Origin of the sequence: Anaerovirgula multivorans, assembly GCF_900188145.1 — a bacterium.
GTDB classification, from domain to species: domain Bacteria; phylum Bacillota; class Clostridia; order Peptostreptococcales; family Natronincolaceae; genus Anaerovirgula; species Anaerovirgula multivorans.
On the sequence record NZ_FZOJ01000016.1, the window covers coordinates 1 to 57,671 of the forward strand.

At 35.6% G+C, this 57,671-nt stretch carries 48 protein-coding genes and 1 other annotated feature (1 of these 49 running past the window's edge); of the genes, 9 read left to right on the plus strand and 39 right to left on the minus strand.

Annotation, left to right across the window (positions count from 1 at the left end):
• Nucleotides 1–332: 332 nt before the first annotated feature.
• From thiS to CHB72_RS15295, 9 genes are all read right to left on the minus strand, one after another.
• Nucleotides 333–530 carry a sulfur carrier protein ThiS gene (gene thiS, locus CHB72_RS15255; RefSeq protein ID WP_089283755.1) on the minus strand — a complete coding sequence of 66 codons (198 nt, stop codon included), beginning with the start codon at nucleotides 528–530 and terminating at the stop codon, nucleotides 333–335.
• A gap of 101 nt (nucleotides 531–631) precedes the next feature.
• Nucleotides 632–2,791 carry an aldehyde ferredoxin oxidoreductase family protein gene (locus CHB72_RS15260; protein WP_207652579.1) on the minus strand — a complete coding sequence of 720 codons (2,160 nt, stop codon included), beginning with the start codon at nucleotides 2,789–2,791 and terminating at the stop codon, nucleotides 632–634.
• Nucleotides 2,792–2,817: 26 nt separating this feature from the next.
• The gene (locus CHB72_RS15265) at nucleotides 2,818–3,228 is read right to left on the minus strand and encodes a 4Fe-4S binding protein (RefSeq protein ID WP_089283756.1); all 411 of its coding nucleotides are present in this window, start codon (nucleotides 3,226–3,228) and stop codon (nucleotides 2,818–2,820) included.
• A gap of 547 nt (nucleotides 3,229–3,775) precedes the next feature.
• Entirely contained in the window at nucleotides 3,776–5,227 is a 1,452-nt protein-coding gene (locus CHB72_RS15270; RefSeq protein ID WP_089283757.1) for a sigma-54 interaction domain-containing protein, read from the minus strand.
• Between the two features lie 304 nt (nucleotides 5,228–5,531).
• Nucleotides 5,532–6,680 carry an NAD(P)/FAD-dependent oxidoreductase gene (locus tag CHB72_RS15275; RefSeq protein ID WP_089283758.1) on the minus strand — a complete coding sequence of 383 codons (1,149 nt, stop codon included), beginning with the start codon at nucleotides 6,678–6,680 and terminating at the stop codon, nucleotides 5,532–5,534.
• Entirely contained in the window at nucleotides 6,673–7,506 is an 834-nt protein-coding gene (locus tag CHB72_RS27980) for a (2Fe-2S)-binding protein (protein WP_089283759.1), read from the minus strand. Before CHB72_RS27980 ends, CHB72_RS15275 begins: the two co-directional genes overlap by 8 nt.
• Before the next feature lie 10 nt (nucleotides 7,507–7,516).
• On the minus strand, nucleotides 7,517–8,626 hold the full coding sequence (locus CHB72_RS15285) for an NAD(P)/FAD-dependent oxidoreductase (RefSeq protein WP_089283760.1): 1,110 nt from the start codon (nucleotides 8,624–8,626) through the stop codon (nucleotides 7,517–7,519).
• Entirely contained in the window at nucleotides 8,623–8,928 is a 306-nt protein-coding gene (locus CHB72_RS15290; RefSeq protein WP_089283761.1) for a (2Fe-2S)-binding protein, read from the minus strand. The genes CHB72_RS15285 and CHB72_RS15290 overlap by 4 nt, the downstream gene beginning before the upstream one ends.
• A 187-nt stretch (nucleotides 8,929–9,115) precedes the next feature.
• The gene (locus CHB72_RS15295; protein ID WP_089283762.1) at nucleotides 9,116–10,609 is read right to left on the minus strand and encodes a sodium-dependent transporter; all 1,494 of its coding nucleotides are present in this window, start codon (nucleotides 10,607–10,609) and stop codon (nucleotides 9,116–9,118) included.
• A gap of 629 nt (nucleotides 10,610–11,238) precedes the next feature.
• Between CHB72_RS15295 and CHB72_RS15300 the strand changes: the two genes are divergently transcribed.
• Complete coding sequence (locus tag CHB72_RS15300) at nucleotides 11,239–13,008, plus strand: sigma-54-dependent Fis family transcriptional regulator (RefSeq protein WP_089283763.1); 1,770 nt, start codon at nucleotides 11,239–11,241, stop codon at nucleotides 13,006–13,008.
• A gap of 44 nt (nucleotides 13,009–13,052) precedes the next feature.
• Here the strand turns inward: CHB72_RS15300 and proC are convergent, their stop codons facing one another.
• The 13 genes from proC to prdR form a co-directional block, all read right to left on the minus strand.
• Nucleotides 13,053–13,868 (minus strand): pyrroline-5-carboxylate reductase, encoded by an 816-nt coding sequence (gene proC / locus CHB72_RS15305; RefSeq protein ID WP_334293330.1) that lies wholly within the window; start codon nucleotides 13,866–13,868, stop codon nucleotides 13,053–13,055.
• A gap of 4 nt (nucleotides 13,869–13,872) precedes the next feature.
• A complete protein-coding gene (proB, locus tag CHB72_RS15310) occupies nucleotides 13,873–14,670 on the minus strand; it encodes a glutamate 5-kinase (RefSeq protein WP_089283764.1) in 798 nt (265 codons plus the stop codon).
• 8 nt (nucleotides 14,671–14,678) lie between these two features.
• Nucleotides 14,679–15,920: a glutamate-5-semialdehyde dehydrogenase gene (locus tag CHB72_RS15315; protein WP_089283765.1), complete on the minus strand. Its 1,242-nt coding sequence runs from the start codon at nucleotides 15,918–15,920 to the stop codon at nucleotides 14,679–14,681.
• Between the two features lie 50 nt (nucleotides 15,921–15,970).
• Nucleotides 15,971–16,294 (minus strand) — a binding site (T-box leader).
• A gap of 68 nt (nucleotides 16,295–16,362) precedes the next feature.
• Nucleotides 16,363–18,384, minus strand: a complete 2,022-nt coding sequence (locus tag CHB72_RS15320) for a methyl-accepting chemotaxis protein (RefSeq protein ID WP_089283766.1) — start codon at nucleotides 18,382–18,384, stop codon at nucleotides 16,363–16,365.
• A gap of 196 nt (nucleotides 18,385–18,580) precedes the next feature.
• Entirely contained in the window at nucleotides 18,581–19,456 is an 876-nt protein-coding gene (locus CHB72_RS15325) for a sulfite exporter TauE/SafE family protein (protein WP_089283767.1), read from the minus strand.
• A gap of 166 nt (nucleotides 19,457–19,622) precedes the next feature.
• Nucleotides 19,623–20,627 carry a proline racemase gene (locus CHB72_RS15330; protein WP_089283768.1) on the minus strand — a complete coding sequence of 335 codons (1,005 nt, stop codon included), beginning with the start codon at nucleotides 20,625–20,627 and terminating at the stop codon, nucleotides 19,623–19,625.
• Nucleotides 20,628–21,095 (minus strand): glycine/sarcosine/betaine reductase component B subunit, encoded by a 468-nt coding sequence (locus CHB72_RS27795; RefSeq protein ID WP_089283769.1) that lies wholly within the window; start codon nucleotides 21,093–21,095, stop codon nucleotides 20,628–20,630.
• 13 nt (nucleotides 21,096–21,108) lie between these two features.
• The gene (gene prdD, locus CHB72_RS27800) at nucleotides 21,109–21,873 is read right to left on the minus strand and encodes a proline reductase cluster protein PrdD (protein ID WP_089283770.1); all 765 of its coding nucleotides are present in this window, start codon (nucleotides 21,871–21,873) and stop codon (nucleotides 21,109–21,111) included.
• 72 nt (nucleotides 21,874–21,945) lie between these two features.
• Nucleotides 21,946–22,674 (minus strand): D-proline reductase (dithiol) protein PrdB, encoded by a 729-nt coding sequence (gene prdB / locus CHB72_RS15345; protein WP_089283771.1) that lies wholly within the window; start codon nucleotides 22,672–22,674, stop codon nucleotides 21,946–21,948.
• The gene (locus CHB72_RS15350; protein WP_089283772.1) at nucleotides 22,674–22,931 is read right to left on the minus strand and encodes a CBO2463/CBO2479 domain-containing protein; all 258 of its coding nucleotides are present in this window, start codon (nucleotides 22,929–22,931) and stop codon (nucleotides 22,674–22,676) included. Before CHB72_RS15350 ends, prdB begins: the two co-directional genes overlap by 1 nt.
• 47 nt (nucleotides 22,932–22,978) lie before the next feature.
• Complete coding sequence (gene prdA, locus CHB72_RS15355) at nucleotides 22,979–24,856, minus strand: D-proline reductase (dithiol) proprotein PrdA (protein WP_089283773.1); 1,878 nt, start codon at nucleotides 24,854–24,856, stop codon at nucleotides 22,979–22,981.
• 49 nt (nucleotides 24,857–24,905) lie between these two features.
• Nucleotides 24,906–26,192 (minus strand): proline reductase-associated electron transfer protein PrdC, encoded by a 1,287-nt coding sequence (gene prdC, locus CHB72_RS15360; protein ID WP_176431404.1) that lies wholly within the window; start codon nucleotides 26,190–26,192, stop codon nucleotides 24,906–24,908.
• A gap of 536 nt (nucleotides 26,193–26,728) precedes the next feature.
• On the minus strand, nucleotides 26,729–28,495 hold the full coding sequence (prdR, locus tag CHB72_RS27805; protein ID WP_089283775.1) for a sigma-54 dependent transcriptional regulator PrdR: 1,767 nt from the start codon (nucleotides 28,493–28,495) through the stop codon (nucleotides 26,729–26,731).
• Between the two features lie 180 nt (nucleotides 28,496–28,675).
• Between prdR and rd (CHB72_RS15370) the strand changes: the two genes are divergently transcribed.
• On the plus strand, nucleotides 28,676–28,837 hold the full coding sequence (gene rd, locus CHB72_RS15370) for a rubredoxin (protein WP_089283776.1): 162 nt from the start codon (nucleotides 28,676–28,678) through the stop codon (nucleotides 28,835–28,837).
• Nucleotides 28,838–29,323: 486 nt separating this feature from the next.
• Here the strand turns inward: rd (CHB72_RS15370) and CHB72_RS15375 are convergent, their stop codons facing one another.
• From CHB72_RS15375 to CHB72_RS15400, 6 genes are all read right to left on the minus strand, one after another.
• The gene (locus CHB72_RS15375) at nucleotides 29,324–31,192 is read right to left on the minus strand and encodes a sensor histidine kinase (protein ID WP_089283777.1); all 1,869 of its coding nucleotides are present in this window, start codon (nucleotides 31,190–31,192) and stop codon (nucleotides 29,324–29,326) included.
• Between the two features lie 7 nt (nucleotides 31,193–31,199).
• The gene (locus CHB72_RS15380) at nucleotides 31,200–31,961 is read right to left on the minus strand and encodes a response regulator transcription factor (RefSeq protein ID WP_089283778.1); all 762 of its coding nucleotides are present in this window, start codon (nucleotides 31,959–31,961) and stop codon (nucleotides 31,200–31,202) included.
• 30 nt (nucleotides 31,962–31,991) lie between these two features.
• Nucleotides 31,992–33,218 (minus strand): sugar ABC transporter substrate-binding protein, encoded by a 1,227-nt coding sequence (locus CHB72_RS15385; protein WP_089283779.1) that lies wholly within the window; start codon nucleotides 33,216–33,218, stop codon nucleotides 31,992–31,994.
• A 274-nt stretch (nucleotides 33,219–33,492) separates the two neighbouring features.
• Nucleotides 33,493–34,425 (minus strand): alpha/beta hydrolase, encoded by a 933-nt coding sequence (locus CHB72_RS15390; RefSeq protein WP_089283780.1) that lies wholly within the window; start codon nucleotides 34,423–34,425, stop codon nucleotides 33,493–33,495.
• A gap of 248 nt (nucleotides 34,426–34,673) precedes the next feature.
• Nucleotides 34,674–36,476, minus strand: coding sequence for a flavocytochrome c (locus CHB72_RS15395; protein ID WP_089283781.1), 1,803 nt, complete (start codon nucleotides 36,474–36,476; stop codon nucleotides 34,674–34,676).
• Between the two features lie 450 nt (nucleotides 36,477–36,926).
• On the minus strand, nucleotides 36,927–38,762 hold the full coding sequence (locus CHB72_RS15400) for an alpha/beta hydrolase family esterase (RefSeq protein ID WP_089283782.1): 1,836 nt from the start codon (nucleotides 38,760–38,762) through the stop codon (nucleotides 36,927–36,929).
• A 446-nt stretch (nucleotides 38,763–39,208) separates the two neighbouring features.
• Between CHB72_RS15400 and rd (CHB72_RS15405) the strand changes: the two genes are divergently transcribed.
• Together rd (CHB72_RS15405) and CHB72_RS15410 are read left to right on the plus strand one after the other, a co-directional pair.
• Nucleotides 39,209–39,367, plus strand: coding sequence for a rubredoxin (gene rd / locus CHB72_RS15405; RefSeq protein WP_089283783.1), 159 nt, complete (start codon nucleotides 39,209–39,211; stop codon nucleotides 39,365–39,367).
• Between the two features lie 412 nt (nucleotides 39,368–39,779).
• Nucleotides 39,780–40,667 carry a DMT family transporter gene (locus tag CHB72_RS15410; protein ID WP_089283784.1) on the plus strand — a complete coding sequence of 296 codons (888 nt, stop codon included), beginning with the start codon at nucleotides 39,780–39,782 and terminating at the stop codon, nucleotides 40,665–40,667.
• Here CHB72_RS15410 and yihA read toward each other — a convergent pair whose 3' ends face one another.
• The 3 genes from yihA to lonB all read right to left on the minus strand — a co-directional run bounded on the left by yihA (nucleotide 40,668) and on the right by lonB (nucleotide 45,444).
• The gene (yihA, locus tag CHB72_RS15415; protein ID WP_089283785.1) at nucleotides 40,668–41,291 is read right to left on the minus strand and encodes a ribosome biogenesis GTP-binding protein YihA/YsxC; all 624 of its coding nucleotides are present in this window, start codon (nucleotides 41,289–41,291) and stop codon (nucleotides 40,668–40,670) included.
• Nucleotides 41,281–43,632 (minus strand): endopeptidase La, encoded by a 2,352-nt coding sequence (lon, locus tag CHB72_RS15420; RefSeq protein ID WP_089283786.1) that lies wholly within the window; start codon nucleotides 43,630–43,632, stop codon nucleotides 41,281–41,283. Before lon ends, yihA begins: the two co-directional genes overlap by 11 nt.
• Nucleotides 43,633–43,758: 126 nt before the next feature.
• Nucleotides 43,759–45,444, minus strand: a complete 1,686-nt coding sequence (gene lonB / locus CHB72_RS15425; RefSeq protein WP_242975153.1) for an ATP-dependent protease LonB — start codon at nucleotides 45,442–45,444, stop codon at nucleotides 43,759–43,761.
• A gap of 223 nt (nucleotides 45,445–45,667) precedes the next feature.
• Here lonB and CHB72_RS15430 point away from each other — a divergent pair, with 223 nt between their 5' ends.
• Nucleotides 45,668–46,216: a chromate transporter gene (locus CHB72_RS15430; protein ID WP_089283788.1), complete on the plus strand. Its 549-nt coding sequence runs from the start codon at nucleotides 45,668–45,670 to the stop codon at nucleotides 46,214–46,216.
• Entirely contained in the window at nucleotides 46,203–46,727 is a 525-nt protein-coding gene (locus tag CHB72_RS15435) for a chromate transporter (RefSeq protein WP_089283789.1), read from the plus strand. The genes CHB72_RS15430 and CHB72_RS15435 overlap by 14 nt, the downstream gene beginning before the upstream one ends.
• Nucleotides 46,728–47,038: 311 nt before the next feature.
• Here CHB72_RS15435 and CHB72_RS15440 read toward each other — a convergent pair whose 3' ends face one another.
• From CHB72_RS15440 to tig, 4 genes are all read right to left on the minus strand, one after another.
• Entirely contained in the window at nucleotides 47,039–47,830 is a 792-nt protein-coding gene (locus CHB72_RS15440) for a putative hydro-lyase (protein ID WP_089283790.1), read from the minus strand.
• A gap of 249 nt (nucleotides 47,831–48,079) precedes the next feature.
• Nucleotides 48,080–49,354, minus strand: coding sequence for an ATP-dependent Clp protease ATP-binding subunit ClpX (gene clpX / locus CHB72_RS15445; protein WP_089283791.1), 1,275 nt, complete (start codon nucleotides 49,352–49,354; stop codon nucleotides 48,080–48,082).
• A 24-nt stretch (nucleotides 49,355–49,378) separates the two neighbouring features.
• Nucleotides 49,379–49,963 carry an ATP-dependent Clp endopeptidase proteolytic subunit ClpP gene (gene clpP / locus CHB72_RS15450; protein ID WP_089283792.1) on the minus strand — a complete coding sequence of 195 codons (585 nt, stop codon included), beginning with the start codon at nucleotides 49,961–49,963 and terminating at the stop codon, nucleotides 49,379–49,381.
• A gap of 26 nt (nucleotides 49,964–49,989) precedes the next feature.
• A complete protein-coding gene (tig, locus tag CHB72_RS15455; protein WP_089283793.1) occupies nucleotides 49,990–51,279 on the minus strand; it encodes a trigger factor in 1,290 nt (429 codons plus the stop codon).
• A gap of 447 nt (nucleotides 51,280–51,726) precedes the next feature.
• Between tig and CHB72_RS15460 the strand changes: the two genes are divergently transcribed.
• The 3 genes from CHB72_RS15460 to CHB72_RS15470 all read left to right on the plus strand — a co-directional run bounded on the left by CHB72_RS15460 (nucleotide 51,727) and on the right by CHB72_RS15470 (nucleotide 54,586).
• A complete protein-coding gene (locus tag CHB72_RS15460; protein WP_089283794.1) occupies nucleotides 51,727–52,881 on the plus strand; it encodes a betaine/proline/choline family ABC transporter ATP-binding protein in 1,155 nt (384 codons plus the stop codon).
• The gene (locus tag CHB72_RS15465; RefSeq protein WP_089283795.1) at nucleotides 52,881–53,525 is read left to right on the plus strand and encodes an ABC transporter permease; all 645 of its coding nucleotides are present in this window, start codon (nucleotides 52,881–52,883) and stop codon (nucleotides 53,523–53,525) included. Before CHB72_RS15460 ends, CHB72_RS15465 begins: the two co-directional genes overlap by 1 nt.
• 110 nt (nucleotides 53,526–53,635) lie before the next feature.
• Nucleotides 53,636–54,586: an ABC transporter substrate-binding protein gene (locus CHB72_RS15470; protein WP_176431405.1), complete on the plus strand. Its 951-nt coding sequence runs from the start codon at nucleotides 53,636–53,638 to the stop codon at nucleotides 54,584–54,586.
• Nucleotides 54,587–54,665: 79 nt separating this feature from the next.
• On the opposite strand, the gene CHB72_RS15475 is transcribed toward CHB72_RS15470, so the two are convergent.
• From CHB72_RS15475 to CHB72_RS15485, 4 genes are all read right to left on the minus strand, one after another.
• Entirely contained in the window at nucleotides 54,666–55,667 is a 1,002-nt protein-coding gene (locus tag CHB72_RS15475) for a LacI family DNA-binding transcriptional regulator (RefSeq protein WP_278277851.1), read from the minus strand.
• A gap of 152 nt (nucleotides 55,668–55,819) precedes the next feature.
• Nucleotides 55,820–55,987, minus strand: a complete 168-nt coding sequence (locus CHB72_RS26655) for a hypothetical protein (RefSeq protein WP_176431406.1) — start codon at nucleotides 55,985–55,987, stop codon at nucleotides 55,820–55,822.
• A 99-nt stretch (nucleotides 55,988–56,086) separates the two neighbouring features.
• Nucleotides 56,087–57,343, minus strand: coding sequence for a sensor histidine kinase (locus CHB72_RS15480; protein ID WP_089283798.1), 1,257 nt, complete (start codon nucleotides 57,341–57,343; stop codon nucleotides 56,087–56,089).
• A gap of 246 nt (nucleotides 57,344–57,589) precedes the next feature.
• A protein-coding gene (locus CHB72_RS15485; protein ID WP_089283799.1) for an amidohydrolase family protein crosses the window boundary here: on the minus strand, nucleotides 57,590–57,671 show its 3' end. Its footprint extends 788 nt past the window's final position; the window shows 82 of its 870 coding nt (coding positions 789–870); its start codon lies beyond the right edge, outside the window; the stop codon is at nucleotides 57,590–57,592.

Genomic DNA, 57,671 nt, shown 5'->3' on the forward strand with positions numbered 1-57,671 from the left:
GAAACAAGCCAAGCAGAAGTATTTACCACTTTATTCTCATCTAGTTTGAATGATATACTTTTCATAGGTGAGATACCGCCTTTCGTAGGATTTTTGGGGGATAAAAAATACTTCTATGGGCGGGCTATTCTCACCTTTAGTTGTTTTTTGGTAATGCTACCATGGTAACTATTGGAAAGTGCTATGGTCTTGTTTGTACAAAATCTAGGTAATTAGCCTTGGAAACTCGTCAAAAAGATTTTATCTAAAAATGATGATTCATTCAAATATGTTTAGTTTAGAAAATAGCAGGGAATCTCCCTGCTATTTAAATTTATTTATAATTTAGCAAATTATCCTCCTGCCATAAGATGGATTACTTTGATATCATCTTCATCCATAATAATTCTTATAGCATATTCATGTTGGGGAACCAGCTCATCATTAATTTTTACATAAATTTTTGGGAAAGTATATTTATTTTTTTCTAGTAGCTTCTCAACAGTTAAATCTTCTTCCCATTCAGCATCCCTTCCATTTACCTTTATCATCCCTAGCCCTCCAATCTATAGAAGTAGATTATTACAACTATGCTTCCTATTAATATCCATGAAGAATTTTTGCCCCCCCATGATTCAAAGGCTTAGAGCTTTTATAAATACTGCTTCACTACTTCTATAACCTCAGGTAAATCCATACCAATTTTTTTAAGATGCTCTATTGTTGGTACCCCCTCCTTCGTCCATCCCCTTCTATCATATACTGCATCGGTTAATTTTCCAAACTGATTTTCACGATATCTTCTTAATAGTGCTATTTTTTCCTGTGTCAACTTTTCTGCTGGATTATACCCTGCCAATTCTTCTAGTTGATTGTCATATCTTTCTTGTCTTGATTCATACTCTTCTACTGTTACAGGCCCCATGGATCGATAAGGGGTTTTATCGTGTATTCTTAATCCTTTACCCATTCTAATATTAAATACTCTCTGAAAATTATATACTCTTTCAGATTCTCTAATCAATTCATGTTTATCTATGTTTTTTCCAGTAACACCATTGCATATATCCACATAGTTTTGAACATGCTCAGGTATTTTTGCAGGTTCATCAGTTAAAGCATTGTCTTCAGGAGCAATGTCATTCCAAGGGAGCTTGCATAGGCCATAGAGTCCAAACCAAGTTCTAAACATTGGGAAATAATGTAAAGCTTCTGCCTTATCTTCAAAGGTTGGGATTTGATTATTCACCATATCCATGAAAATCAACCATGCTTCATCATGCTGAGGACCCTTGTTTGTAAGTCCATATCCCCCTTGCTGTGCTAAAGATTCTTTAGATAGATATTCAGAGTATTCCAATCCTTTTTGCTCCATACCAATATCAAACAGGAAGTCTGGATCAGCACCATATTCCTCTGCAAATATTTTCTTCATTCTATGAACACCTTGACCTGCTATTTTGCCAAATCCTTCTCCTCGTGACATCTGGTGCAGAAGCTCTAGAGCCGCCTCAGCATTTCCAAAATTAAGTTCTAAACCATCTGTAATTTTTTTATTTATAATACCATTTTCATAGCATTCCATTACAAAAGCAGTCAGTGTACCAAAGGATATGGTATCTACTGCATAGGTATCACAGTAAAAGTTTAACTCTAATATAGCTTCAGGATCGAATATACCACAGTTTGACCCTAATCCTGCTGCATTTTCGTATTCTGGGCCGTCAACCGTAACCAAATGCCCTCTATAAGGCCCTGTTTTTAATTGAAATCTATCTGCAGCCTTTGCACAGGCCATGGAACAGCCATACCAGCAACCATCTGCCATGCCTTGGGTAATATACTTCTCTATAAATACGGTCGATGCAATTTTATAAGCATCAGGGTGGCTGCCATATTTGAAGTTGTGGGTAGGAAGCAAATCATATTGATTCATTACTTCTATGATATTGGCCGTACCTATCTTTCTCATATTGTTTTGCTTTTCATCTAGCTTACATATCTCCTTATGAAGCTTTATTCCGGTCTTATTAATCATCGGTTGATCTACTGGGTTATTAAGATCTCCTTTTACTCCTTTATATTTTACCACCAAAGCCTTTATTTTCTTATCTCTAAATACAGTACCTATTCCGCCTCTTCCCGCTTGTTTTAATCGAGCTACCTTTCTTCTGACATCATAGAATGTAAAGTTTAGCAGACCAATAAGGGTGTTTTCTGCTGCTGTTCCCGCCGTCACAACAGCAACATTCCTCTTGTCCTCCTCTGAATCTGCATACATTTCTGTTAATTGTTCCCCTAACACATGCCCATCAATAGCTTCTAAAGGAGCTTCTTCTATTTTTACAGTCCCTTTATTTCCATCAATGTAGATAATTACATCCTTCTCTGCTTTGCCTTGAAGCTCTAAAGCATCCCATCCAGAAAATTTTAATAGAGGTCCAAAATATCCTCCTACATTGCTATCTATTGGTATTCCTGTAAGAGGAGATATTGTACATATTAATGATTTACCAGCTCCTGGATATTGAGTAATACCACATATAGGTCCTCCAGCAATAACGATTTGATTTTCTAAATCATTCCATTTGGTTTTAGGTGTTACTGCATTCCATAGATACCATAAGCCAAATCCCTTACCTCCAATAAACTTATCTTTCATCATTTGTGTAACTGATTTAGCTTGAATTTTATTTTCTGATAGATTAATATACAATGTCCTATTTGTATAGCCTTTATCAACTTTACCTAATTCATAGGAATATTCCGTTAACAGCTTGTGTTTTTCTTTTAAATCCTTGACATTCATCATCTTTTTTGCCCTCCTTTCGCCTTTTATTAATCACTTATTGCAGCTACCTGCTCTTTAGCTTTTTCTTCTATATAAATTGCTTCTGTAGGGCATTGCTTTGCACAAAGTCCACAGGCTATGCATTTAAACGGCTCTATATAATCGTCATGCTGCCTCATAGCTGCTTCTGGGCAAAAACCTACACACATAAAACATCCTACACACTCTTTTTTATTAATTCTTACTATTCCTTTACTATCTCTAGTAATAGCTTTTACTGGACAAATATCAATACATATACCACATTGATTGCATGCTACAATTACCTTATCAATCTCTTCAGTAATACGAATACAGGATTTCTCTACGTTATCTGTTTTAAAAAATGCTTTACTACAGATTTCTTCGCATTGATGACACTTAATACATAGACTATCCTTCCTGGCTAAATACTTCATGTCGCTCCCCCTCTTTATCAAAATTGGTAAAGGAACTATTTATTTTTAAGTAAACAGTAGTTCCTTCCTATTACTTTGTTCTCCTCCTTTTTTATTATTATATAGGCTTACCTTCTGTTAGTATGCAATAACTGTTCCAAATTTTCCGTAAGCCTCTATACAACTATACGAAATATGATTTTCAAGGAAGAAAATCTCGAAAGTTTAAAAATATCCATCTGTATCCTCTAAACATAATATTTTCAAGCCTATAATTACCCAACATTTTACCCATTTTTTTGATAGTTTTTCAGTAGCTTCTATAGCTTAAATAGATTTTTTTGATATTTTCCCTAAAGCTCTAGTTTCTTTGATTGTTTTTATTCGTTTAATAATGAATATCGTTGAGAGGTCTATAGCATAGGCTCTAAATAGACTCTTAGCAAGTAAAATCCAATTTTCTGCTTTAATAAAACCATCTATTTCCTAGTAATATTTTTACACAAAAAATGCTTTGAAGATTGTACCACCCTCAAAGCACTCCATATATCAAACTAATCTTTCTTTGCTACTCCTGAGTATACCGCATATTATCTATGAAAAGACGGAGATTATATTTGTCAATTTTATTATTTAAGGTTTGTTGAGGGATATCTAAATCTCTAGCCGCTTTAGAGATATTACCTCCAGTTTGTTTTAATGCTTCTTTTATAATATCTGTTTCTAAATCTTTAACAGCCTCTTTTAACCGTATTCTCCCCTCCTTCTTTATGGGAGAAGAATACCTATCCTTTTGCTTGATTACTAAGCAGGGAGAAAATTGCCCTTCATCAAATCTAATAACTTTTCCATTGGTCATATTCATAAAGCGTTCCACAATATTTTTCAACTCACGAATATTGCCTGGCCAGTCATAATCCATAAAAGATTCTATTGTTTTTTCATCAACACCAATTACTTTTTTATTTAATTTTTTGTTGTATTCTTCTATAAAAATCTGGACCAAATAGGGAATATCCTCTTTCCTATCCCTTAAGGGTGGGATTTCAATATAAAGAACATTAAGCCTATAGTATAAATCTTTTCGTATCTCACCTGTTTGCAGAAGTATCTCGGGTTTCACATTAGTGGAGGAAATTAGTTTAAAATTTACTGGAATTTCTTTTTCTCCCCCAACACGTCTAACTTCTCCCTCCTGAATGACTCTAAGAATTTTTGCCTGAAGATTTTTGGGCATTGAATTGATTTCATCTAAGAATAGTACGCCTCCATTGGCAAGTTCAAATAAGCCTGGTCGATTTTCGGCCCCTGTAAAGCTACCCTTCACAGTTCCAAATAAGATGCTTTCTAACAAAGATTCTGGTATAGCTGCACAGTTTTGAGCAATAAAAGGAGCTTTTTTAGAGTTTTTGCTAAAAGAATAAATAGATTGTGCCACCAGTTCTTTTCCTGTACCAGTCTCTCCATAGATTAGAACGTTCGATTGACTATTGGCCATAATTAAGATTTTTTCCTTTAATTTTTTAATTTCCGAGCTTTCTCCGATAATACTGTCAATGTCATAAAATTTATTGATTTTGGGTTTAGCACAGCTATAAATATCCCCACTCTTCTGCCCCATTTGATTTGAAAGCAAATCTTCTGATAACTTGTTAATTCCTGAGATATCCTCTCCAATTTCATAAGCACCAATAATCTCTCTCTTTTCTTTTATTGGGTAGGTTGAAGTTAGTGAGATTTTTCGTTCTCCTCTATTGGTAATATAGGTGCAAACACTTCCTATTACAGGCTCACCAGTAGCAAAAACCTTTACAAATGAACTGTTTTCTTTATTTAGATGAGGAAAAACTTTAAAAATAGATTGACCAAGCACATTTTCCTGATTGAATCCATTTTCTTGTGCTGCTTTATTGGCATAAATAATTTCCATATCTTTATTGACAACATATACTTGTTCATTAATAGTCGATAAAATTTTATAAATATACTTTTTTTCTTGAAAAAAAGAATTGATGTCCATCGTTCCTCCACCCTTAATGGCATAATATTTCTAATATTATAATTTGACATCTTAAATATTTACGTTATAATTTCCTAAATATAATTTTCATTTCAACCCTTTAGTTACTTCTAGTATAGCAGTTTTTTCCTTCTCTATCAATTTTTACTTAAAGTAAATCTAAAGCTGCTATTGTAGATAATGATATTATAATAACAGCTATCCCCGTCTTGAAAAGTCCAAAGCCTATTATTGAAAATCAACAACCCTCCCTGGTTTTATTGGGAGGGCCACATTCTTTGAATATATTAATTTTAGGTACCCATTAAACAACTGATGGCTCAAAAATTAATTCACCTTTTCTAAAACGATTTAGATGGAGCATATCAATTGGAATAGTACATTCTTCCTGTAGAATGATTTCTGCCATTAACAGCCCGGTGGCAGGTCCAAACATCAATCCATGTCCACTATAACCTACCGCTAGATAAAACCCTTCTATTTCATCTACTGCACCATAAATTGGCTGACGATCTGGAGTCATGTTATAGAGCCCTCCCCATTGCCTCAATAGCCTTGCATTTTTAAGAGGTGGCAGCAGCTTTGTCACTGTTGTTGTCATCTCATCTAAAAACTGCCAGCTAGAGGTAATACGAAAATCTCTAGGTTCATTTTCGTCTCCTCTGCCCATAATGACCCCCCCATGTGGAACCTGTTGACAGTACATATTTAAAGAAAAGGACATTACCATTGGCTTCAAAATAGTTTCCATAGGCTCAGTTACTAAAATCTGATGCCTTTCCGAATAAAGAGGCAAATCCAATTTTACCATTTTCCCTATTAGTTGGGCATAACCTCCAGCTGCATTCACAACAATGTTGGTAGCAATGTTTCCTTTTGTAGTTTTAACTCCCCTTATCTTTCCTTGTTCTATCAGGATGCCTGTCACTTCTGTAAATTTATATATCTTAACACCTAATCTTTCTGCAGCATTAGCATAGGCTTGAGTTGCGTGGAAGGGGTTTAAGTGACCATCCTTTTCACAATAGGTTGCACTCACTAAACCTTCCGTGTTAAGGAACGGGACAATTTCCTTTGCTTCCTCTAATGTTAACAGCTTGGAGGGTATCCCTAAGCTATTTTGTAGTTCAACGTTTTTAATAAACTGTTGATGCTCTTTATCTGTACTAGATAATAACAAATATCCTTCCTGTTTAAATTCGATATCTTCTTCATAATCCAACTCTTCATTAGCCCTTTCAAAAAAATCGCAGGATAATTTGGCAATTCTACAATTCATTTCTGTACCCCACTGCTGTCGTATTCCAGCTCCGCATCTACCTGTTGCACCACTGGACAAATATGCCTTCTCCAAGAGTACAATGTTCTTTACTCCCTTTTTTGCTAAGTTATAAGCTATAGAAGATCCCGATATTCCCCCTCCTATAATAACAACCTCTGCGGTTTTAATCATTGTGTTCACCTCCATCAACAGCCTCAGCAATTTCTCCAAGCTTTATGGATTTCGTTGTAGGCCTATAGGTTCCAAGCATCAGCTTAGAAATTGGTGTTCCTGTCATCTGAGAAATTTCTCTAAGTACCAGCTGTCCACAGTTTCTAGACTGACATGGCCCCATCCCTACTCTGCTAATTCGTTTGATTTCATCAAATGTTGTATACCCCTTCTTGATTAGCCCCCTTATCTGTTCAAGTGTTACGTCTGAGCACCTGCATATAACTGTATCTTTGGAGAGCTTACTATTCTTTTCTATCAAATCACTACAGCATGCAGTTTGAAATTTTTTTTCCTTCTCCTGTAGCTTTATGTTTCTAACCCTTTTTATATCCTCTTTTTTTACAGCAATAAATAACACAGGGGTTTTATCCATTGCCTTTGTATTAAGTACTTTTACTACTCGAACCTTGTCAACTGCTTTTCCTTCACGATCTAACCCTAGTACAAGCTCCCCTTCTTCTGGCAGCGGTAAAAACTCATAGGGTATTTTCAGTATCGCTTCCTTCTCTGAATAGGTCATATCTACCACCATGATGGCTAATCCTGGACACTTACTAACACATAAACCACATCCGTTACATACATCCTCTTCTACCACTGGTAAATTATTTATATCGTCAAATTCTTTAATGGCATTTTTGCTGCAAGCTGTATGACAAGGGTTGCAAGGTATCCTTTGAAAACATTCAACAACTACAATCGGTCCCTTTTCTAAGCGCTCTTTGGATGGGAATACCCTTTCCAAATCCTCATTTGTTGGTATCCCAGTACACTTTAACACCATCCCTCACCTCCTATAATCCTTCCGCGGCGGCGGCTACTTCTTTTGATGCAATTATTTCAGAGATTCCCTGTCGTATTTTTTCACCAACAGGTCCTGATCTCAATGCCTGAAGTTGGTGTAATAAATCCTGCTTTATCTCCTTAATATTGTATACGGTATACCCTAGATAGGAAGCTGCTGATAATCCCGCCAGCTGTCCTTCTACCATGGCACTACTTGCCTCCTCTACACCAGCAACATCTCCTGCAACAAAAATTCCCTTTACAGAGGTTTGCATCTCTTCATCCCTAATAGGTACAAATCCCCCAAGAGCTGTTACAAACTGCATTTTGCATCCTGCCTGCCATAAAAGCTCTGATAAAGGTGTTAATCCTACTGAAACACAAATGACATCAACGTCCAGTCTTATCTCAGTTCCAGGTATGGGATTCCAGCCTTCATCTAATCTCCAGATGGTTACCTCCTCTAAATCATTTTCTCCTTCGGCCTCCTTTACCGTGTAGCTTGTATAAATAGGAACCCCCATTCTTCTTATTTTAGATGCATGCACTAGATAGCCTCCTATTTTGGGAGCCCCCTCTATAATGGCTTCCACATGTACTCCCGCCTGCATCAGCTGATAGGTTACAATTAGACCTATGTTTCCTGCTCCTACCATCAACACACGCTGGCCAGGCTTAACCCCATAGACATTCATCAAGGTTTGGACTGCTCCAGCTCCATATATACCGGGTAAATCGTTTTTGGGAAATGCTAATGTCTTTTCACTGGCACCAGTAGCAACAATAACCGCCTTTGGTTTGATTTTTTGGTATTTTCCTTCCCCTTCTATAGTAATGATTCCATCTTCATAGATGCCAAGCACCGTGGCGTTTTTTATAACCTCTATATTTTCCATAGCTTCAATCTTATCTATCAGAAGTTTTGCAATATCAATTCCTCTTGTAGCTGCATGCTGCTTTTCTGATCCAAAAAACATATGGGTTTGTTTAACCAATTGTCCTCCTAACCACCGATCTCTTTCAACCAATAGTACACTGACACCTAGTTCTGCCGCCTTTATAGCTGCACAAAGTCCAGCAGGTCCTCCTCCTATCACCATCAGTTCTACATTTTTCATAGCAAATCACCTTTTCCTATTTGGGTATTTACAACCATTCCTTCCTTTAATGGCTCTACACATACTCGTACATTTGCTTCCCCATTCACCTCCATAAAACAGGAGGAACAATTGCCAATAGCACAATAAAAGCCCCTTGGTTTAAGATGTTCAATACTATGACTTAAAACTTTGATCCCAGCAGCATGAAGAGCGGCAGCTATTGTTTCCCCCTCATAACCCTCTAGCTTTTTGCCATTATAAGTGAAGAAAACTTTTTCCCCTCTTTCAAAGGATAGTATCGGATGTTCTTGAATTCTCATTAAGCATTCCTCCATTTATTTTGATTTTTAGATTCTCTTCCCGAAGGAAGAGAATCTAAAAAAACTACTTAGTGTCTTTTGATTTAAAGGCTTTATTTAGCAGCATAATAAACCCAATTCCGTAAAAACCCAAAACCAATACCATCATTACTACAGAAGTTTCTGACATTTGTTTTCCCCCCTCACACTAGGCCTTTACATCACCAGCTGTAATATCTCTGCCCTCTCTAATCCTATCAGCAAACCAGTTGTTTGTTAGTACTGCAATAACAATTAATACTGCCCATTGTACTATGATGGTTCCAGCACTAAAGACTTCAAATGGATTCCACCAATCATCTGGATACCATGAAATCGCCTGCATAAACCACCAGCCTGTAACAATAACGAAGAATACAGGAAAGAGGGTTATACACCTAGACCACCATTTACCCACTTTAAAATCAGCCCACTCTGTATTAATATCTTTATTTCTAGCCTTTTCAACACCATATTTCATTAGAGCGAAGGAAACAAATAACCCACTTACCAGTAATCCTACTCCCCAAACCCAGTCTTGATTATCCAGGAAGTTTAGACTATAGGCTGAAGGGATTCCTAATAGAAACCCTGACACAACAATATAAAGCGTTGCCTTATTTCGATTATGCCCCATATCCATTAGATTTCTAACACCTACTTCAATCATAGGTAGTAATGAAGATAGTGCAGCAACAGCCATTGCTAGAAAGAAAATAGCTGCTAATACGCCTCCTGCCGGCATTTTTGTAAAAAGCTGTGCTAAGTAGATAAAAGTAAGCCCAGTATTGCCTGAAGATAAAGCATCCGCTGCAAATTCAGCTGTAGGTGCTAAAGCATAGATAGCAGGTAATACTGTCATGCCAGCAATCAAAGCCCCTAGGTTATCACCAAAGCCCATAATCATACAGTTTCCTGCAACGTCCTCTTTGTATTTGGTATAAGTGGCATAGGTGATAATAAAACCCCATCCTGCCCCCGTTGACCATGCAGCCTGTGTAAAGGCTTCTAGCCATATTTTAGGTGTTGCAAGCATTTTTAGGTTAGGACTAAACAAATACTCCAATCCCTTCAACGCTCCTGGAAGAGTAAGGGATCTTATTACCGCAATGATTAATAATATGAATAAGGTTGGAATCATAATTTTTGAAGCTTTTTCTATTCCTCCAGATACCCCTCTGTAAATAATAAAACCTGCTATAAGCATAGATATAAAGTGGAACAGTATGGTTTGAGAAGGAGTGGTAGTAAACATATTCCAGATAGCCTCTGTTTCAATAATGGTTATACCTGGTTTAAAAGCTCCTGAGACAGCTAGTGTAAAGTACTTGACACACCATCCCATAACTACAGAATAATAAAACATGATGCCTAAACAAACTACTGCAATCCAAGTTCCCATCCATGTGTACTTTCTACCTACAAAATCTCTAAAGGCTCCAATAGTACCTAACCCTGTTCTCCTACCCATTACCATTTCTCCCATTAGTAATGGTATTGCCCATACAAATAATGCGATGGTCCAAGCAATAACGAAGGGTCCTCCTCCATTTGCAGCAGCTACCCTTGGGAACCTCCATATATTACCTGTTCCAATAGCCATACCAATAGCTGCTGCAATAAATCCTATTCTACTTCCCCATTGCTCTTTGTTTTGACTCATAAATCTACCTCCTTACTTTTTCAATATGAAATTGATTTGCTGTCTTGCCTCCTTTCCTAATAATTTGAATTCCCTCATAAAAGATATTTATGTAAAGAAAGCCTTCCTACAAAATCATTAGAACTACTTTATAACAAAGCAATTTTAATGCCAAATTCAAATTATATTAAATTTTCAGGTAATTCGAATTTGGTATTGATGGCTGAAATCCTTATAAGTCCTATGATAGGAAATTGTATTCTTTTTCTTTTATATTATTTCCTGGTGTAGGAACAACTTTCATATGAAGCATTTGTCTCAACAGCAATGTCTAATGTGTCAACATTTAGACATTGTAAGAGGCGAAAAACCCTAGTATAAGAAAATATTCCTTCTTAAATCCTGTTTTTATGCTGTTAAAATCTATCCGTCTAAATTCGGACAGATGTCAAATTTTCGTCAGAATATTATTAGATAATTCAAATAATTTTCTTGTTTTTCAATAGTATAGGGGATATACTATTAATAACTATTCAATTACTCATTTCTACTACCCTCCAACATATTTTAAAGAACTAGCCGCCGTTATTCATCCTCTACCACTTTTATCTATATTCCTTGATTTATACTTGTTTAAAGAGGTGATTTTTTTGCTTGAAGATCAACTGTCTAAGTATAAAGTTAATGAGATACTATCTTCCGATATTTTAAAGGTTCCTCCTGATATGCATTTATCTAAGGTTATCGATAAAATATTAGAGGAAAATATCCTGGATGCTCTGATTGTAGAAAACGACTATGATGCAGATAAGCTGCTTGGAATTATTACCTTATCCGATATCTCAAGGCTTAAAAAGCAGGGAAAAACAATGAACTTACCTGTTGCTCTTTGTATGACAAGAAATGTGCTGACCATTACTTCCGACAAATTAATATCGGAGGCAAGGGAAATATTGATTAATAATCACATCAGTAGATTACCCATTTATGAGAATCAAAAAATATTGGGTATTATACGGATGGACAACATCCTTAACAGTTATTACAGAAAGCTGCAAACTATTAACAAGCAGTACATGAACATCATTGATAACATGCATGAAGCCGTCACAGTCACAGACCACTTGGGTCATGTTCTACTGTGGAACAAAAATGCTGAAAATATATACGGTATCAAAGCAAAGGAAATATTATATAAAAAGTTGGAGGATTATTTCCCCAATGCTTTGAGTTTATCCGTCTTGGAACAGAAAATTCCAATAGAAAATATTTATCATTCTCCTAAGCCTGACTATCATGTAATTATTAGTGCGTTACCGATTTATGTTGATGGCAACTTTCTAGGCGTTGTGGCTACTGAGAGAGATGTTACAGAATATAGAAAGCTATCTACAAAGCTGGAAAATGCTAATTCTCAGATTAATCTCCTTAAGGAAGAGGTCGAAAGGTTTTCTAAAGATTTTTTTTCACTTGGACATATACATGGAAAAAATTCAATCATTCAGAACAAAATACAGATTGCTAAGAATGTTTCTAAAACCAATGCCAGTGTTTTAATTACTGGAGAAAGCGGTACCGGCAAAGAAGTATTTGCAAGAGCGATTCATAAGCGCAGCGGAAGAAAAGGTCCTTTTGTACCAGTAAATTGTAGTGCAATACCTGAGAACCTTTTTGAAAGTGAGTTTTTTGGATATGTAGGTGGTGCTTTTACTGGTGCCTTAAAAAATGGAAAGATTGGCTACTATGAATTAGCTGATCATGGAACATTGTTTCTAGATGAAATTGGAGATTTGCCCTTAGTTCTACAGGGAAAGCTATTGCGTATACTTCAGGAGGGAAGTGTGCTCCGTATTGGCTCGGGTCGTTCTATGTTGGTAGATGTTCGCATTATTTCTGCTACAAATAAAAATTTGGGTGATATGATTAAGCAGGGGTTATTTAGAAAGGATCTTTTTTATCGTCTAAATGTTGTGAATATTAGTCTTCCTCCCCTTAGAGAACGTAGAGAAGATATCATTTTACTATTTGAAGGCTTCCTGAAAGAAATATGTGCTAAAAATAAAATCCGAATTCCTCCTATAGATAAAGAGGTTTATAATATTCTCTTACGCTATGACTGGCAGGGGAATATACGAGAACTAAAAAACACTGTAGAATATATCTTGGTCTTAAGCGGCAATGAAAAAATATCCATCGATTCAGTTCCCCCTTATATTCTAGAAAAACTTACTATTTCAACTTCTTCTAAAAAGCTGGAGAAAACCTCAGAAGGCTTAGAAAATAATTTGAAGGATATGGAATTAAGGATGATTAGAAAGGCTTTAGAGGGAGCTAATGGCAATAAATCAAAAGCAGCAGTTTTATTAAATATTCCAAGAACTACCCTTTATTACAAATTGAAACGATATAAAATGCTATAGGCTAAGTTTAGGGGGACATTGCCCCCTATGTCACCTTCTCATATTTATTTGTTAACAAGCTTCTTAGACTTAGCTGTACAAACTTCCATTGCTTCAATAATGGAAGCCCTAAAATGATTTCGTTCTAAAGCATAGACGGCTTCTATAGTAATTCCTGCAGGAGAACATATCATATCCTTCAATTCCCCTGGGTGCTTTCCTGTCTCCAATATCATTTTAGCAGCTCCTAGTACAGCCTGGGCAGCATATTGATAGGCTTTTTTCCTAGGCATTCCCTCCAGCACCCCACCGTCAGCTAGGGCTTCAATAAACATATATACGTAAGCCGGGCTACTTGCACTGATAGAGGCCACTACATCTAAATGTTCTTCTTTAATAACATCAACTTTACCTATACTTTTGAAAATCTGGCATACATCCTCCAGCTCTTCATTACTTACTTGTGAGTTTGGGGTTAAAGCCGTCATACCTTCTCCCACTAAAACCGATGTATTGGTCATAGTTCGAACAATTTTCCTAGGTTGTGAAAAAAAATCTTCTATATAATCTATGGAGATACCAGCTGCAATGGAAACAATAATTTGGTCCTCCCTTATATACTCTTTTATCTCCTTTAAAACATGCTTGTAGACATCAGGCTTTGTGGTTAATAAAATGATATCACATTTTTTTATAACGTCTACATTACTTCTCTCAGGATGAACGCCAAAGTCCTCATGAAAGACTTGAGCCTTTTCAAAAGTTCTGTTACTAATGTATATGTTTTCTTGTATATTAGAAAACTGATCTATCAAGCCCTTTACAATAGAATAGGCTATATTCCCAGCTCCGATAAAACCTATTTTCTTTTCCAAATCCATCACCTCATTCATTATTTGCTAAAAAAACTGTGGCTTTTTCTGTGCCCTCTAATAGTTTTAATAGAATGTCTTCCTTTTTTCCATTTGCCAAAATCATTGGTATACCATAATCATTTACTGTTTTTGCAGCGCCAATCTTGGTAGCAATACCCCCTGTACCGAAGTCATTTACTTCTCCTATTTCTATGGTCTTGATCAATTGCTTGATATTGGTTACTTCCTCAATCAACTTAGCATCCTTATGAACTTTAGGGTTTTTATCATATATCCCGTCAATATCACTACATAATATTAGCAGATCCGCATTCCAGAGATTTGCTGTCAAAGCAGCTAAAGTATCATTATCTCCAATTCTTATTTCCTCCACACTTACTGTGTCGTTTTCATTAATGATGGGAATCACACTTTCATCTACCAATGTAAATAATGTATTTCGTATATTCAATGTTCTATTAGTATCAGAAAAATCTTCCCTTGTTAAAAGCATCTGCCCAATGTGTAAATCATGAACTGCAAAGACCCTTCTATAGGCATCCATTAATTCAACTTGGCCAATAGCACAAAGGGCTTGTTTGTAATGCATATCCTCCTTGCGCATCCATTTTCCTAGAGTGGATACTCCAGCAATTCTTGCACCTGAGGAAACAATCACTATCTGTTTTCCCTCTTCTATCAGAAACTGTATCTGTTTACTTAAATTCTGTAAAAAATCTCTACATATGGTACCATCTTCGTTGGCTAACGTGTTGCTGCCAATTTTAATGACAATCTTTTTGCTATCTTTTATTAATTCAGCTATCATAATTTTCACTACCCTCTAATTTGACCATTGCCAACAATGGTATATTTTACTGTCACCAATTCATTTACACCCATAGGCCCTCTTGCATGCATCTTCTGGGTACTGATCCCCATTTCTCCACCAAAACCAAATTCTCCTCCATCAGTAAATCTAGTAGAGGCATTGACATAAACTGCAGCTGCATCTACTTGTCTTAAAAACTGATTAGCATTTCCATAGCTTTCCGTCAGGATGGCTTCTGAATGTTTTGTGCCATATTGGTTAATATGTTCGATAGCTTCATCCATATCTTTTACAACCTTGGCAGCTAAAATGTAGTCCAGATACTCTTCAGCCCAATCTTCCTCTACAGCTTCCTTCACATTGATCAATTTCTGTACTACAGTACAGCCCCTCATTTCTACTTTGCTGCTAATACGTTCATGCAGTTTAGGTAATAGTACATTTGCAACCTTTTCATGTACTAATATTGTTTCACATGCATTGCAAACTCCTGGTCGCTGTACCTTAGCATTTTCAATAATATCTACAGCCCCTTCAAGGTCAGCACTTTCATCCACAAAGATATGACAATTCCCCACCCCTGTTTCAATCGTAGGAACAGTGGCATTTTTAACAACCATATCGATTAATTCTTTACCACCTCTTGGGATGATTAAGTCAATATATTGATTGAAGGTTAACATTTCCTTCACAACTGCCCTATCAGAATCATCAATCAAGCTAATTACATCCTCCGAAATAGAACTATTCTTCAAACCTTCCTTAATGGCAAATACCAATGCTCTATTGGAATGTAGTGATGTGGAACTACCTCTTAGCAAAACACAATTGCCACTCTTTAGGGTTAGGGCAAAGGCGTCTACCGTTACATTAGGTCTTGACTCATAAATAATTCCGATTACCCCGATAGGCACCGTCATTTTACTAACAGTTAAACCATTTTCTAATGTCCATACATCATTACTTCTCCAAACAGGATCCTTTAAGTCAATGATTGTGTTAATACTATCTATCATACCTGCTATCCGTTCCTCAGTTAGTCTTAATCTGTCAATTAGACTTTCCTTCATATTGTTGTTTTCAGCATTCTGGATGTCCTTTTGATTCTCCCGTAAAATATGTTCTTCATGCTGTTTTAAGCTTAATATCACTTGCCTTAAAGCTGCATTCTTTACCTTTGTATCAACTGTCCCTAAAGCCTGTGCTGCTTTTTTTAGTATTTTACCTTGTTCTATCAAAGTTGACATCATCATCACTCCTTATCAGTTTTTTTGTAATAAAAAAACTCCCATCCCAAGAAAGGGACGAGAGTTACCCGCGGTACCACCCTAATTAACCAAAAAGGTTCACTTCTTATAATCGTAACGGGATTACCACCGTAATGACTTTATCCTTCGGTGTATTGCTAAAACTCTCGCTTTCCAAGCGACAGTTCAAGCACTACATCCTCGAAGTAAATTCGGCTACAATTCAGTGGGAGTAAAAACTCCCTCTGAATTAAGTCTCATTTTATCATCATATGCTCTAGAGCGGGTTCGAAAAGTTAGTTTATAAGGCTCTCACCATTACCTTACTCTCTGTGAAACGTCGCTTTTTTACTATTCTCCTTCAACGCACTTTCCATCTTATGTTTGGAAATCATTATATACAAAAATAAGATGACTGTCAAGAAGCATTTTTTTATGTGAACTATATTTTAAACTGTGCAATTAAATGATTTAACTCTTCTACCATACCATCCAGTTGCTCAATAGAGGAGGTGATTTCCTGAACAGAAGCCATTTGTTCCTCAGTTGATGCCGCCACCTCTTGGGTATTGGCTGCGGTCTCTTCTGCAATAAATTCAATATCATTTACTAATTTTGTTGTATCATTAAATTTATTGTTAAGATTTACCATAGCATCTTCTAAATTTAAAAATAATTTTTGATTTTCATTAATGGTAGTTACAATGGATTCAAAAGAATCCCCTACCTTAACAACCATTTGCTGTCCTTTGTCAACTTCAGCTACACTGTCGTCTATTGTAACGATAGCAGCTGCACTCTCCTGCTGTGTTTCTTGGATCAGCTTCGTAATATCTTCTGCTGATTTTACTGATTGCTCTGCAAGGTTTCTTATTTCTTCTGCAACTACAGTAAAACCTTTCCCAGCTTCCCCTGCTCTTGCAGCTTCTATAGCAGCATTTAATGCCAAAAGATTTGTCTGATTTGCGATTTGATTAATTACATCTACAATCTGACCAATTTTTTGAGACGTGTTACTTAGATTCTTTATGGTATCACTGGAAAGATGAGAAGATTCCCTAATAATACCTATTTGTTGATTCATTTCCATCATTTCCTGTCTACTGTCATTGGCTGATTGTACCATAGACTCTGTAGACACTTTTAACTCATGAATATGATTAACGATCTCCTTAATTCTATCTGAAACAACATCTACATTTTCTTTCACATAGTTGGTTTTCTGCACCTGTTCAGATGCCCCTGCGGCTACCTCCTCTGTTGCTTTAGCAATTTGATCCGATACTGTGGCATTCTGTTGTGCTGAAGCCACCAGTTCATCACTAAAGGTATTCATACTTGTGGATGTCGCCATAATTTTCTTAATCATATCCTTGACACTATCTACCATCGTAGAAAAAGAATAAGCTAAGCTTCCAATTTCATCCTTAGAAGTCACTTCTATTTTTTCTCTTAAATCTCCAAGAGCAATTTGGTCAGCAGCAGCAGCTAAGCTTTTCACTGGCTTGATCACCTTCTGTATTAATAGGAAAACTAGTAATATCCCTATAAGAGAAGTTATAACAGCAACTATAATACTTCTGGAAACCATCGCCTTTGCTGCTGCTTCTACTCCAGCTACAGATAACCCCATGTTGATAGCTCCAACGATTTCTCCAGCTTGGTTATGTAATGGTAGAATAACCTCATAAACATTCATACCCCTTTCACTGGAGTGAAAGATCCCGGTATGCTCTTCACCATTTTCAACCGCCATTCTTTCCCCCTCGTAGTCAAAAACCATTCCTACTCGGTCTCTTTCATTATGGGCTATAGCGGTTAGGTTTTCGTCTACTACCAAGGCATAGATAACATTATCCTCTTGTCCAATAGATTCCAGTAACCTCTGAATACTGAACCCATCCTTCATTTTCTCTATATCATCGGCAGAGATGCCAATTTGAACTGTCCCTTTGCCATTTAAAAGCCTTACCCCTCCGTATTTATAAAACTTTGAATCAACCTCACTTTGTCTAATGCTTTCTACTACCTTTTCCTGGTTTCCTTTAATAACTGGCTGCATTGGGTGGCTTTCACCATATATGTATCCTAGATTGCCCGTCATATTAGAGTAGATAATTTCTCCATTCTCATCGATAATATTGACCTCTGCCAATCCGGTTTTATTAGACAATGCTTCTAAGGTGGCATTATCATAGGAATTCGTACTGGCAATACTAAAAGCTGCATCATATAAATAGTTATTTAAGATTTCCTCAATATCCTCATTCATTGTTTCCAGCATTCTTGCTTGGTATAAAACCAACTTTACCAAATCTTTTCCCTGAAGCTCCATCTGCTTATATAGATTATCCTTCGCTACCCTTACAGCTAATATCGTAGTGGAAGTAACGGTAATAATTAAGCAAAGTATTACTCCTGTTATTATTTTTTTCGCTAAAGATTGTTTTTTAACATTCTTCACTGGCTTATCCTCCTTTTTGTCGTTTTCTGGACATTTCTGTCGTCTTTTGGCACATTTTCTATTTTATCATATATTTGGAAAATATTCCATAATTATTCATTAAATAAAAAGAGTTTTAGAGGCCCTATTTATCAAGGTGATATTTGGCTTCTAAAACTCTTCTGTCTCATTAATTAATTATAGATTGTCTTTGTAATTACTTCGCTATAGCTTCTGCTGGTTTTGTAGCAGATTTAAACATAGTAATAGATGTATAAGTTACAACTGCGATTACTAACCATCTAAGAATATCAAGTGGTAAGGATTTTACAATGTAAGCTGCAATAAATACTCCCACTAAACCAAAGATAGCAATGGCAAGTGAAGCTTTTCTGTTGTAGGATCCTTCTCTAACAAACTTCACTGAAGCAACAGGCATTAAGAAGGCACAAGAACCCATCATAATTGGGAAAGCAACAGCGGGGCTCATTCCTAAAAAGTAAATCAACGCCATACACGGTGCATATAATCCGATACCAAGTGTCATTAATGCTCCCAAGATGAAGTTACCACCGATAGCGATGATTAATTTCATTCCAGTTAAACCAATGGCATCTCCACCACCTGGCATCCATCCCATCATACCTGCAAGCATTAAGAAAGCTGTCACCAATAATGCAACTGCCATACCTAATTGAACTTTCTTTTCTGGTAGATTTGAAACAAATCCTGCTCCTAACCAAGCACCTAAAGTGGCTGCCGCTAACATACCAATTAATGTAACGGGTTCAACTGTGATAACTGTAATAAAAATAAATGCTTCCGCCACAACTGGAATAGTACAAGATACATTTAGTGTTCCAGGTAACACTTTGTCTTGAATCTGTTTAAATCCTCTTAATAATGCGGTTGTAGGTGCAAAGCTTCCGATTCCTAAAGTATCGAAAAAGTTTGTTGCAAAACCAATTGCACTAGAAGTAACAAAATTTGTTTCGCTTTCCATATTAACTTGATTCTTGGATAAGTCCTTTGCAAATTCAAAACCAAACCATGCTGTTAATAACCCTAAAATTCCTAAAACTCCTGTTATCATTTTTTTTCCTCCTTTTATTTTTTTCTTTTGTCAGGCGATACTATATAGAGATACGCCTGTGAATTTTAATATGCTAAGGACTACATTTGCAGTCCTTAGCTACGACTTTTTGCCAAGGACGAAACGTAGGCCGTGTATATTAAAATTCAGACATAGAGGCGTATATCTATAAGCAGAAACCATATTTTAAAGGATCTTCTGGGTCAATTACAAAATGGTTGAATCCAGTAATGTATGCACTTCCAGTTATTTCCGGTATGATTGCGTCAAATTCTCCTACCTTTTCATGACCCAAAACTCTACCTTTAAACATAGTTCCTGTAATACTTTCATAAATAAAATCTTCGTCATCCTTTAGATGTCCTTTGGTATATAGCGTAGCTAATTTTGCACTTGTTCCGGTTCCACAAGGAGAACGATCCAATTGTCCCTGTCCAAAGATAACAGCATTTTTATAATGAGCTTCTGGGTTGCTAGCTTCATCGAAGATTTCTACTAAGTCTACGCTGTTAATATATGGCTTTTCTGGATGTTGTACTTTTACAGTATGATTTACAATATCTCTTATTTGTAGGCCTAGGTTGATTAATAAATCAGATTGAGCGGTTTCTACCTTTACACCTAATTGCTTTGCATCTATAATAGCAAAGAAGCTTCCTCCGAAGGCGATATCAAGCGTTGCTTTTCCTATATTAGGAATATCAATCACTACATCTTGCTTATATAGAAAGGATGGTACATTGGTAATAGATACTCCCTTTGCCTTACCATTTTCTACCTTAACTCTAGCTTTGATAATTCCTGCAGGAGCTTCCATGATAATATCAGTATAAGGTTCTGTAACCTTTACCATCCCAGATTCCACCGCTACTGTGGCAGCCCCTATAGATCCGTGGCCGCACATATTTAGGTATCCACCGCCGTCCATAAAGATGATACCGAAATCTGCCTCATCAATGGTGGAGTTAGTAATGATGGAACCAAACATATCATTGTGTCCTCTAGGTTCATGCATTAAAGAGGTTCTTACATAATCTAGGTTATCCTCTAAATATTTCTTTTTGTCTGCCATTGTCTTACCAGGTATTCTTGGTACTCCCCCTACTACAATTCTTGTAGGCTCTCCCATTGTATGGGAATCAATCGTGTGAATACTTCTAACAAATTTCATTTAATCTGCCTCCCTCATTTTGAGTTTTAAAAATGCCAATGCCTTCTTTGCGTCTAGATAATTAGGAGTGTTTTCTCCTACTACTTCTGTTTCAATGCCCGCTGGAGTTTTATTGAAATCTACAATTGTATCCATGTACTGATTTTTCACTACAAAGTTGGCTTGTGTTCCTACAAAGCTCATTCCAACTACAGGGATACCTCTACTGCCTATCTCTTCAATTGTATTAGCATAATCAACATGACTGTTTCCCCAGCCATCGACTGATATAATCGTACCATCTACCCTCATTGCTTCTAACCAGGTGGCAGTACGTTTCCCCACAAAGTCTTTTTCTTCATTGTGTTGGGGTGTTCCTACGATGATAATTCCTACTAAATCAATATCATCATCATTAGCAACTACATTTAAGAGTGGATCTCTAAAATGATGTAATGTTGTTTCCTTCGTTGATGGTCCTATACCCATTCAATCACCTTCTTTAAGTCATTGCCCGAAGGGCCCCATCCCTATATTCATTAGGAGTCAATATGATTGGTACATTCCCTAAATCAATAATAGAACGTCCTCCAGTAAAGCCACTGGGCTCTAGGGGTAACATTTGATTATCATACATTGCCCCTTGACCAGCTACTTGTTTTATAATGGCTACTTTTTTCTTGTTTGGTCGGATTTTATCATAAAACTCATGTTTTTCCGTAAAACTTCTGCCATCTGCTTTTTTAAGCTTGTCCCTAATTTCTTGAACAAATAAGTCACAGATCCTATGGGCTTCTATGATAGCTGCTCTATTGGTACCTTGACCTTCCTTAAGAGTAACGTTTACAGCTATGATATAATCTTCATCAGCTGGTGTTCCTGCTCTATTTAAGTAAAGCTGTTCCTTCAATATGCCTTCTGATGAACCGAACTCAGCGACTTGATTTCCTGCTTCGTCTATTCCTGTCAACATGATATAGACACCTGTTAAGGTATGAGTGATTCCTTCCCCTAGTTTTCCTAATACCTTTGTAGATATAGGAATGATATCCATAATACTGTTTGTCCATCGGTTATGGTCGTTTGGAGGAATGATTTCTACTTCTATTTTTTGTATCTGTTGGGATTTTGTTATTAATTTGTCAAATGATTGCATAGAAATTCGAAGTCTGTTATTTTCAATTGACACCTGATCTACTAGCTCTACATCCTCTATATGATAGGTTTTAATAACAAGCCTTCTTAGTAGTTTTTCCTCTTTCTTCACTGTAACCACCCTTTATTTACATACCTAGCCCATCTTTCCCCTAATGGAAAGATAGGCTAAGTTTTTTATGGTTTATACCTTAGCAACGTATTCATAAGGTAGTGGTACAATTTTTCCGGCACTAGGTATTTCAACTAGTTGTTTTAATGTATCTACACAAATTGCTTTTTGCATTTCTGGATTGTTTGGTTCTCCAGCATTTGCACCCATTGGAACTAGTGGAGCAACTGCTCTTGGTGTGCCATTTTGTCTAACTACTGGCGGTAAAGCTGCAATAATGATTGTAGGAATCCCCGATTCCTCTATCGCTCTCTGTACTAATACAGCAGAGCGGTGGCAGGTACCTCAGCCAGCGGTTAGAAGAACCGCATCTACTCCAGCTTCTTTTAATTGTCTAGCAATTTCTGGACCTGTTTCTTCTCTAAATTTTGCTTGGTCTCCACCACCACCCATGAAACCGAAGTTTACAGGAGAGATCGCTTTGATAAAACCATCTTCTACCAATCCTCTTATCGGATCGATTGGAAACATACAATTGATATCTTTATTAACATCTGCATTATCATATCCACCGTGTGATACCATCATTTCACTTACTGGAGCAGCTCCTGGAATTGCTCTAAAGGTGAAGTCTCCAGCTAAGTTGAATTTTTTATCGGATTTTAAATGTACTCCTGCTGCTGTAACCAGTGCTACTGTCATGTCCTTAAGCTCTTTTGTTACAGGCGCCCATACTGGGGGAGGAGTAATTGGTACAAATATTTCTGATTGTAGGCCTTTTACTACTGTTAAATTAGCCATTATTCTACCTCCTTCTTGTCCCTATTCCTTTTTTCAATATTACTAATATATTTTTCATTTACTTCTTCGCTAATAATTTCTAAAAAACTCATTCTTAAGGCTACTTCTTGTCCTACCTTGATAGGATTATCACTAATGATCATCCTCATAGGCACCTTTAGAAATCCTAATCTACCTTTAAGGTCAACAGATATGGAGCCATCGTGAACCTCTACTACGATACCTTCGATATATATGATTTTGTCTCCATATTTCATAGAATCACCTTTTCTATTTATTTCTTTATAATAGATTGTTTTAATAATTATGCTTCGTAGATTTCCATTCTCTTCTTGCTCTTTGGTAAAGATTGCTCATTTGCTACTAATTCTACCTCTCTACCAGCTTGCTCTTTTATGATGTCAACGTTGTTTTCCTTTACATTGGCATTAAACTTTCTTTCAGCAGGCTTAACTTCTTCTCCAGCGATAGCTGCCTTCAGCATATTAACTGCTCTGATAGCATCTTCTTTACATAAGGTGTTGTTGGATAAAATCTCATTTTCTATACCTTGAGCTGATTTGTTTAGATCAACCATGTATTTCATGTATTTGTTTCCTACAACTAGTGCTCCCTGCTCAGCACAGAAGGACATACCTACTACTGGGATTCCCCTCATACCTACTTGCTCGTGGTGGCTAGCAAAGTCGATGTGGTTATTTCCAAAACCTTCCGTTGTGATGAAGGCACCATCTACGTCCATTGTTTCTACAATCATTCCTAATCTTTCAGAAACATAGAATTTCTCATTGTTTACCTGAGGAGAACCAACAAATACAACACCTGCTAAGTCTAGTTCTTCGTCATGCATTACTTCTGTTACTAGTGGCTCTCTCCAATAATGTCTTGAATTTTCTTTAGATGCTGGTCCGATACATGTTAATGCGTGGATACCACCATCAAGTACTTCTAGTGGAGAAAGAACAACTGGAACGTTTCCTAAGTCTACGTTTGGTTTACCACCAATAACCCCTACTGGCTCTACAGGAAGGATTAAGTTGTCATGCATTGCTCCTTGACCCATGATTTCTTTAATAATTACTACCTTCTTTTTACCAGGTCTTCTATATTGAACTAGCTCTTCTTCTTCAGCAACTAGAGTTTCTTCTGCCTTCTTTAAAGCATCTCTAATTTCTTGTGTGATATAATCTGTAGCCTTATGAGCCGCTAATGGTCCTGGTCTTTCCATGTTAGTGTTTTCTTTGATCACGACTTCAGTCTTGATGAAGATTTCACCTTTATCAGGTGCTCCAGGTCTTCCCCACATAATGTTGGTTTCTAGAACCCCTTCTGATGAACCAAACTCACCAATTTGTACTCCCTTTTCATCCGTTCCTGTTACAACAACTACTACGCCATCCAGCACTCTAGTTACACCTTGTCCTAGTTTGCTTTCTCCTTCTTTTGTAGCAATTGGTTGAACGTCCATGATGGTTTCACTGTATTTGTTATAATCTTCAGGAGTGATGATTTCTACTTTTATTGATGTAACAAGCTTGCTTACATTTACAGCATCATCACAAATGTTTTCTCTTATATATAAAGTAGTTCCTTCGATCTTTGTTTCTGATCCAAATACTACCTTTTCAATTTTGAAGTGCTTTTTTACAAGCTTTCTAAGTGCTTTTGCTTCTAAAGCCACTTCTTTTCCTGCTTTGTCTTCTGTCGCCACTACCTGCGGTGCACCAACTACTGCTGCTGCTTGTGGAGCTGCTCCCATTGCACCTGCTACTGATAATGGGATTTCAAGATTGATATCTTTTCCTTCACCAATGTGGATTTTTACTACACCACCTGCGGCTTGTACTACTGAAGCTACTGGTACTGCTGGTGTTTCTACTGTAGCCTGAACTTCTTCCTGTGCTTCTACTTGCTTTTCTTCCTTCATAGCCTGTACTCCCTCTAATACATCTGGTGTTAATGGTACTAATGAATCGATTGTTTTAGTAAGTTTTGCACCTAAAACCTCGCCTATTTTAAGACAGTTTTCAGGTATTTGCAATAATCCTGAATCTTCCAAATCTGGGAAAATCGCTGGATCTTCAAGATTGCTCGCTTCAATAATTGTTCCTGCTTCTGTTCTACAGCATACTACTGCTAAGTCATTTGCATGTTCTTTTGCAGTTTCTGGAGTTATTGCCATTTAATTCGCCTCCTATCTAGATTCTTTCATTTAGTTATTTTGTATTTTATTAATCTTCACTTCTTCTAACAAGCCTTGATCCTACTGCCCTAAGCACATGATCTGTACTGTGATAAGTTGGAACTCCTAACCTAGGAGCTACGTTCATGACGGTATTCGTTCAGTCTCCGCAGGTGCCTGTTAAAAGAACTTGTATCCCTTTTTTCTTCATCTTTAAAACCTTTTCAGCTTGTCCAGGACATACCCCTGGTTTATCACAACGGTACCTGCCATTCACCTCTACCATTCTCTTGCATTTTTCCTCTGCTACCACTTCTGCTCCCATGGCTTTAGCAATGACTCTTAATCTTTCCTCTTGAGCACCACATTCACAGGCTAGAATTCCTATTTTTCTTGTTTCTTGTGGGAATGGCATAGCCACTAGAATTCCACCTAGGGTCTTGGTAACAGGAGAATCTTCTCTTCCAGGTCCTCCAGTAAAGGGTCCCCCTAATGTGATATCACCGTAGGGCTTTACATATCCCCCACATAGATCAATATACTTTCCTACTGGTTCTCCCAGTGGTACATCCAAAAACACTCTTCCTTTTTTAGCATCCTTTACACGGCCAGCTACTGTTAGGTCTTTTGTAATATAAGGTTTTCTCAACTCTATTGCATTGACAATATGCTTCAGGGTTTCGACATTTTGGATAACCGCTTTAGCTTCCATCGGAAGCTTCCCTGGCTCCAATTCAACGCCTAATATTTCCCTAACAATTACCCTTTCATCTCCTGAAGGATACATATCTGGTAAGAACTTTACTTCAATGTCCTTCTCTATGGAGCAAGCTCTCTTAAGAGCTGCTACTGCTTTTTTATGTTTTTCTTTTATTGCGATGTAACCCTTTGAAGCATTGGTAATTTCTTTTATATACTTAAGCCCTCTAACGATAACTTCAGGTTGTTCCTCCATTAACTTTAGGTTGTGGGCCAATACTGGCTCGCATTCTGCCCCATTGGCAATGACATAGCCTCCCTGTAAGTCTACCTTTAACTTTACATGAGTGGGAAAGCCTGCTCCTCCTGCTCCTACAATCCCTGCTTCTCTGATTGCTTCCAGCTTATTATCTGTTTCATTTATTTGTATATATTCATGGGGTTGTTCATCATGAGGTAGGATGATGATTGCTTCTTCAGTGATTTCCTCTACAACACCATGCATACTGGCATGTAGATTTGCACCTAATCCTTGAGGGATAGCAATCAGCTGTCCTTTTTTTACTTCTTCTCCTGCTTTGACAATCGCCTCACAAGGAGCACCCACATGCTGTTTCAACGATATGACAATTTTCAACTTATTTCACCTCCTTGAATCTGACAATATATATGAGCAAGTAGCGTGCCAATTTCTATTAATTATTATTTTTATATAGAATTTTTCTATAGCAAAAAGCTAGAACCACTGATTTACCTATTGTTTGTTATTTATTTAACTTTGAATTCTTTTGTCTAAACTTTCTTTTCTAATATCTGTTCTTTTCTAATAATGTCAATACACCGACACCATTTCTTCTGTTTCGACATATTAATCAACATTATTCCCAAAGAATAACGTTGATATTTATAGCTTTTATTCTCTAATATCACAAAAAAAATCGAACCGTCAGCAGACTGACACATGTCAACCCACTGACGGTTGTTTGTATAGATAACCAACTACAGAACTTAAGCAGATGACTGAAATCTATGATTTCATGTCAGTCGCTTATACAAGGTGAAATTTTGATATACTAAGGGCTACATTTGCAGCCCATGGTTTTGGGCGAAACCGTAGACCGTGTATATCAAAATTTAAGGTTTAAAATTGGTTATCTATAATAATAAATTTATCTATAGATAATCCACTAAATCATAAAATTTTATTTTGTAGTAAAGAGTACTTCTGGGAATATTAAGGAGTTTTGCAGCTTGAGCTTTATTCCCCTCAGCAGTTTCCATTGCCCTTTTTATAGTATCTATCTCAATCCTTTTTATATTCTCCTGCAAATCATAAGGTACTTCCATTTCTTCATGATGCGCCAGCCTTCCTAGTAGATGCTCTGGGAGACTTTCTACCTTTATTTCTCCTTCTTTTGAAAAAACCACTAAATGCTCCACAGTGTTTTTTAACTCTCGAACATTTCCTGGCCAGTGGTGATTCATTAGAACTTGAAATACCTCTGGAGTGATCCGTGGTGTGAAAATATTGTTTTCTTTGCAGAATTCCTCCATAAAATGTTTAACAAACATAGGTATATCTTCTTTCCGATCCTTTAAGTTAGGAATTTCCAGACTTACTACATTTAATCTATAGTATAAGTCTTCTCGAAACTTGCCTTCCTTTACCATAGCTTTTAAATCTCTATGGGTAGCAGAAATAATTCTTACATCAATATCAATAGCTTTATCTCCTCCTACCCTAACTACTTGGCGTTCCTGTAGTACTCTTAATAACTTTGCCTGCATATAAAGGGGCATATCTCCGATTTCATCTAAAAAGAGGGTACCTTTATTGGCCAATTCTATTTTGCCTATTTTCCCCTTGTTTAAGGCGCCTGTAAAGGCTCCTCCTTCATATCCAAACATTTCACTTTCAAAAAGATTTTCCGGTATGGCGCTGCAATTGATAGCTATAAAAGGCCCCTTTCTACCACTGGCTTGGTGAATAGCCCTTGCAAAAACTTCCTTCCCTGTCCCACTTTCTCCTCTAATTAATACGCTGCTGGTAGTAGATGCCACCTGCATAGCACGATCAATTTTTTCTTTAATAGCATCACTTTTTCCCAAGGCTTGTCCAAAGGAATATTTGTCTTCACTTATTTTATTTACCTCCATTTGAAGATAATCCAATTTTTCCTTCGTAGCCTCTAATTCAAGAGATAAGTTCCTTACCTCAGTAATATCTCTATCGGTAGATACAGCTCCTATCAGTTCTCCATTGCTAAAAAGAGGCATAGCGCTGATATTTACATAGTTTCCCTCTCTAGGACTGTGAAGAACATTTTCTATTGGTTTTTTCCCCTCTAATACCTTCAGTAAAAGTCCCGTTGGAAATAGCTCCTCTAGCTTTTTCCCTACGATCTCTTCTTCCTTCACTCCGTAAAGTTTTTCTGCTTTACCACACCACAAAACAACAACCCCATCCTTGTTCACAACACATACTGCTTCATGGAGATTATCTAAAATATGTCTGAAGGTTTGCATGGTGTCATCAATTCTACCGTATACCTCGTTTAAAATCTCTCTTACGCGAATAATGCCTACTAGCCTATTGTTTACAACTACAGGCAATCTTCCTATACCCTTCTGCTGCATAATGTTTCTAGCCTCAATAGCCTTGGCATTTCCATCAATGACAATAACATCCTTCATAGCATATTTCGTGATTTTATCGTCAAAGCTATTGCCCTTAGGTATGTCCTTCATCGCTCTCATCATATCCATAAAACTCATAATACCAACAATGTTTTCTTCTTTATCTACTATAATTAAGTCCTCAACATTTTTATCCAACATTTGTTTTATGGCATTCCTCATATTCATATCACCAGGAATTTTCAACAAATTAGTATTCATAATATCTAATACAGTGTAATTATCTAATCTACTATAAAACATAGCACCCTCCTTCTAAAGTAACCATTAATTCATTTATTTCTTTCATTATATAAGATTTTTAAAAAATTACAAAGTGTAATGATTTTTTGTGTTTATGTTTGTTTTTAAGGGGGTATAATCTTAGTGGAGTTACATAAAATATATTATTAAAAATTGTTTTTTGAGAGGAGATAAGAAAATATGCAAAAGTACGTATGTGTACCATGTGGCTATGTTTATGATCCAGAGGTAGGAGATCCAGATTCAGGTGTAGCACCCGGAACATCCTTTGAAGATATTCCAGATGATTGGGTTTGTCCAGTCTGCGGTGTTGGCAAGGATATGTTCGAACCTGAAGAATAAGCAGACTAAAATATATATTGAAACTCAAAAGCCACGATTGTGGCTTTTTTTTTATAACCAATAGGAAATTATAAACTTTACTTAATTGTCGATAAGTATAATTTCCGTTATTGGTTTCAAAAAAGTCGTCCTTTAAATCTTCCAAAAGAAGACTTTTTTATTATATAGAATATAGAAAAATATTTTGTTTTCTATATAAAAATGTTGTCAAACAATCCCCTGTTGATACCTGTTAATCTTTCAATCTATCTTATTGATAGACTATATTTTTCTTTTAGTTCTTTAAGATATCTATTTCTTATTGAAATATCAAAAGTTTGCAGCTGGGTTGCATTATTCACGTTACATACTTTTTTAATATACGTGATTTCCCATAAGACAATATGCATATATCTCATATCCGTTCTTATCTTTATATTGTTCTAACGTTTGTAAAAACTTTTGGATTTTGTCTTTTGTTGGAACATTCATTTTTAAATTTAATCATCAGCTATAGACAGGCAATAATCTCTCCTGCATTGCCTTTTCAGTAATATGAATACCTATAGTAGTCCCTGAAGGTATATCTTTACTAGAAGAAATCGTCATATAATAATTCTCTCCATACATTAGTTTTAAACGAGAATCAACATTTTTCATTCCATATCCCATGGTTGATACAACATCATCCTGCCAGATATCTTTATTTAGCAATTTCAATTGACCCTCAACATCCTCGGTGGACATGCCAACACCATTATCGGCAATCTTCAAAACTACCAATTCATTTTCTTTGATACCGCTAATGCTGATACTTCCCTTTGTACGTAAACCTCTCATGCCATGAATAATTGTATTTTCAACAAGAGGTTGTAGTAATAGTTTTCCTATAGGATACTCTGTAATTTCTGGATCAAGGGTAATCGTATACTCAAATCGCTCTTCAAACCTTATTTTTTGAATATCTAAATAATTACGGACCATTTCAAACTCTTCCTGTAAAGTGATAACTTCCTTTCCTTTACTAAGAATAATACGAAAAAGTTTAGCCAAACCGTTCACCATTTGGCTTATCTCCCTTTGATTATTTTCCAAAGCTAACCAATTAATGGAATCTAGCGTATTGTATAAAAAATGTGGATTCATTTGATAATCCAGAACTCTTAACTCAAAGACTCGTTTTTGTCGTTGTTCTTGTTTTACATCCTCTATCAATTCTTCTATATGACTTGCCATATCATTGAAAGTACTTCCTATCATCTGAATTTCGTCGTTTCCCTTCAGTGGAATACGGGTTTTCCATTCTTTTAAACCCAAATTTCTAATGGCTTTTTCTAACATTCTCAAACGCTCTGTAATAGACCTTGTTCCTTTAATAGAAATAAAGAAGGCTAGGAATAAAAAGAAGGCATACCCTAAATAAAGTTTTTGCCGGAATTCCGAGAATTGTTGCACAATAAAATCTTCATCTACTCCAGAAACTACATAATTTCCTTCTTCTGTTTGAGATAAATTTATATGCCATGGACGTCCTTTCCAATCTATTGAATCAAATCCCACTTGTACATCGTTAAACAAGGGCCCATTTCCACCTATAATTTCTTTTCCATCGTAAATCATCCATCTATTACCTGCTTCATTAACAAGCCCAAAAATCATTGAGTCATAGTAATTATAGGTTTTAAAAGAGTCCCTAACCGCCTCTAATGATAGATTTACAACAATATACCCTATGACTTCCTGTGGCTGGTTAATACCATATATTTTTCGTACCAAGGTAATCATATCTCGGTTCTTGGTTAAGACGTCATTAACACTCCAAGCAAAACCAGAATTTTGAGACTCCTCTATTTCCTTTATTATCAATGAATGTTTTAGATCAGAGGTAGTAATTTCATAATTGTAGGTTGTAGACCTGCTTAAGTAAATTTCTTTTTCCTTACTAATTACTGCAATGGAAAAAACATCCCATAGAATTCTGTAATGAGATAAAATTTCTTCCATTGTGCGTTGATTGACATATATATCATGATTTAATTCTTCTTTAACCCAGATGTTGTATGGATATCCAGTCATTAATGTAGGATATTTCCCAGTTAAAACACGCTGCACATTAGGATTTACCATGATTTCATTTGTCAAGCTGCCAATATTATTAAATAAACCACTCATTTCACGGGAAACAGCATGGTTCAAAACATATAATATGTTATCTGTTTCTAGAGATTTTTGTTGCAGGTGCTGATTCATAAGTTGATTAATAATGAGTAAAAAGATAATATTCGGTATAATGATAATCAGCATTAATTTATAAGATATTCGCTTGCTTAACTTTTGATAACAAACAGTAAGTCTTTGTTTTATCCAGTTTAACATCTTTTCCTCACAACGCTTCCCTATATTTTGAAGGATTCATTCCTACCCACTTTTTGAAGTAGGAGCTAAAGTACAAGGGATTTTCATAACCAACAATTTTAGCAACCTCTGAAATCTTGATATCTGATTGTCTCAAAAGTTCTTTAGCCTTATCCATTCGAATTTGAGTTAAAAATTGCATACAGGGAATACTCTTTCGTTTAGTGAATAGTTGCGTTAAGTAATTTGGATGTACTGATACTACTTCAGCAAGTTCCTGTAAAGAGAGTGATGAATTTTTATAATTTTCGTATATGTATTGAATTACCTTTTCTACTACATCCTCTGAATTAACGGAAAAATCCTTCGTTAAATTTTGTTCTTTTTTTAGAAGATAATTATTACATGACTTCTCACACATTACTTCTGCTTTAATTTTTTCTAAAATCGCTAATAACGCTTCCGATTCAACGGGTTTTGTAATGTATTGACACACCTTCAGTTCGATGGCCCTTCTAGCTAATTGAAAATCCTCATGGCCAGACAGGATAGCACACTTTATTTGAGGATAAAGATTATTGACTCTTTTTATTAATTCCATCCCATCCATATACTGCATAAAAATATCTGTTATAAGTAAATCTGGCAATTCAACAGCTTCATGAAGCCATGAAAGGGCAGTTTCTCCATCATCCGCTATACCTATCACTTGAAAATCATTCCATTCTTTTATAACAGTTTCCATTCCTTTTCTTATAATTGATTCATCATCAACAATTAAAATTTTCAAAGTACACAACCCCCTTTTCAATTCCTCTGTTTAAAGGAGCGGCTTGATTTTTATATAGACTTCTTCTACAGCTTCTTCAGGCGACTTATATCCGCTTAATGTTTGCTGCAACATATCTTGAAGGTATAAGGTGATTTCTGGATAATTTACTCCATAATTATGGGATCTTGAAATTTCTAAGCTATCTACAAAAACCTTCATGTTTTTGTCGCTTTGCCATTCTGCTTCATGAATAAGATCCTTTCTAGCAGGCAGACGTCCTGTTCGTAAAAGTAAAGGTTTAAGGTTTTGAGGTTCTTGAGCAAATTTTATAAAGTCCCATGCTGCTTCTTTATTTAAACTAGTTGAAGTAATGGCCCAATTTTCTCCTCCAAGACTCGTTGCTTCTTCCTGATTCCTTGGAAGTTTAACAACACCCCAATTGATTTTTGCATTCTCATTAAGCAATTTTACCTGCCAACTGGCATTTACCATCATGGCAACCTTGCCATCGTTAAAACGTTCTAACAGAGTTTGTGTATTTTCCATCAAAATTTCTTTTGGCATATAGCCTTTCTCCAACATATTTTTCCACAACTCTATAGCCTCCACAGTGCCTTTACTATTAAGTCTTCTAATATCAGAGTCACTTTGCCATATAAAAGGCATAAAAGTATATATAGATTGTTGGTTTTTTACAGCAGTTACTTGAAACCCAACCACATCAGTTGTTGTTAGTTTTTCAGCTGCATTTGCTAGTTCATCCCAATTTTCAGGTGGCAGAACCCCAGCAATCTTTAACATATCTTCGTTGTAAAAAAGAGCTAAGTTATGCACCCCCATTGGAAGTCCGAATATTTTTTCCTCATAAATACAAGTTTCCCAAGGTTCTTTAGAGAACACTTCTGATTGCCCCCAATCCAACACTTCATCAGTAATATCTAAGAGAATCCCCATGGCTGCAAGGGTTTGATGCAAGAGATCATCAATTAGCAATACATCGGGCATTTCACCTATAGCCGCAGCATAAATTAACTTGTTTTTAATATCTGAGAAGGGAACAAATTTACGGTCTATCTTAACATTGGGATAAACATTTTCATAGGATTTTATTAATTCAGTGGTATCACTTCCTTCAATAAGATAATCCCACATGGTAATTGTGATTTTTTCATCAGTGGCTTCTTTAATAATTCCACTCTCCTTCTGAAGTCTATTACATCCCGTAATAACTAAAAACATAATAAAGATTCCAACCATTGTAATTTTTTTGTTCATATCTAACCACCTTTTTCCTAGGGAATTAAAGTGGACAAAGTATCATCTTACTGTCCCCAAAATAATACAGATGAATCTGTAGGCATTAAACTAAAGTATATTTATTATGTTTAGTCCTTAGATTATTACAGTCATTATATCATTTTTGGAGAAAGCACAGTATATTCCTTAAGAAGAATTTTCTTCTCCCCTTAGAATAGAAGTTATCCAGTAATCTCATTTATCTTTCTCTTTATTATAAAAAAGCCCCACCACAGAGGCAGGGCACTTATTATTACTCTCCTTTAAGTTCCTTATCAAAGAAATCTTTCGTGATATTCATGATTTTTTCTTGGTTGGTGAATTGTATTGAACTATGAACTCCGCTTATTACCTTATAGAAGGTAGCATCCACGCCTCCTGCTATCAATGCATCGTAGAAATCTTCTCCTTGTTTAATTGGGATTACAGGATCTTTATCACCATATATCAATAGAAAAGCTGGATCATCTTCAGTAATATATTTTGTAGGACCTGCAGCAGCTACTTTTTCTTTATTGGCAGGGTCATATACATTTATTCCTAATAATAGTGAAGAGTTATCTGTATGAAGTTCACTAGCTTTGGATGGAGGATTAATAGTACCCAAATCAATTGGAGCTGACCATGCTGCAACCGCCTGCACTCTACTTGAGTATCCTTGCCAATCTCCTTTGTCAAACTCTTCTACATCTCCAGTTGTTCCCAACATAGAAGCTAAGTGTCCTCCTGAAGAATGACCCCATGTCCCAATTCTGTCGGGATCGATGTTATATTTTTCAGCATTAGCACGTAAGAATCGAACTGCTGTTTTAGCATCCTCTATTTGAGCTGGGAATTTCTCATTACTACTTGCTCTCCAGTCAATGAATACAATTACATAACCACTACGGGCTATCTCTGCAAACATAGGTAGATTTACAGAACGATCTGCGTATCTCCATGCATTACCTGTTATGTATACTATAGCAGGTAATGGCTCATTACTGGTTGGACGTAAAATATCCATAGATAAATTTGGCTGATTTCCATCTCCAGATTGTGAAAAATTCACATCCTTGATTAATTTAACATGATAAAGGGTAGTGGGTTCAAGATTCAACTCCATTTTACCCTGGGCAAAAGTTAATTGCGTTAAAAGAAGTACAGTAATTAATGTTAATCCTAAGATTCGTTTAAACTTGTTCATAATCTTGCCTCCTCATTTCATATTGATTGCCAACATCTAATTCATCAAGTTAAGATAAAATATGTCACCTCCCAATGCAAACGGTTTCTTGATAGCTTATTAGTATTATCTGATAATTCTGTTTCTTTGTAAATCAACAAAGTTAATGACTTTATATTAAGAATCTTAAGGTTTATAGTAGTTTTATAGTAAAAAACAAACAGAGAGAAAACCTTTATGGTCAATCTCTCTGCTTGTTCTTAGTATTATTATTTTTTTGTTGCTGCACTTTCTCCGGCAATTCTACCAAATACTGCTATATCAGCTAATGCATTACCACCTAAACGATTGCTTCCATGGATACCACCTGTAACTTCACCAGCTGCATATAAACCAGGGATTATATTACCAGCACCGTCTAAAACCTGGGCACTTGTATTGATTTCAATTCCACCCATCGTATGATGAACTGTCGGTATACGTGGACCTGCATAGAAAGGTGCTTTTTCAATCTTAGCATTAAATAGAGTTCTTCCAAAGGCGTCTGATCCACCGGCTTCTACTGCCTTATTGAATTCCTCTACTGCTTTAACTAAATTCTCTGGATTAACACCAATTTCCTCTGCCAATTCTTCTAGTGTATCGCCTTTGAAAGCTCTTCCTTGAGCTATAAGTTCATTCATGGTCTCATTAAAGTTATTCTTTTCATCTCCTGTTGGATAATCTTTGCTATCAAGAACTACCCACATAAAAGAATCCTCTTGCTCCATTAATGCATTTGTCATAACATCTCTTCTAGCACCTTCATCTACAAAACGATCACCTGATTTATTTACAAAAATACGATCTTCAACACTTTTCTCAATATTACCACTAAGGCTTCCTGTTTTAGTATCTCCCATTGGAAGTAATTGAATATGTTCCATACCAACAAGGTTTGCTCCAACAACTTCAGCCATTGCAATACCATCTCCAGTAGCTCCTGGATGGTTGGTTGTTTTAATATTTGTAAGTGCAGGCCAGTTTGTGTTGAATTGGTCTCTCATTTCAACGCTAGCTCCAAATCCACCAGTAGCAATAACTACACCATTGTTTGCATGAAGAATAACATCACCTTTTAATCCTTTAGCCTTAACTCCTACTACTCTATCACCATCTACAATAAGCTCCTCTGCTTCAGTATCAAGAAGAATTTCAATACCCTCATTTGCCTTGATGTACTCTTCGTAAGTATTAATGAAGCCAGTTCCTAATGGCGATGAAGGTCTATGGGCTCTTGGCCACATACCACCTAAAACAGTAAACACCTCATCCTCAAACTTCATTCCTAAACTTTCAAGCCATTCTACTGTAGGATATGCATTGTCTGTTAACACTTTTATTAAATCAGTATTTCCTAATTCATCTCCACCTTCATAGGTTTGAGTAAAGTGTTTCTCTGGAGAATCTTCAATACCTTGTGCAACCTGTCTTGGAGAACCAGCAGCATTAAATGCCCCCCCGGCAAGAACTGTATTTCCACCAAGTCTTGGCATTTTTTCAATAAGAATAACCTCTGCACCATTTTGATGGGCAGATACTGCCGCTGCAAGCCCTGCTCCACCGCCACCTATAACAACAACATCAGTTGTATACTTAATGGTTTCCCCTTGAGCCTGTTCAGCATCTTTTTTAACACTTAGTGCTTCAATATCTCCGTCTGCTAACTTGATGGCCTCTGTAACTGCAGCTATTATTGCATTACTTGTAACTGTAGCACCCGATATAGCATCAACTGCTAAGGTTTGGCCCTCTACAATTGCTCTAGGTATTCTTTCTATTGCTGGATCCGCTATACCAGCACTTTCGTTATGTTCTAAAATTTTAACATCATTAATTAGATTTTCATCAACAGTAATTTCAACTTTTATGTCCCCGTTGTGTCCAGCCGCAGATGCTACATATGTTCCAGCATTAAATATAGCTGTTTCTGTTGTTTCTGTCGGTTTGGATTGACAACCAACCATAGAGATTACTAGGATTATACATATTAATGCACAAATCCCTTTTTGGGATCTGAATAAATGATTCATTCTTTACTTCCTCCTTGTATTAATTTTTGTTAACATTTTAACGTTTTTCTGTGGGCTTAAGCTTTGTTTTTTTACCCTCTGTAAAAGCTAATACTAGGTATCTCCCTCCCCTTTTTATCAAAATGTTATTAATATTTTTTGCATGATTCATTGAAAAATCATATAGTGTTTTTTATTGTTTGTAAATCAACAAAGTTAAGCATCTTATATTGAGAATCTTAAGATCACACATATCCTTTAACTTCACAACTTAATTTGAATTTATATTGCTTCTAAAGTGTAGTATATATAAAATTTGGTTATAGTTGATAAAAAGTGAAAACTCTTTAGGACTGTAGCCAAAATTTTTACAGAATGTAGTATTTCATCTAGTTCTTATTGTAAGTAAATATATGTTCTTTCAACATATGGGAAGATAGAGTTAGTTTTCAATAGAAATAATTCTTATACCTATCTCATAACATCAGCATCTTGCATATATTCGATTTTTCCATTTTCATTTCTCGAGAATTTAGAAAGGAATTCATCCCATAAAAGCCACATTTCAGCTGCAATACAATTATGTCCTCGTCCTTGGGTAATTGTATAGCGTACCATTGGAATGCCATCCTCATTATTCCATACTTGGTGATTGAAGATACCTGACTTATAGGTTAAGGGTTCCTCTACACTTCCAGCATTATTTCTTGCTATCCAGTAGACAATTGTAGCTTTAGCATCAGAATTAGCGTTTAGGGAACCTCCCCCCCACAAATCCTTTTCTCCAAAAATCAGCCCTACAGGAATTTCATAGTCTATATTGACTCCCTCTGGGAACTTATAATCTGGATTGGATATTCTCAGGAGAGATCCAGATGTTCCAGCTGCTGCTGCAAAAATTTCTGGCATAGTCAATACTAAAGTATTTGTCATCATAGAACCTAGCGATTGACCTGTTACGTAAACTCTATTGTCATCAATTGCATAGTTGTTTTTCATAGCCTTTATCATTTCATCAATAAATTTAACATCATCAGGTCGTTCTGGATCTCTAGTTATGTTCCAATAAGGTCTTGGTGTCCCATCAGCAAATGCTCCAGGATATCCTGTAGGGAATACTACAATAAAGCCCCTTTCTTCTGCAACTTTATACCATTCAGTATAGGAAACAAATATAGCACCAGTTTGTCCGGAACCATGTAGTGCAAGTACCAAAGGCACTTCTTTCTCTGGATTTTCCCTTACACTGGTAGGTACATATTGGAACCAGTGACGTGTGTAACCATCTACATTTATTTCTACCTTCTCAACCCCTAACTCTTCAAAAGAGGCGTATGCTCTTAGGGCATTGTTATATACATCTGTACCATAACGACAGGTTTTGCTTAAGAAATCTTTCCATACGACTTCATTAAACTTAGGGTCATTATAATTTGAACTTCTAACACTTACCTGTACACTACTAACATTTTGCTCATTATCTAATCTTCTTGTAGTTACTAATGATTGCTTATATACCGTAGCATATTCAGTACTGTAAACATCCTCAGTGGTATCGTTTGCATTTAGCCAATAATTAATGACATTTTGGGTAGTGTCATTGAGATTTTCTGTAATTATCCATATCGGAACCTTCACCTTAGACAACGGGACCCTTGGATCATCAGAAGTACGTGCTCCCACTTCCTCCATATAGGATTGACTAATATCACTACCATCAAATACTGCTAAACCTGCAGCAATCTTAGGGTTTGCCATTATATATTGTTGGAATAGTGTTCCTCCTTCACCATAACCTACAAAATAATAGTTACCCATTATAATATTATAGTAAGGTCTGGTGTTGACACGAGCATAAACAGCTCTAATATAATCAATTTCATCTACAGCTTTAGATGTATCCCATTTTTGGTTTTCTGGTTCAAACGCAAATAGATATAATTTGTGCTTTTGTGCTATATTCTTCCAACCACTAGTCTCTAAAAATTTAGCAGTATCTACTCCTGAAGGTACAGCAATGTATATACTGTTGTCTCCTTGAGTAACACTTTCCGGAATAAAAGTCACAAAACTACGTTCCTTACCATTTACAGTTACCTTATCCTGGTACAGTCCTTTAAGCATAGGTTCATAGGGATTTTGAGGATTAAGCATTTCTGTTAACCCCATGTAGTTTAATTCAGGAAAGGTTGTTATTTGGGTCTGAGCAAACACCGGTGTCTGTAAACCTACTAGTAAAAGTATCATTACCATTAAAACAGATAACGGAGTTTTAAACCATCTTTTTGCTATTTGTTTTTTGAACATAATTACACCTCCAGCTATTTTCAAAATTAATTTAGTATTAGACCACTAACCGCCTTATTGTTTATACTTCTTATATCTAAAAATCACCTCCCTTTATTAAAATATTAAATTTAAAAACTTAGATAACCTATGGAAAAATTTGAAAGAGTAGTAGAAAAATTAAAGTTTCTATAATGCGGAAAGAGAAATACAGCTTTAAGCTTTATTTCCATTATGATGTAAGTTGTTTCACCATCCTATTAAATTAATATGTATACATTAACGAAAACATGATGATGATAAATGAGTAAAAATTTTTCATCTTAGATGGTGCAAACGATCTCTTAGTATTATCTGATAATTCAGTGGTTCTGTAAATAAAGAAAATTAAGAATTTTTATTAATAATCTTAAACTAGAAGAGGGTTTTGGAAGGGACATAGGGACAGGTTCATTACAAGTGTCAAGGTGACGGCAGGTTATGTACCATGTGGCTATGTTTATGACCCAGAGGTAGGAGATCCAGATTCAGGTGTATCACCCGGAACATCCTTTGAAGATATTCCAGATGATTGGGTTTGTCCAGTCTGCGGTGTTGGCAAGGATATGTTCGAACCTGAAGAATAAGCAGACTAAAATATATATTGAAACTCAAAAGCCACGATTGTGGCTTTTTTTTATTATATAGAAAAATATTTTGTTTTCTACGGAAATATTATATTATATAAGTATGTGATTCTATACTTTAATCTTAATATAAATATATGTAGAGGACGACGACCCTATCGTCCCTCAAAATATTTCAGATAGCTAAATGGATGGATAGCATCGTCCATCCCTACGAGAAAAAATATATCCTACTTTAGAAGCACATAGCTATATAGATAACCAATTTTAAACTTTAATTTTGATATACACGGTCTACGGTTTCGCCCAAAACCATGGGCTGCAAATGTAGCCCTTAGTATATCAAAATTAAGTTCTGTAGTTGGAATATGTGGTATTAAATCATTACATTATGTGAAGGGAGTCAACGATGATGTCTAAGCAATTAAAGGCAGATTTGGCTTTGTTAGGAGTTACTATTATTTGGGGGTCCTCTTTTATTTTATCTAAAAATTCTCTAGATCATTTAGAAACTTTTAATTTTTTGGCTATTCGATTTTTAATATCTGCGTTATTATCCTCCATTATTTTTTATAAAAATATGATTCATATACAAAAAGATACCTTAAAATACGGTATCTTCATAGGTATCATATTATTTACTGGATACGCCTTTCAAACAGTGGGGCTCAACTATACAACTGCATCTAAATCTGGTTTTATCACAGGCTTTTGTGTAGTGATTGTTCCAGTCCTCTCGGCTCTATTATTGAAACAAAAACCTGAAAGGGCTGCTGTCATAGGGGTTATTTTAGCACTAGTAGGCTTGGGCTTTTTAACACTAGATTCTTCACTTTCCTTAAATATTGGAGACTTTTTGACATTGATCGGAGCACTTATGTTTGCACTTCACATTATTACAGTAGGAAAGTATACAGTCTCAGTGGATTCTATTGCTTTAGGAATCGTACAAATTGCTGTAGTCGGCATATTAAGTTTACTCTTTACTGTTACGATAGAAACTCCAATAATACCTAAAGGAGTAGAGGTATGGACTTCCATTCTTATCCTAGCTGTATTGGCCACCTCAGTAGCCTTTATTGTGCAAAATGCGATGCAGAAGTTTACTTCTGCTACACATACCGCCTTAATCTATACCGGTGAACCTGTATTTTCAGCATTATTTGCTTATATTTTAGCAGGAGAAATCCTAACGAAGGGTGGCATCTTTGGAGGTATACTGATCTTATTAGGAATGATGATAGCAGAATTAGACTGGAAAAATATCTTTGCAAGAAAAAAGAAGCTCCAAAGTAGTTAGTTACTTTGGAGCTTCTTCTATTGTAATAGGTAGTTGTCTGTCAATAAACAATTCTTCAATACTACTCCACAAAGCCTCAATACCTTCCTTCTTCAAGGAGGATATTGGTACGATTTTATCACCTTTAGCCATCTGTAGCTTTTCACGAATAACTTTTAGATGTTTTTGCATCTGTCCCCTCGTAATTTTATCGGACTTGGTGGCGATAACAATGCTGCCAAATCCGAAGTGTCTGATCCAATCATACATCATTTTATCATCATTAGTAGGTTCATGCCTAATATCCACCAGCAGCAGTATCTCCTGTAGGTTCGGTCTTTTATTTAAATAGGTCTCCATAGTTTTTCCCCAACTAGCCTTTTCTGACTTAGAGACCTTTGCGTATCCGTATCCTGGTAAGTCCACCAAATAGAACTCTTTATTGATAATAAAGAAGTTGATCGTTCTTGTTTTTCCAGGAGTACCGCTTACCTTTGCTAGCTTTTTTCTTCCCAGTATTGTATTTAAAGTAGAAGATTTCCCAACATTTGATCTTCCTACAAAGGCTATTTCAGGCAGCATATCTTCGGGGTATTGACTAGGCACTACGGCACTAGTGACAAAATCTGAGGTTTTAATTTTCATTTTCTTCTCCCCTCTTTAATGCATGCTCTAATACTTCATCCATATGCTCTACAAAAACAAACTGTATTTTCCTTTTTACATTGTCTGGCACTTCATCTAAGTCTCTTTTATTGTCCATAGGCATAAGTACTTTCTGAATTCCTGCTCTTTTAGCAGCCAATACCTTTTCCTTGATTCCTCCTACCGGTAATACTCTACCTCTTAAGGTAATCTCTCCTGTCATAGCGATATCCTTGTTTACAGGAATCTTGGTTAAAGCAGAAATAACTGCTGTTGCCATAGTAATCCCGGCTGAAGGTCCATCCTTCGGTGTGGCTCCTTCAGGTATATGGATATGAATATCAAGATTGTTATGGAATTCTGGATCTATTTTTAATTCTTCTTCTCTTGAACGTATATAACTTATACCCGCCCTTGCTGATTCCTTCATAACATCTCCCAATTGTCCTGTCAATACTAGTTTGCCATTCCCCTTCATTGGTGTTACTTCAATAGATAGTGTATCTCCGCCTACAATCGTCCAAGCCAATCCACGGGCTATGCCTACTTCATCCTTTTGATTCGCCATTTCATAACGATAGTAAGGATTACCTAAATATTTTTTCAAGTTTGCAGGGGTGATATGAATAGATTTCAGTTTTTCCTCTACCACCCTTTTCGCCACCTTACGGCATAGGTTGGCAATTTGTCTTTCTAAATTTCTTACCCCGGCTTCTCTAGTGTAATGATTAATGATATTCCTTAGGGCCTTTTCTGATACTTGAAGACTTACAGCCTTCAAACCATGTTCCTTAACTTGCTTAGGCAAAAGATATCTTGATGCAATATTTAATTTTTCTTCCTCCGTATAACCTGCGATACGAATAACCTCCATCCTATCTAAGAGAGGCCTTGGTATCGTGTCTAAACTATTTGCAGTAGTAATAAACAGCACTTTAGATAAATTAAAGGGTAACTCCATAAAGTGATCTGTAAAATCATGGTTTTGCTCAGGATCTAATACTTCTAGCAAGGCAGAAGCTGGGTCTCCTCTAAAATCACTGGCTAGCTTATCAATTTCATCTAATAAGAAAAGAGGATTTCGTGTGCCAGCCTGACGAATGGAGGAAATAATCCTTCCGGGTATGGCACCTACATAGGTTCTTCTATGTCCCCTTATTTCTGCTTCATCCCTCACACCACCTAAAGACATTCTAACAAATTTACGGTTTAAGGATCGAGCAATAGACTTTGCTATGGAAGTTTTTCCAACTCCAGGCGGTCCTACTAAACAAACAATAGGCCCCTTCATAGATTTTGCCAACTGTCTGATGGCTAAATACTCCAATATCCTTTCCTTTACCTTTTTAAGACCGTAATGGTCTTCATCTAATATAGCAGCTGATTTCTTTAGGTCTAGCCTGTCCTTTGTTTCCTTATTCCAAGGTAGGCTTAATGCCCAATCTATATAATTTCTTATCACTCCAGTTTCAGCTGAAGCAGGTGACAATTTCAACAGCCGATCAATTTCTCTATCAATTTTTTCATGAACATCCTTTGGAAATTTTAGAGCCCTCAGCTTTTCCTTATACTCTGCCACTTCTTCAACGATGCCCTCATCTTCACCTAATTCTTTTTGTATAGCCTTTAGCTGTTCTCTTAAATAATACTCTTTTTGTACCTTGTTAATTTGTTTTTTTACTCGATTGTTGATTTTCTTTTCGATCTCTAATATTTGGATCTCCTCTAATAAAATCTTATATAAGATTTCTAATCTGTCTAAGGGATCAAAAGCCTCTAATACTTCTTGTTTTTGATGAGGCTTAATAAACACATTAGAAGCAATTGTATCTGCCAATCGCCCCGGCATCTCGATTTCAGCAATGGTGATCAAAATTTCTGGAGAGATTTTATTACTAATTTCTACGTATTCCTCAAATGCATCAATAACACTTCGCATTAAAGCTTCTGCTTCGCTATCAATCATTACTTCATTTTTATAATTTTTTTCTTCTATCTCTACTTGAAAATACGGAGTTTCTTGTAGTACGTTCATTATTTTCCCTCTAGAAATACCCTCCACTAATACTCTGATGGTATCTCCAGGAAGCTTTAGCATTTGTTTTATTTTAGCAATCGTTCCAACTTCATATATGTCTTCAAGGGTAGGGGCGTTAATCTCTGCTTCTTTCTGAGCAACCAAGAAAACTAGTTGATCATTTACCATTGCCTCTTCAAGGGCATTAATAGAACGCTCTCTACCTACATCAAAATGTATCACCATATATGGAAAAACAGTTAAACCCCTCAATGGAATTAGAGGAATTGTTCGTGTCGAGGTAGTTACTTTCTTTTCTTTCATACTATCTTCTCCTTTTATCATATTCCACAGTTGATTACTATTATATCCTTTCAGACTGTTTTTTTCAATATTTTACCCTAATTTCCATTTTTCTATCAACTGTAAGAAAAAAAGTAGCCCTCACGACTACTTTTTTTCTTTATTACCTAGGGCAGCGGCAAAATCGATTGTATCATTGGAATAATTATTTCTTGTCTCAGCAGGTTTAATTTCCATTGCCAGTTCAATAACCTCTTCAATATATTCCACTGGAATAACTTCAATTTTGAACTCTTTAAATCGTTCTTGATAATTATCCTTTGGTATCAATACCCGTGTACATCCTGCTTCCTTGGCAGCTTCAATCTTAGCCATGATACCTCCTACTGGTTTAACCGTCCCTCGAATTGAAATTTCTCCCGTCATTGCTAATCGGTGATCTACCGGCTGATTCGTTATAGCAGAATATATGGCGGTCACCATGGTGATGCCAGCTGAGGGCCCATCTATAGGAACACCCCCAGGAAAGTTCACATGAATATCATAATCCTTAGGATCAACCTTAAAAAACTTTTTAATCACAGTTAATACATTGTCCACAGAATCAGAGGCAGTACTTCTTCTTTGATAGCTTCTTCCTGAAGCATTGGTTTCTTCTCTATCAATAATTCCTGTAACAATCATCCTACCACGCCCTTTTGTAGGAAGCTTGATAGTCGATACTTCAATTTCTATCATCATACCTATATTAGGCCCTAAGACAGCTAACCCATTAACATATCCAACCGCGGGAGCTTCTCCAATTTTTTTGCTAGGCCTTGGGCTATAATGACCACTTTCAATCACCCATTGCACATCCTGCAGGGTAATTTTTTTTCTGCCTTCTGTTAGAGCTAACCCTCCGGTAATTTGTATAATGTTTACAGCTTCTCTACCATTGGTTGCATATTTCTTGATTTCTTCTATCGCTCTTTCTTCTATTTCAAAATTACTTTTATCGCAGGCATTTTTGCTAATACAACCAACTTCTTCTGGCGTTAATGGTCGAAAGTAAATCTCAACGCATCTAGATCTTAAGGCTGATGGAAGATCCCCTGGAGACTTTGTGGTTGCACCTACTAGTCTAAAATCTGCTGGTAATCCATTTTTAAAAATTTCATGAATGTGCTGAGGAATATTTTCCTCCTCTGAATTATAGTAAGCACTTTCTAAAAACACTTTTCTATCCTCTAAAACCTTTAATAACTTATTCATTTGTACAGGATGTAATTCTCCAATTTCATCTAAAAATAACATTCCACCGTGGGCTTTTGTTACAGCACCAGGTTTAGGTTGTGGAATCCCTGCTTGTCCTAATGGCCCAGCCCCTTGATATATAGGATCATGTACTGATCCCATTAAGGGATCCGCAATGCCTCTATCATCAAACCTTAAGGTTGTAGCATCCATCTCTATAAACTTAGACCTTTCATTAAAGGGAGATATATCACTTTTTTTTGCTTCTTCTAAAACTACTCTTGCTGCCGCTGTCTTTCCTACCCCTGGTGGTCCATATATGATTACATGCTGTGGATTGGGGCTGCATAAAGCTGCCTTTAATGCCTTTAAACCATCTTCTTGGCCTATAATGTCCTTAAAGGAAGATGGTCTTGTATGTTCTGCTAATGGTATCGTTAAAGCATTTTCTCTTAAAAGTTTAAGCTTTTCCATTTCCTTTTTTGATTCCTTTTCTATTGCTGACTTGTTCCCCTGTTGATTTTTTAATAGACCTAAAAAATAAAGGCCAATAACTACTGCAAAAAAGAACTGAACTAAGTAAAAAATGTTCGGCAAAATGTGACCTCCTCTCATTGTCTTACAATTTTAGTATGCACATAGAGAGGCTATTTATCCTGCATCAAAAGCTGTCATTAAAAGCAACTATAGTTATTTATTTCAAATAAATTCAGCTACAATTCAATAGGATTAAACCTTTCTGTAAATTGTAGCCGAATTTTATGTTATACTAAAATTATTGACTTATAACATATATTACTATAATTTATGGGGGGTAAATATGAAGGATTATTTGAAACTGTTCAACATTTTTTTTCGTGTAGGTGCCTTTACTTTTGGTGGCGGCTATGCGATGATTCCAATTATACAAAAGGAAATTGTTGAAAACAATCAATTGATTGATGAAAGCGAATTTTTAGATATTATAGCTGTTGCCCAAAGCTTACCAGGTCCTATTGCTGTCAATACAGCGGTTTTTGTTGGTTATAAATTAAAGGGTTTCTTAGGAGCAGTAGCAACCTTATTAGGGACTATTCTTCCTTCTCTAGTAGTTATTATCATATTGGCAATTTTTTATGATAGAATCAAAGATGTTCATTCTATACAATTGTTTTTCCAAGGGGTAAGACCAGCTATCGTTGCATTAATTTTCATGTCAGCGATTAAGCTTTCTAAGTCAATTTCTAAAAATCGTTTCAATATACTATTGATGTCCTTTGCCTTTATTGGTATTGTATTTTTGAAAATACATCCTATTTTCATCGTGATCCTTTGCGCAATAGCAGGATTGTTACATAGAAAAAAGGAGGGTGAATATGGAACTCATTAGATTATTTTGGGCTTTTTTAAAAATAGGTGCCTTTAGCTTTGGTGGTGGTTATGCCATGCTTCCCTTAATCGAGGAGGAAGTAGTAAATAACTATCAATGGCTTACTTCTACAGAATTTGTAGATATCATTGCCATATCTCAAATGTCACCTGGTCCAATTGCAGTCAATGCTGCTACCTTTGTAGGTTTTAGACACTACGGTGTCTTAGGCTCTATTATTGCCACCTTTGGTGTGGTTTTTGCTTCGTTTTTTCTTGTAATGACATTTGCTAGGATCATTATTAAATATAAAAAATCCTTCTTTGTGGAAGGAATATTTGCAGGCATTCGTCCCTCTGTTATCGGTTTAATTGCAGCTGCTTGTGTATCCTTGTTCCAAACCTCGATTGTAGATATTAAGAGTTTACTGATTAGTATATTGGTACTAATCATACTATATAAATCAAAGCTTCATCCTATTGGAATCATCATGTTATCAGGAGTCTTTGGTATTATTCTTTATTCTATATAATCAAATAATCGAAGAGACAGATTCTAGGATAACATGGGTTCAGTTAACGCCTATGATATTCATTTAAGGATTTATCCTTCGGTGTATTGCTAAGACTCCCGCTTCTTCTAGATAAACAAACTAAGCGACTAACACAAAATCAAAGATTTTGGTTATCTGCTTATAGATAAACAAACTAAGTGACCAACACGAAAGTTAGAAACCAAACTTTCGGTTGTCTACTTAAAGCGGGAGATCAAGCACTACATCCTCGAAGTAAATTCGGCTACAATTCAGTGGGAGTAAAAACTCCCTCTGAATTAAGTCTCATTTTATAGTACTGCTAAATCTTCGTCCTTAGGATCGCATATAAACATATGACCTGGTGAATGAGTTATCATTAATTCAGGTTTGCTAGTCATAGCTATAGATTGGGGGGTCACTCCGCATGCCCAAAATACTGGTACCTCTCCTTCTTTTATGATCGAAGGATCACCAAAATCTGGTTTATTTATATCTACTATGCCTATTTGACTTGGGTCTCCAATATGTACTGGTGCACCATGCACTTGTGGAAATCTAGATGTAGCTTGTACAGCTCTTGGAATTAAATTATAGGGTATAGGCCTCATACTAACTACCATTTTGCCATGAAAGTTTCCTGCTGGTTTAGTTTCAATATTTGTAATATACATAGGCACATTATGGTTATCTTCAATATGTCTAATTGGAATAGAAGCATTTAGCATTGCTGATTCGAATGAGAAACTACAGCCTATTAAAAATCCTACTAAATCGTCCCTCCAGTATTTTTCTATATCAGTTACTTCATCTACTAAAACCCCATGCTTATAGATTCTATATTTTGGTATATCGTATCTTAAATCTGCATCTTTTGCCATTAATTTTGGTTCTGGATTGCCTACATCTGTTACATCCAGTATAGGACATGCCTTTGGGTTTCTTTGAGCAAATAACAGAAAATCAAAAGCTAAGTTTTTTGGCACGATTGCCAAGTTTGCTTGAATATGTCCTCTACACATTCCGGAAGTTGGTTTCATCAAGTCTCCCTTTCTTATTAATTCTCTTACTTCTTTCGGTTCCATATTGGCTAGGTCTAACATTTTTTCGCCTTAATCTCAGGCTTCCCCCCTTAAGTATATTTTAAGAATCAAATGCCTCTTAAACATTGTTCTATACTCATGAGCTAATTCCTCTTTTCTTTTGCTATTCTTGATAGCTTTCAACAGTCCTATAGCATTGTATTGTATCTTTATTTCGGAATCAATGAAGCTGTTCCCTTGATTTTTTCTATTTCCTTGATTTTGACCTAAAAAAAGCCTTAACGTTTATATCGTTAAGACTTTTTTATATTACGACGCCGATTCCTTTGGCTTTTTTTTATTTTTTGATGAGTTCCCACTTTTTAATACCACAGTAGGATGATCGCCTTTATCAACTGTATCTTTAGTGATAAGAACCTTTTCAATATCATCTCTAGATGGAATATCATACATAATATCCATCATAAGACTTTCTAAAATACCTCGAAGCCCCCTAGCACCTGTTTTTCTTTCTATTGCTTTTTTCGCTATAAGCTCAAGAGCTGGTGTTTCGAAGTCTAAATCAACATCTTCAATCTCAAACAATTTTTTATATTGTTTTACCAGTGCGTTTTTAGGCTCTGTTAAGATTTGGATTAATGATTCTTCATCTAATTGGTCTAAAGTTACCACTACCGGCAATCTGCCTACAAATTCTGGAATCAATCCATATTTTAATAAATCCTCAGGTTGAATTTGCTTTAATAGGGTTCCTATATCCAATTTTTGCTTACTTGCAATCTCTGCACCAAAACCCATAGATTTCTTGCCTGTTCGTTTCTGAATAATACTATCTATTCCATCAAAAGCTCCACCACAGATAAATAAAATATTAGTTGTATCAATTTGTATAAACTCTTGATGCGGATGTTTTCTTCCACCTTGTGGTGGAACACTTGCAACGGTTCCCTCAAGGATCTTTAATAGGGCTTGTTGTACACCCTCACCACTCACATCTCGAGTAATTGATGGATTTTCAGACTTTTTAGCTATCTTATCTACCTCATCAATATAAATAATGCCTTTTTCAGCTTTTTCTATATCATAGTCTGCAGCTTGAATTAACTTTAATAAAATATTTTCTACATCCTCACCTACATATCCAGCTTCTGTAAGAGAAGTAGCATCCGCAATAGCGAAAGGTACATTTAATAGCTTTGCTAAGGTTTGTGCAAGTAAAGTCTTACCAGACCCTGTCGGCCCTAACATCACTATATTACTCTTTTGTAGTTCAACGTCTTCGCTCTTAATGTCCATATTTACTCTTTTGTAGTGATTATAAACGGCAACAGCTAAAGCTTTTTTTGCCGGTTCTTGGCCTACAACGTACTGATCTAATATGGATTTGATTTCCTTTGGTTTAGGTAAATCTACTAAATCAATATCAAGATTGTCATCGAACTCTTCTTGAATAATTTCTTGACATAGCTCTATACATTCATCACAAATATATACATTAGGACCAGCAATAAGTCTTCTCACCTGATCCTGAGATTTACCGCAAAAGGAGCATTTTAGTTGCTTCTTATCCTCAAATCTAGACATCTTTACACCTCGCTTAATCCGCAATTATTTTCTTGCGGTAATCACTTCGTCAATAATACCGTACTCCTTTGATTCTGTAGCAGACATAAAGAAATCTCTATCTGTATCTTTTTTGATACGATCTAATGGCTGCCCTGTTCTTTCTGCTAAAATATCATTAATGGTATCTCTTGTTTTTAAGATTCTTTCTGCATGGATACGAATATCCTCTGCCTGACCACGGGTTCCTCCCAATGGTTGATGAATCATAATTTCAGCATTAGGTAGAGCATATCTTTTACCTTTTTTACCTGCTGTCAATAGGAATGCTCCCATACTAGCTGCCATACCTATACAGATGGTAGAAACGTCAGGTTTAATATAGTTCATAGTATCATAAATAGCCATTCCTGCAGTAATGGAACCTCCTGGACTATTTATGTATAATTGAATATCTTTATCAGGATCTTCTGCCTCTAAAAATATTAATTGTGCAACAATCAGACCTGCTGTTACATCATTTACTTCATCATTTAAAAGAATAATTCTATCCTTTAAAAGTCTTGAGTAAATATCATAAGATCTTTCTCCACGATTAGTTTGTTCAACAACTACTGGCACTAATGCCATAATACATCTCCTCCCAATATTTATCTTTATGCTATTTTAGCATTCTCTACTAAGAAGTCGATAGTTTTTCTTACAACTATATTGTCTTTAATATAAGACATATCTTCTTCCCTTAAAGTTGTTTTCAACTTATCAACCTCTTGCTTATATTGTTCTGCCATTTTTTCAATTTCTTGGTTTATTTCTTCTTCAGTAGCTTCGATGGCTTCTAGTTCACTAATTTTATCTAATACTATTTGTGTTTTTACCCTCTTTTTAGCATCTTCACTCATTTGATTTCTTAAATCTTCTTCTTTTGTACCTGTCATATTATAGTAGTATTCTAGGTTTAAACCTTGATAACTCAAGGAGAATTCAAAATCTTTTAACATGTTGTCAATTTGTCTTTCAACTACTGCATTAGGTAAACTAATTTCTACCTTATCAGCTACTGCTTCCACTACCTTATTTCTTAATTCTTGTTCTGATTTGTTTTTTGCTTCCTCTTCTAGTTTGCTTTTAATATCTGCTTTCAATTCTTCTAAAGTCTCAAATTCAGATACATCTTTAGCAAACTCATCATCTAATTGAGGTAGCTCTTTTTCCTTAATTTCATGAATCTTCACTTCAAAAATGGCTTCTTTACCTGCAAGTTCTTCACTATGGTATTCTGCTGGGAAAGTAACTTTTACTTCCGTTTTATCTCCTATACTTACACCAATCAGCTGTTCTTCAAATCCTGGAATAAATTGTCCTGAGCCAATGGTTAGACTTTGTTTCTCTGCTGTTCCACCTTCAAAAGCCTCTCCATTAAGCATTCCTTTGTAGTCGATGGTTACCATATCACCATCTTTTACAGGTCGATCTTCTACAGTAATCATTCTTGCACTTTTTTGTACTAATGCATCTACCTCTTTTTCAACATCCTCTTCCTGTACATTATACTCTTTTTTCTCTACTTCTATACCTTTATAATCACCTATTACCACTTCTGGCATGACCTCAGTGCCAACAGTAAGTACTACATCTTTTCCTTGTACTATTTCTTCCATATCCTCAATAGATGGACGATCTACAGGATTAATGTCATGCTCTTCTAAAGCTTTTTCATAGGCTTCAGGAAAAGCTAAATTAATTGCTTCTTCATAGAAAATTTCTGGTCCATAGTTTAATTGAATAATTTTTCTTGGTGCCTTACCTTTTCTAAAACCTGGAATATTAAATCTACTTTTTGTTTTGTTATAAGCTTTGTTAATAGCTTCTTCAAACTTTTCTGCACCTATTACTACCTTTAATGTTATTTTATTGTCTTCTCTTTTGATTACCTCTGAACTCATGCATGGTCCTCCTCATATTTAATTTTTGCATTTATTATCATATATATATATCATTAATTATACTATATATGTTATTAAATTTTAACAATTAATCCCCAAAGTATTCCAAGTTCATAGTATCTCATGTTAAAAAAACATCCATAAAAAATCATTGGATGTTTAACACATACTATGTTACTTATCATTTTAATACTATCTAATTTCATTATTATTGTCAACATCATTAATCTTTTTTTATTCGTAGATTTTATAATTATTTTTATGCTAGTTTTGATTTTTATATTTCTTTGATATATCTACGTTACACCTTATCATTTAATAGTATTTATGTATTTACTTGATTTGACATCTACTTCCTCACAGAATATAATAAGGAACTAACCTAGGTCTAGCCCTATCCTTGGAAATATTTACTATATCTTTACATTCGAAAGGGGGACAACAAATTTGATAGAATTTAAAAAGGTAGTAAAATCTTATGATAAAAAAGTGAAAATTGTAAATGATTTAGATTTTAAAATCAACAAGGGAGAACTTGTGGTACTCATCGGTGAAAGTGGTTGTGGTAAAACTACCACCATGAAAATGATTAATCGATTGATTGAGCCCACTGCTGGTGAAATATCGATCAACGGAAAAAATATTATGGACTTTAATCCTATAGAATTACGTAGAAATATAGGTTATGTTATCCAAAAAGTTGGACTTCTTCCTCACATGACAGTTGGGGAAAACATCGAACTGGTTCCTTACCTTCAGAAATGGGATAAGAAAAAGCGCAGAGCTAGAGCAGAGGAACTGCTGCAGCTAGTAAATCTTGAAACTTCTCAATTCATAGACAGATATCCTAATGAATTAAGTGGTGGTCAGCAGCAAAGGGTGGGAGTAGCTCGAGCCTTAGCTGTAAATCCAGATATTATATTAATGGACGAACCCTTTAGTGCCGTAGATCCTCTTACTCGAGATCAGCTTCAAGAGGAACTGGCGAAGCTTCAGGATGAAGTAAAAAAAACAATTGTATTTGTGACCCATGATATGGACGAAGCCCTAAAGCTTGGTGATAGAATTGCTGTAATGAAGGATGGTAAAATTCTTCAATATGATACTCCTGAAAACATCTTAAAAAATCCTATCGACGATTTCGTAGAATACTTTGTTGGCAAAGATAGACTATGGAAATCTCCAGAAATGCTTTTTGCTAAAGACATCATGAATAAAAAACCCCCTTTAATCCTACAGGATAGAACCCCTGCTAATGCAGTAGAAATTATGAAGGAAAAAAATGTGGAATACCTACTGGTGGTTAACGAAATTGGTGATAAACCAAAAAAACTTTTTGGCGTCATTACTCCAAGGGAGCTAAGCGGCAAGGGAGTTTCTTCTTATAAAATGAAGGACATTATGCGAAGAGAGTTGACAACAGTAACAGAGAAAACCAACATGGTACATGTGCTGCAAATCATGAAGGATAAAAAAATTAAAAACCTTCCTGTCATTGGAGAAGAAGATGGTTTATTAAAGGGATTAATCACCCACACCAGCATACTAAACATCTTGACAGAAGCTATTTCAGTTTTTGATGATGAAAGGGAGGGATATTAATGCCAAAAATGACATTTTGGGAATTTTTTCTTGAAAGGTACCCTGACGTTATCGCCCAAACCATTCGGCATTTACAGTTAACTGGTATATCCGTAGCTATCGCAATCCTTATTGGTGTTCCTCTAGGTATCTATATTACTAAAAGTAAATATGCTGCTAAATACATACTAGGAGTAGCAAATATATTTCAAACGCTGCCAAGCTTAGCGTTATTTGGCCTATTGCTTCCATTATTCGGTATTGGTATCAAGCTTGCTGCCTTTGTATTACTGTTATATGCTTTACTACCTATTATAAAAAACACCTATACTGGGATTAACGGAGTAGATGAAGCTATTATTGAAGCTGGTAGAGGGATGGGTATGACCTCAGGACAGCTATTAATGATGGTACAAATTCCATTAGCTCTTCCTATCATTATGGCAGGTATTAGAATTTCTACTGTAATTAATATTGGTACCGCCACGATAGCTGCATTAATTGGTGCTGGTGGACTGGGAAGCTTTATCTTTAGAGGGATTTCTATGAACAATAATAACTTGATTCTTCTAGGAGCAGTTCCAGCGGCCCTATTGGCGTTGTTTGTGGATTGGCTTTTAGGTATAGTCGAATATCGAATTACACCTAAAGGTATTAGAAAATAACAAAGCCTTCCTTTAGAAAGTTTATAGGATGACTTTAGTTGAAACCAATAGAAAATTATACAAAGAATATAATTTTCCATTGGTTATAAATTAATAAAAGGAGGATGATTATGTATTTATTAAGAAACAAAAAGATTTTATTAGTAATTTCTATCATGTTGATGGTTAGCTTGGCTCTCGTTGGCTGTGGAGGAGGTAATACTACTGACGAAATCTCTACTGGAGAAAATGGTGAACCAGCCAATACCAACGGAGGAAACATAACCATTGGAGCAAAAAACTTCACAGAATCTATTTTGCTAGGAAACATTTTCAAAGTATTAATCGAGGAAAAGACAGATATTAACGTAACCGTAACAGAGCTTGGAGGCACAATGATTGCCTTTGAAGCATTAAAAAATAATGATATCCAGATGTATCCTGAATACACAGGTACTGGATACATTACAATCCTAGGACATGAGGAAATTTTATCCCCTGAAGAAACCTATGAAATAGTAAAAAATGAGTTTAGGGAAGAATGGAATTTCGAATGGTTAAGTGAGTTAGGTTTTAATAACACCTATACCCTATCATTACGTCAGGATTCTATAGAAGAGCTTGGTATAAAAACATTTTCTGATTTGGTAAATGTAGCAGGAGAATTGAAGCTAGGTGCTACAATGGAATTTGTAGAAAGACAGGATGGTCTTCCTGGACTTAATCAGGCTTATGGCTTTGAATTTGGTGATGTAATCGACTTAGATCCTGGTTTAATGTATACAGCTGTAAAAGAAGAACAGGTTGATGTCATCACAGCCTTTGCAACCGACGGAAGAATTCCTGCCTTTAATTTAGGCATATTGGAAGATGATCTAAATTTCTTTCCACCATATTTCGCAGCACCTCTAGTTCGAGGAGATCTTTTAGAGCAGTATCCTGAATTAATCAATATACTAAATGAATTAGAAGGCAAAATTAATGATGACACGATGGCTCAATTGAACTACACCGTGGACGAATCTGCAAGATCCGAAGAAGCTGTAGCTAGAGAATTCTTAGAGTCTATAGGATTAATATAATATTTTAAGAGTAGAGGAATATTCCTCTACTCTTATCTTTTGGTATAAAAAACACCTCTAACGAGGATTTCCACCTCTTTTAACTACTTTCTCGTTCAACAAAGCTATAATTTAGTACTACTTTTCTATTTTCTAATGTTTCGTCATTTAGTATCTTCGTTAAAACCCTCATTCCTATTGCTCCCATTTCATACATAGGCTGAGCAACAGTTGATAGAGAGGGATATACTTTTCCTGCCATATCTATGTTATCAAAACCTACTATAGCTAATTCATCTGGAATAGTAATGCCCTTTTCTAATGCAGCCCGCATAGCTCCTATAGCCATTTCGTCACTAGCAACGAAAATAGCTGTGGGAGGATTGTTTAAGCTCAGTAGCTTTTTTGCTCCCTCATAACCACTCTTGAAACGGTATCCACCTTCAACAACCAATTCTTCGCTATATACTATTCCTGCTTTCTCCAATGCCTCTACATACCCTTCTCTTCTAGTAATACCAACGATAGGATCGTAGGCTTTACCTGTGATTATGGCTATTCTCTCATGTCCCTTTTTGATTAAATAGTTGACAACATCTTTACTAGCCTGTCCATTATTTATGGTAACTGACGGTAAATCTCCGTAATCAGTCCCAATCAACACAATAGGTATATCGCAGGCTTGAAATTTTTTCTCTAATTCTTCAGGAATAATATTGCCCATAAAAATCATTCCATCTACTTGCTTTTCTTCTAATACATTAAAATATTGTATTTCCTTTTCTTTATCCATATCAGTATTGCATAGAAAAATATTGTATTCGTACATATTAGCAACATCTTCTACACCCCTCACTACCTCTGGAAAAAACTGGTTAGAAATATCAGGAATCATAATTCCTATTGTCTTCGTATTCTTGATTTTTAAACTTCTCGCAATGGCATTTGGCTTGTATCCTAGCTCCTCTATTGCCTTTAATACTTTTTCCTTGGTTTTAGGCCTGACAGCTTTACTGTCATTTACAACCCTAGATACAGTAGAAATAGATACACCAGCTTTTCTGGCTACATCCTTTATATTGAATTTCATAGGTTTCCTCACCTCTCCATATTGTTTCTCACTTAGTTTTATCCAATTTTATACTTTTCATGAATAAATGTCAATTAATAGTTCATAATATTTCATTTTCTTGCAAAAAAGATATTAAAATTCAGAAAAAAAACCATAAGCTTTTCCTATGGTAGAAATATCCTCTATAGTTTTCTTATTGCTAGAAAGAGATCAATAACTATTGTGATACCAGTAATACTCAAAGCTAAAAAAGAAAAAATCATGTGGTTGAGATATTCTATCCCTAGTGCTAAAAAACCTACTATGATCACCATAGTAAAAACAAATATACTATAATCATACTTTTTCATACATCTTCAATCCTTTCCTCACAACTGTCACAAATACATCATATGATGCTACTGCTAAGAACATGTTATGGAATGGAAAAAAACATGTAAAAAAAATAATCAATTACAGTTTATGTCAGAAAATTCTATATTGATTTTTTCAAGCTGACTTACTTCTACTTTTATTGGTCTATAATTTCTTTTATTTCTGCCATCCTCTAGAAGGGGCTTGACAGGAATTTCTATAATGAACTTACTACCTTCTCCTGGTTTACTTTTTAAAGAAATTGTGCCTTCATGCATTTCTATTAACGCTTTAGTGAGAGATAGACCCAAACCACTTCCCTCATGGCTTCTTGTTAGAAGATCTTCCCCCTGTCTAAATCTATCAAAAATGATTTTTTGCTTTTCTTCTGTTATACCTCTTCCAGTGTCTTTTACAATAATTTGAATTTTATCACTTATTTCTTTAATAGTTACCGTTATTTCTCCCCCAGAATTTGTGCATTTTATAGCATTAGATAATAAATTGAAGAGAATTCTTTCTATTTTATCATGATCACATAAAATTGCTTTTTCCTTTGTATTTGTAAAAAATTTAATTTTAATGTTACGATTTTTGACGTAATCTGCTATAGATAATGTGGTATTTTGAACAATATCTACGATATCATAGTTATCCATATTTACTTCATAAAAGCCAGAATCAATATTTGTTAAATCAATTATATTATTAGATAACCTCAACAGCCTATAACAATTTTGTTTCATGGTTCTTAGATGTTTGGTAGTTCTCACGTCCTGATGAATACCTTCATTTTGCATCTCTAGAAGCTGCAGTGTTCCTAAAATAACATTTAATGGGGTTCTAAGCTCATGAGATACGTTCCCTAGAAATTCTGTCTTTAAATGATCATATTCTAATCTCAATTGTAATTCTTCATTAATTTGCTTTTCTATAAATATGCTTTTTACTATTTCATTAAAGGAGCTGGCTAATTCCATTACTTCTTGTGGTTCCTTTAGTTCAATGAAATCAAGTTTCTGTTGTTTACTCATTTTATCAATATTACATTTCATTACATTAAATGGTTTTATAATCACCTTATTTAAATATTTTACCACAATTACAATAAATAGAAGTGATATTAGGGAGGTTATTATGGCATTCTTATAGACGGTTTCTCTTAGGAGTCCCTCTACATAATATAATTGCTCTTCAGCACTATACTTTCCCAACTGCAACAATATGTTAGGAATTGACAGGTTGTTTAAAAAGAAATAGATAGCCAGAGGAATCATCACCACACCAACCAAAATCCTTCCTAGTTTACCCTCCATGGTATTAAATTTATGCTCAAGAAATCTTACCCTCACCCTTCACCCCTCACCCCCATTTTGTTTTATAATTATACATTGATAATTATCTCTTTCAACTATACTTTAATATGATTGTCGAAGTCGCGAGATACATGTCGATGAACCGAGTTTTTTTTTTTACATTTTTTGTAAATAGTATAATTTTTGTATGATTCTCTATTTACTGTTCAAATTCTGTATCTTATTGTCAACTATTCTGCAATAATTTCTTATGATTCATTGTTTTTCCTAGAATTTATATACTTAAAGTTTCAATGCTTTAGCTCCATTTTCAAAGCACATTTCCTCAATTTTTTGTCTGCTTAAACCAGTTCTTTCAAAATGC

What these genes read in the sequence shown, in the direction of transcription:
- CHB72_RS15390 (WP_089283780.1), bottom strand. Translation starts at nt 34,425, where the DNA reads ATGAACAAGTTTAAACGAATCTTAGGATTAACATTAATTACTGTACTT.
- prdA (WP_089283773.1), bottom strand. Translation starts at nt 24,856, where the DNA reads ATGGCAATAACTCCAGAAACTGCAAAAGAACATGCAAATGACTTAGCA.
- tig (WP_089283793.1), bottom strand. Translation starts at nt 51,279, where the DNA reads ATGAGTTCAGAGGTAATCAAAAGAGAAGACAATAAAATAACATTAAAG.
- CHB72_RS15285 (WP_089283760.1), bottom strand. Translation starts at nt 8,626, where the DNA reads ATGAAAAATGTAGAACTGATGGTGATAGGAGGAGGACCTGCTGGACTT.
- CHB72_RS26655 (WP_176431406.1), bottom strand. Translation starts at nt 55,987, where the DNA reads ATGAAAAAGTATGATTATAGTATATTTGTTTTTACTATGGTGATCATA.
- CHB72_RS15325 (WP_089283767.1), bottom strand. Translation starts at nt 19,456, where the DNA reads ATGATAACAGGAGTTTTAGGAATTTTAGGGTTATTAACAGCATGGTTT.
- CHB72_RS15440 (WP_089283790.1), bottom strand. Translation starts at nt 47,830, where the DNA reads ATGTTAGACCTAGCCAATATGGAACCGAAAGAAGTAAGAGAATTAATA.
- CHB72_RS15260 (WP_207652579.1), bottom strand. Translation starts at nt 2,791, where the DNA reads ATGATGAATGTCAAGGATTTAAAAGAAAAACACAAGCTGTTAACGGAA.
- prdR (WP_089283775.1), bottom strand. Translation starts at nt 28,495, where the DNA reads ATGTTTTATAGTAGATTAGATAATTACACTGTATTAGATATTATGAAT.
- proB (WP_089283764.1), bottom strand. Translation starts at nt 14,670, where the DNA reads ATGATAGCTGAATTAATAAAAGATAGCAAAAAGATTGTCATTAAAATT.
- CHB72_RS15385 (WP_089283779.1), bottom strand. Translation starts at nt 33,218, where the DNA reads ATGAACAAAAAAATTACAATGGTTGGAATCTTTATTATGTTTTTAGTT.
- CHB72_RS15430 (WP_089283788.1), top strand. Translation starts at nt 45,668, where the DNA reads ATGAAGGATTATTTGAAACTGTTCAACATTTTTTTTCGTGTAGGTGCC.
- CHB72_RS15295 (WP_089283762.1), bottom strand. Translation starts at nt 10,609, where the DNA reads ATGAGTCAAAACAAAGAGCAATGGGGAAGTAGAATAGGATTTATTGCA.
- proC (WP_334293330.1), bottom strand. Translation starts at nt 13,868, where the DNA reads ATGGATTTGGAAAAGAAAATAGGTTTTATCGGAGCTGGGAATATAGCC.
- CHB72_RS27980 (WP_089283759.1), bottom strand. Translation starts at nt 7,506, where the DNA reads ATGGTGTTAAAGTGTACTGGGATACCAACAAATGAGGATTTGGAAAGG.
- CHB72_RS15330 (WP_089283768.1), bottom strand. Translation starts at nt 20,627, where the DNA reads ATGAAATTTGTTAGAAGTATTCACACGATTGATTCCCATACAATGGGA.
- CHB72_RS27795 (WP_089283769.1), bottom strand. Translation starts at nt 21,095, where the DNA reads ATGGGTATAGGACCATCAACGAAGGAAACAACATTACATCATTTTAGA.
- CHB72_RS15435 (WP_089283789.1), top strand. Translation starts at nt 46,203, where the DNA reads ATGGAACTCATTAGATTATTTTGGGCTTTTTTAAAAATAGGTGCCTTT.
- thiS (WP_089283755.1), bottom strand. Translation starts at nt 530, where the DNA reads ATGATAAAGGTAAATGGAAGGGATGCTGAATGGGAAGAAGATTTAACT.
- yihA (WP_089283785.1), bottom strand. Translation starts at nt 41,291, where the DNA reads ATGAAAATTAAAACCTCAGATTTTGTCACTAGTGCCGTAGTGCCTAGT.
- CHB72_RS15265 (WP_089283756.1), bottom strand. Translation starts at nt 3,228, where the DNA reads ATGAAGTATTTAGCCAGGAAGGATAGTCTATGTATTAAGTGTCATCAA.
- CHB72_RS15290 (WP_089283761.1), bottom strand. Translation starts at nt 8,928, where the DNA reads ATGAGAATTCAAGAACATCCGATACTATCCTTTGAAAGAGGGGAAAAA.
- clpP (WP_089283792.1), bottom strand. Translation starts at nt 49,963, where the DNA reads ATGGCATTAGTGCCAGTAGTTGTTGAACAAACTAATCGTGGAGAAAGA.
- CHB72_RS15375 (WP_089283777.1), bottom strand. Translation starts at nt 31,192, where the DNA reads ATGTTAAACTGGATAAAACAAAGACTTACTGTTTGTTATCAAAAGTTA.
- CHB72_RS15350 (WP_089283772.1), bottom strand. Translation starts at nt 22,931, where the DNA reads ATGAAATATGGAGACAAAATCATATATATCGAAGGTATCGTAGTAGAG.
- CHB72_RS15270 (WP_089283757.1), bottom strand. Translation starts at nt 5,227, where the DNA reads ATGGACATCAATTCTTTTTTTCAAGAAAAAAAGTATATTTATAAAATT.
- CHB72_RS15395 (WP_089283781.1), bottom strand. Translation starts at nt 36,476, where the DNA reads ATGAATCATTTATTCAGATCCCAAAAAGGGATTTGTGCATTAATATGT.
- CHB72_RS15275 (WP_089283758.1), bottom strand. Translation starts at nt 6,680, where the DNA reads ATGATTAAAACCGCAGAGGTTGTTATTATAGGAGGGGGAATATCGGGA.
- clpX (WP_089283791.1), bottom strand. Translation starts at nt 49,354, where the DNA reads ATGTCTAGATTTGAGGATAAGAAGCAACTAAAATGCTCCTTTTGCGGT.
- lon (WP_089283786.1), bottom strand. Translation starts at nt 43,632, where the DNA reads ATGAAAGAAAAGAAAGTAACTACCTCGACACGAACAATTCCTCTAATT.
- CHB72_RS15315 (WP_089283765.1), bottom strand. Translation starts at nt 15,920, where the DNA reads ATGTCAACTTTGATAGAACAAGGTAAAATACTAAAAAAAGCAGCACAG.
- CHB72_RS15465 (WP_089283795.1), top strand. Translation starts at nt 52,881, where the DNA reads ATGCCAAAAATGACATTTTGGGAATTTTTTCTTGAAAGGTACCCTGAC.
- CHB72_RS15470 (WP_176431405.1), top strand. Translation starts at nt 53,636, where the DNA reads ATGTATTTATTAAGAAACAAAAAGATTTTATTAGTAATTTCTATCATG.
- CHB72_RS15410 (WP_089283784.1), top strand. Translation starts at nt 39,780, where the DNA reads ATGTCTAAGCAATTAAAGGCAGATTTGGCTTTGTTAGGAGTTACTATT.
- CHB72_RS15400 (WP_089283782.1), bottom strand. Translation starts at nt 38,762, where the DNA reads ATGTTCAAAAAACAAATAGCAAAAAGATGGTTTAAAACTCCGTTATCT.
- rd (WP_089283776.1), top strand. Translation starts at nt 28,676, where the DNA reads ATGCAAAAGTACGTATGTGTACCATGTGGCTATGTTTATGATCCAGAG.